Here is a 46,428-nt window from a genome sequence, read left to right on the forward strand (position 1 = left end):
CGCCGGGGATCGGGTGGGGGGTCATGGGGTTCGCCGGGTTGTGTAGCCGTCTGCCTGGAGTTTCTGTTCGACCTCGTCGGCTTCCGCGGCGTCGACGAGGACCTCGATGACGACCTGTTTGGGGCGTTCTCCCTGCTGGGTGGTCACCGTACCGCCCGCGACGAGCCAGTGGTCGGCGCCGGGGAAGTTCTCCAGTTGGTTCTGGTGGTCGCTCACCACGACCGTTCCGCCCTTGGCGGCGATCTCGCCGATCATGGCGGGCAGTTCGCCACGGGTGTGCGCGTCGAGGCCGGCGAAGGGCTCGTCCAGGATGAGCAGGTCCGGTGGGGCCAGCAGCGACTGGATCAGCCCGACCTTCTGGGCGCTGCCCTTCGACAGGTCGCCGAGCGGCTGTCCGAGCAGGTGGGTGGCCTCAAGCCGTTCGGCGAGGCGGGCTATGGCGTCGGGGGAGATGCCCCGGATCTCGGCCATGTGGGTCAGGTAGGCGGTGACGGTGAACGGCTGGCCGACGGGGAAGACGTCGGGGGCGTAGCCGACGACACGGGGCCGCTGGGAGACCGTGCCCCGGGAGGGAGGGACGATTCCGGCCAGCAGGCGCAGCAGTGTGGACTTGCCGGCTCCGTTCTTGCCGGTGACCTCGATGACGGTGCCCGGCGCCAGCGTGAGGTCGAGCTCCCGCAGCACCCACGGACCGCGACGCGAGTATCTGAAGGACACCTTGGAGAGCCGCATGCCTGGTAACACTGTCGTGATCACCCGTTTCCGTCTGGGTCGCGCGCGTGGCCGCGAGGGGAAACGCTAGCAATTAGGAAATAAAGTTAACAGAAGGCGTGGCGCCCGGAAGGTCGGCGGGTTCCCGAGAAATGTGCCAGAAGGGTAGTGGGCTTCCCGAGAACCGCCCCAAGGGGTTAGCGGGTTCCCCAGGAGTAGGTCTGTTTGTGGAGTTTGAGGAAGACGAACGTCTCCGTGCCGCGGACCGCCGGGATGGCGCGGATCTTGCCCAGGATCTCCAGGAGGTGCTGGTCGCTCTCGCAGACCGCCTCGACCATGATGTCCATCGCGCCCGCGGTCAGCACGACGTAGTCCAGCTCGTCGATGACGGACAGCTCCTGGGCCACGGCTTCGAGGTCGCCCTCGCACTTGATGCCGATCAGGGCCTGGCGGGAGAAGCCGAGGGTCAGCGGGTCGGTGACCGCGACGATCTGCATGACGCCGCCGTCGATCAGGCGCTGGACCCGCTGGCGCACCGCGGCCTCCGACAGGCCGACCGCCTTGCCGATCGCCGCGTACGGCTTGCGCCCGTCCGACTGCAACTGCTCGATGATCTTCTTTGAGATCTCGTCGAGGACGACGGGGCCGGGTCTGGCGTCGTTCTCTCGGCGTGCCTTGGACGGGGTCGTCATGCGCGCTCCCTGAGACGTCCTGATGCGTGGGTGTCGCCGGTGTTCTCGTGGCTCTGGTGCGACATCGTGTCAGGTATTGCGCCTCTGTCAAGCGATTTCGTAGCAATTTGATATCTTAACAACGAAATCCCTTGTCGAGAGCCCTCTGCTCTGTAAGAGTCTCGACGACTCAGCTCGAAAGAACTAGGAGGTCAACGGTGACCACCCCGGTTGAGACCCGTGAGCCCGCCCGACTGCGCAACTACGTCAACGGTGAACTCGTGGACGCCAGAAGTGGCAGGTTCTCCGACGTCGTCGACCCCTGCACCGGGGAAGCCTACCTCCAGGCACCGGTCTCCGGCGCCGAGGACGTCGACGCCGCCTACGCCGCCGCGGCCGCGGCCTTCGAGTCGTGGAGTCAGACCACCCCGGGCGAGCGCGCGGGCCTGCTGCTCAAGGTCGCGGACGCCATCGACGCCAGGGCCGAGGAGCTGAACGAGGCCGAGTGCCGCAACACGGGCAAGCCGCGCGCCCGGATGGCCGAGGACGAGACCCCGGTGGCCGCCGACCACTTCCGGTTCTTCGCGGGCGCCGCGCGCACGCTCGAAGGGCCGACGTCGGGGGAGTTCCTCGCCGACCACACCTCCGTGATCAGGCACGAGCCGATCGGCGTCGTCGGCCAGGTCACGCCGTGGAACTACCCGCTGATGATGGCGGTGTGGAAGATCGCCCCCGCGCTGGCCGCGGGCAACACCGTGGTGCTCAAGCCCTCCGACACCACCCCGGTCTCCACCGTCAAGCTCGCCGAGATCATCGGTGAGGTCCTGCCGAAGGGCGTCTTCAACGTGGTCGTCGGCGACCGCGAGACCGGCGCGCTGGTCGTCGGCCACCCGTCGGCCCAGATGGTCGCGATCACCGGCTCCGTCGGGGCGGGCATGGCCGTGGCCAGGTCGGCGGCCGAGGACCTCAAGCGGGTCCACCTCGAACTGGGCGGCAAGGCCCCCGTCGTGGTCTTCGACGACGTCAAGGACCTCAAGGCCGCCGCCGAGGCCATCGCGACCGCCGGGCTCTACAACGCGGGCCAGGACTGCACCGCGGCCTGCCGGGTGCTGGTCCAGGAGGACGTCCACGACGCCTTCGTCGCCGCGCTCACCGAGGCCGCCGCGGGCACCGTGACCGGTGACCTGTCCGACGAGGACGCCCTGTACGGGCCGCTCAACAACGCCGCCCAGCTCGAACGGGTCGCGGGCTTCGTCGAGCGCGCCCCCGGGCACGCCAAGGTGCTGACCGGCGGCCACCGGGTCGGCGACCGGGGCTACTTCTACGCCCCGACCGTCGTGGACGGCCTGCGCCAGGACGACGAGATGGTGCAGAACGAGGTCTTCGGCCCGGTCATCACCGTGCAGACCTTCTCCGACGAGGCCGACGCGCTCGCCAAGGCCAACGGCGTGCGCTACGGCCTGTCCAGCTCGGTCTGGACCTCCGACCACGGCCGGGCGATGCGCTTCTCCAAGAGGCTGGACTTCGGTGTCGTGTGGGTCAACACCCACATCCCGTTTGTCTCGGAGATGCCACACGGAGGGTTCAAACACTCCGGATACGGTAAGGACCTGTCGGTTTTCGGCCTTCACGACTACCTTCGCGTAAAGCACGTCATGCACTACATCGGCGAGTAGCCGCAGACAGAGAGATAAGCCTGGTATGACCGAAATCCAGGCGGGCTCAGCAGAGGAGGGGGCGGCCGTCGCCGCCCCTTCTTCCCCCCGGGTGCCCGCCATCGAGCTCTCCGGAGTCGTCAAGGAGTACCTCGCCCAGGGTGAGGTCGTCCAGGCGGTCAAAGGGGTCACGCTGAGCATCGCGGGAGGCGAGTTCTTCTCCCTCCTCGGCCCCTCCGGGTGCGGCAAGACGACGACCATGCGGATGATCGCCGGGTTCGAGGACCCCTCGCGCGGCACGGTCAGGCTGCACGGCCAGGACGTCACCGGGGTCCCGCCCAACAGGCGTGACGTGAACATGGTCTTCCAGTCCTACGCGCTGTTCCCGCACATGAACGTCTGGGAGAACGTCGCCTTCGGTCTGCGGCGCAGGAAGGTCGCCGAGGCCGACATCAGGCGGCGTGTCGGGGAGATGCTGGAGATCGTCGATCTCACCGGGCGGGAGAAGCGCCGTCCCAGGGAGATGTCCGGCGGCCAGCAGCAGCGCGTCGCCCTGGCCCGCGCCCTGGTCAACAACCCCCGCGCGCTCCTGCTCGACGAGCCGCTGGGTGCCCTGGACCTCAAGCTCCGCCAGGCCATGCAGATCGAGCTCAAGCGCATCCAGCGCGAGGTTGGCATCACCTTCGTCTACGTCACCCACGACCAGAGCGAGGCGCTCACCATGAGCGACCGCATCGCCGTCATGAACGACGGCCTGGTCGAGCAGCTCGCCGCCCCCCGCGAGATCTACGAGCGCCCCGCGACCGCGTTCGTCGCGGGCTTCATCGGCACCTCCAACCTCCTCGACGGCACCGTCGAGGAGTCCACCGGGGGCCGGGCCGTACTGCGGGCGGGTTATGAGGGCCGGATCCTGGTCGAGGGGGGCACGCACGCCGTGGGGGACCACGTCGCGGTGACCGTGCGGCCCGAGAAGATCACGATCTCCGCCGAGGAGCCGGAGGGCGACGTCAGCGCTGTGCGCGGTACGGTCTCCGAGGTCGTCTACCTGGGCCTCTACAACAGTTACGCGGTGCGCCTCGCCGACGGCGCCGAGATCACCGTCTTCCAGCAGAACGCGCTCGACAGCACGAGCACGGCCGAGCGTGGCGAGGCCGTCTGGTTGTCGTGGCAGCCGCGACACTCGTACGTGATCGGAAGTTGACGTTGACCACACCCATGGACCCCCGCTCCAACCCCGCCCTCCTGCGGGGCATGACGCACAGCCGCTCGGTGACCCGTCGTGACGCCCTGCGCCTGGCCGGGCTCTCGGCCGCGGGGCTCGCCCTGGCGGGCTGCGGCATCCAGGGCAAGAAGCCCGCGGCCACGCCGAAGAAGGACGCGGTCACCGACTTCTGGACCGGCAAGCAGCGCAACGGGACGTTGCGGTTCGCCAACTGGCCGCTCTACATCGACAAGGACGGCAAGAAGTACCCGTCGCTGGAGATGTTCACCGCCGACACCGGGATCAAGGTCTCCTACCAGGAGGTCATCCAGGAGATCCCGTCCTTCTTCGGCAAGATCCAGCCGTTGCTCGCCGCGGGCAACGACATCGGCCACGACCTGATGGTGCTGACCAACGGCATCCATCTCGGTCGGGCCATCCAGCTCGACTACCTGGCCCCGCTGGACCACTCGAAGCTGCCCAACTTCGCCGCCAACGCCGCCCAGAAGGTCAAGAACCCGCCGTGGGACCCGGGCAACGCCCACACGATCCCGTGGACGGTCGGGCTGACCGGCATCGCCTACAACCCCAAGTACGTGGACGAGGTCAAGAGCGTCGAGGACCTCTGGAACCCCAAGTACAAGGGCAAGGTCGGCATGATGTCCGACAGCGAGGAGATCGCCAACTTCGGCCTCTTCGCCCTGGGCGTCGATCCCGACACCTCGACCGAGGCCGACTGGCGCAGGGCCGCGGAGCGGCTCCAGGCGCAGCGGGACACCGGGCTGGTGCGCAAGTACTACGAGAACGACTACGTGGACGCCCTCGCCAGGGGCGACGTGTGGATCACCATGGCCTGGTCGGGCGACATCTTCCAGCAGGTCGCCGAGGGCAAGGACCTCAAGTTCGTGGTGCCCCAGGAGGGCGGCACGATCTGGACCGACAACATGTGCATCCCCAGGACCGCGCAGAACCCGGTGGACGCGCTGACGTACATGGACTACGTCTACCAGCCCAAGATCGCGACGATCCTGGTCGAGGCCATCAACTACATCACCCCGGTCCCGGCGACCAAGGACCTGGTCCTCGCCGACGCGGCCAAGCAGTCGGGTGAGGACAGGACGGCGCTCGAACAGCTCGCGAACAGCCCGATGATCTATCCCTCCGAGGCCGACATGGCCAGGCTGCGCTCCTACGTGACCCTCGACGGGGCCAAGGAGAAGGCCTTCGAGTCCATCTTCCAGCCGATCACCCAGGGCTGACGGAGAGTTCCCGGTGAAGCGCCTCGCCCCCTACCTGCTCATCCTGCCGGGCGGTCTGTGGTTGTTGATCTTCCTGGTGGTGCCGATGGTCTTCATGGCCTCGGTCTCCACCCAGGAGGGCGACATCATCAACGGCTTCGTCCAGACCTTCGACTTCTCCGTGTACGGCGACGCCCTGACGCGCTACCAGACGCAGTTCCTGCGTTCGGTGGGCTACGGCCTCGTGGGGACGGTCGTCTCCATCGCGATGGCCTACCCGGTGGCCTACTGGATCGCCTTCAGGGGTGGTTCCCGCAAGTCCACCTACCTGCTGCTGGTGCTGCTGCCGTTCTTCGTCTCGTTCGTGCTGCGCACGGTCTCGTGGAAGTTCCTGCTGGCCGACGACGGCCTGCTGTTGTCGCCGCTGAAGTCGATGGGCCTGGTGGCCCAGGACTTCCACGTCCTGCAGACCACGGTGGCGGTGATCGGCGGACTGGTCTACAACTACCTGCCGTTCATGATCCTGCCGATCTACGTGGCGCTGGAACGGATCGACCCCCGGGTGGTCGAGGCGGCCCAGGACCTCTACGCGGCCAGGAGCCAGGCCTTCACCAAGGTCGTGCTGCCGCTCTCGCTGCCCGGGGTCTTCGCCGGGGTGCTGATGACGTTCGTCCCGATGACCGCCGACTACGTCAACGCCGGAATCCTCGGCGGCCCGTCGAACACGATGATCGGCAACATCATCCAGACCGAGTATCTCGTCAACACCGACTACCCGACCGCGGCGGCGCTGTCGTTCACGCTGATGGCGGTGATGCTGGTCGGCATCTTCGCCTACGCCAGGGCGCTGGGCACCGAGAACGTGCTGGAGGCGGCGGCCCGATGAGCACACCGGAGATCACGAGGCCCAGAGTGCCCAGGGTCAGGTTCGGCGAGCGGCTGCTGCGGGGCTACGTCTGGCTGGTCATCGCCTGGCTGTTCCTGCCGATCGTGGTCATGATCGTCTTCGGCTTCAACGACACCGCGAGCAAGTCGAACGTCACCTGGCAGGGCTTCACGCTCAGATGGTGGGGCAGGCTGGGCGACTACCCCGAGCTGGTCGGGGCCGTGGTCAACTCGCTGAAGGTCGCCCTGCTCGCCACGCTGATCACCACCGTGATCGGCACGCTCATGGGCCTGGCGCTCGGCCGCTACCGCTTCCGGGGGCAGGGCGCCACCAACCTGGCGCTGTTCGCCGCCATCGCCTCGCCCGAGCTGGTCATGGGCGCCTCGCTGCTGTCGCTGTTCGTCAGCGCCGGGGTGGACACCGGCTTCTGGACCGTGGTCGTGGCGCACGTGCTGTTCTCGCTGTCGTTCGTGGCCATCACCGTGCGGGCCAGGGTGATCGGCCTCGACAGGTCGGTCGAGGAGGCGGCCAGGGACCTCGGCGCCTCCACCTGGATCACTTTCTGGCGGGTGACGTTCCCGATGATCCTGCCGGGTGTCGTCTCCGGGGCGCTGCTGGCGTTCGCGCTGTCCATCGACGACTTCGTGATCACCCAGTTCACCAGCGGGGCCATGGAGACGTTCCCGCTGTGGATCTGGGGAGCGACAAGGATCGGCATCCCGCCGCAGGTCAACATCCTGGGGACGCTTATATTCGCGGTAGGCGTCGTGATCGCCGTGGTCAACACGGTGACCGCCCGCCGCCGCACCTAGCCACCGCCGCGAGCCCGTGCCGTCGTCGGCGGCACGGGCTCGCGGCACATCACGATCCTCGACAGAGAACAGGGAGGCGAGATCGGACTCAGGCGGGGGGAACCCGCGCGTGGCCACCACGGCCCCGCGACACACACAAAGACTCTTTGACTCACGTAGGGAAGTGAGATTTGTGGATCCGCTGAAGGCTCTTGCTGACGCGGAGCGCAAGCCGTACTGGCTCGACAGTGCGGCGAAACCTGAGCCGTCGCCGCGGCTCTTCGGAAAGACGACAGCCGCTCTCGCGGTGGTCGGAGGAGGCTTCTCGGGGCTGTGGACTGCCCTGATGGCCAAGGAGCGGGATCCGTCGCTCGACGTGGTCCTGCTCGAAGGAAGGAAGATCGGCTGGGCGGCGTCCGGCCGTAACGGCGGCTTCGCCATGGCGACGCTCACCCACGGCATCGCCAACGGCCTGGAGCGCTGGCCCGAGGAGATCGCCCTTCTCGAACACATGGGGCTGACCAACCTCGACGAGCTCGGCGAGACCGTCGCCAGATACGGCATCGACTGCGGCTACGAGCGGACCGGGGAGCTGCACGTGGCCACCGAGCCGTGGCAGCTCGCGGAGATGCACCAGGGTGTCGAGGTCGCCAGGGAACTGGGTGTCCGCTTCGACGTCCTGGACCAGGACCAGGTCAGGGCGGAGGTGAACTCGCCCACCTACGTGGGAGGCCACTGGGAGCGCGACGGCTGCGCCATGCTCGACCCCGCCCGGCTGGCCTGGGGGCTCAGGCAGGCCTGCCTCTCGCTGGGCGTGCGCGTCCACGAGCGCACGCCGGTCAGGCACATGAGGGACACCGGGACGTACCTGGAGCTGCTCACCCCGCACGGCACGGTCAGGGCGGACAGGGTGGCACTCGGCACCGGGGTCTTCCAGCCGCTGCTGCGCAGGCTGAAGCACTTCCTGGTGCCGGTCTACGACTACGTGCTGATGACCGAGCCCCTGTCGCAGGAGCAACTGGCCTCGGTCGGCTGGCGCAACCGGCAGGGCGTCGGCGACTCGGCCAACCAGTTCCACTACTACCGGCTGACCTCGGACAACCGCATCCTGTGGGGCGGTTACGACGCGGTCTACTACAACGGCGGGAGGATCAGGCCGGAGTACGAGCAGCGCGACGAGACCTTCGTCAAGCTGGCCGAGCACTTCTTCACGACCTTCCCGCAGCTGTCCGGGCTGCGCTTCACCCACCGGTGGGGCGGCGTCATCGACACCTGCAGCCGCTTCAGCGCCTTCTACGGCACCGCGCACGGCGGACGCCTGGCCTACGCCGCCGGATACACCGGCATGGGGGTCGGCGCGACCAGGTTCGGGGCGAACGTCATGCTCGACCTGCTTGGCGGCGAGGAGACCGAGCGGACCGAGCTGCGGATGGTCAGGGAGAAGCCGCTGCCGTTCCCGCCGGAGCCGGTCCGCTCCGCCGGGATCCAGATGACCCGCTGGTCGATCGCCCAGGCCGACCTCAACCAGGGCCGCCGCAACCTCTGGCTGCGCACCCTGGACAAGATGGGTCTCGGGTTCGACTCCTAGCCGTCGTCCCCGGTCCCCCGGCACACGACCGGGGGACCGGGGACGGCCGCGGAGCCGTACAGTCTGGGGGCATGAGCGAGAGGGTTGAGTTCGGGGCGGACGGGATCACGCTCGTCGGCGACCTGCGGGTGCCCGACGGGCGGGGGCCGCGCCCGGCGCTGGTGCTGAGCGGGCCGTTCACCGGGACGCGTGGGCAGGTCGCGGGCCGCTACGCCGAGGGACTGGCCGGGGCCGGTTACGTGACGCTGGCCTTCGACCACCGCAACTGGGGCGAGTCGGGCGGCACGCCACGCGGGCACGAGGATCCGCAGGGCAAGCTGCGTGACCTGCGGGCCGCGGTCTCGTTGCTGCGCTCGCGTCCCGAGGTGGACGGCGGCAGGATCGGCGCGGTCGGGGTCGGTCTCGGGGCGGGCTACGCGCTCAGGTTCGCCGCCCTCGACCCCAGGGTTGGGGCCTTCGCGGGGGTCGCGGGGTCCTACGGCAATCCGTACGGCACGCGCGCCGCGATGGGGGCGGGCTACCGGGAGGCGCTGGCCCGGCACGCCGAGGTCGTGGAGCGTCAGGACCGGGGCGGCCCGGTTGAGTATCTTCCCGCGGTCGCCGAGGAGGGCGAGGCGGCCATGCCGGGGCCGGAGCCGTTCGGCTACTACGGCACCGAACGTGGCGCCTGCCCGCACTGGCGCAACGAGGTCACCAGGGCATCCCTGGGCGAGCTGCTCACCGTGGACGACATGACCGGCGCCGACTTCCTGTCCCCGACGCCGGGTCTGGTCGTGCACGGGGTGATCGACAGGTTGTGCTCCCCGGAGGGCGCCGAGGAGGTCTACCGGCGGATGGAGGAGCCGAAACGGCTCGTCTGGCTGGACACCCGGCACCACACCGACCTCTACGACACCGAGCCCCTCGTCACCCGGGCGGTCGAGGCCGTCGCGGAGTTCCTCGCCGAACACCTGTGAGTCAGCGCGAGCGGGCCAGCCGGAAGCCGAGGTCGTCGAGGCGCAGGGTCGGATGGCTCTTGCGGCGGCACGACGCCCGGCACCCCCGGGGCGGGTCGGACCAGCCGCCGCCCCTGAAGACCCGGTAGGGGCCGTAGACCTCGGGGTCGTAGCGGTCCTGGCACCACTCCCAGACGTTGCCGATCATGTCGTGCAGGCCCCAGGCGTTCGGCGCCCGCGTCCCGGCCTCGTGCGGCCCGCCGCCGGAGTTGCCCCGGTGCCAGGCGATCTCGTCCAGCTCCCCGTGGCGGACGCCGAGGTCACCGGCGCGGCAGGCATGCTCCCACTCGGCCTCCGTGGGCAGCCGGTAGCCGTCGGCCCGGGGGTCGCGGACCACCTCCAGCCCGTCGGGGTCGTCGCCGGAGGCCGCGTAGCAGGGAGTGAGCCCCTCGGACAGGGAGAGCAGGTCGCAGAAGGCCACGGCGTCGAGCCAGGAGACCTCGGTCACCGGCACGCGCGGTCCCGTCTCGGCCCCCGGCGCCCGCCCGGTGACCGACAGGTAGAGCTCACGGGTCACCGGGTACGGCGCCAGCAGGAAGGGGTCGATCTCGGCCTTCCACCGCGTCCCGGTGCCCTCGTCGTGCAGGAGGATCTTGCCCCCGGGGATCTCCACCAGTCGTGATATATCGGGATTTGTCGGGTCAAAGCTCATTGTGGAAGTGATGCTAGCGGGGGAGGGGCTACATCGATCGATGTAGCGGACAGATGGGTCCGCGTGCCGATGTCCCGCGAGGCGGGGGCGGAGATCGTTGAAGGGTGACGACACGACGTATCGACGTGCTCGACGTGCTCAGGGGCATCGCCATCGTGGGCACGCTCGGCACCAACATCTGGATCTTCACCGATCCCCGGGGACCGGCCGGGGTCATGGGCGCGCTCGGCGGGGGCGGGACGGCCGAGACCTTCCTGCGCTTCCTGACCAACGGCAAGTTCCTGGCCCTGCTCAGCCTGCTGTTCGGGGTGGGCATGGAACTGCAGTACCGCTCGGCCGTACGGCGGGGCGCCACCTGGCCGGGACGCTACCTGTGGCGGGCGGCGCTGCTGTTCTTCGAGGGACTGCTCCACTACGTGTTGATCTTCGAGTTCGACGTGCTCATGGGCTACGCCGTGGTCTCGGTCCTGGTGGCCTTCCTCATCGGCAGGAACGACCGGGTGGTCAGGGCCTGGACGATCGGGGTGGCGACGGTGTTCACCGCCGTGATCGGCCTGCTCACCCTCGCCTTCCTGTACGGCGCCGCCACGACGGTCTCCTCCTCGGCGCCGTCGAGACTGTTCGCCGAGGGGAGCTACCCGGAGCAGGTCGCCGCCAGGATCGGGGGCATGGGCACCTACCGCCTTGAGGCCGTGTTCATCGTCCCGCTGGGCGTCGTGCTGTTCCTGGTCGGCTCCCGGCTGGTGCGGGCGGGCGTCTTCGAGGACTCGGGGCGGGGAGCCGTCCTGCGGCGCGGGCTGATGTTTCTCGGGCTCGGCGTCGGCGCGCCGCTGAACCTGCTGACGGCCTTCGCCGGGCCGGACTGGTTCCTGGTCGACCGCTACCTGCTGCCGCCGCTGGTCGCGCTCGGCCTGCTCGGGCTGGTGACGACGGTCGCGCTCAGGACGCGGGGCGTCCCCGGCCCGCTGCGCGGCGGGCTGACGGCCGTGGGCAGGACGGCGCTGAGCTGCTACGTCTTCCAGAACCTCGCGGGGGCGGCGCTCTGCTACGGCTGGGGGCTCGGCCTGGCCACGCGGTTCGAGGGGCTGCGGCCGTGGTGGGCGATCGGCGCCTGGGCGGCCATCTGCGCGGTGTTCATGACGCTGGCCACGCTGTGGCTGAGCCGTTTCGAGCGGGGGCCGCTCGAAACGATCTGGCAGTGGGCCTATCTGGCGCCGTTCCCGAAGCCGCGACGCCCGGCCCGGGAGACGTTGGTGACGGATGATAAAATAACGGACAATTCACCTCAGGGTTAGGGTCCCGGTTTGCAGAAGAGGGTCATCGGCACAGTCGCCTCCCTTCTGCTGATCCTGCTCACCGTCGTCCACACCCCGCTCCAGGCGCACCACGAACTGCGCCACGAGCCCGGTGTCGCCGTCGCTCTCGCGAGTGGCGCGGTGCTTCCCCCCGCCTCGCCGTACAAGGCGGGCAGCAGTCTGCCGCCGCCCGCGCTCTGGCGGGGTGGCCCGGCGCGGGTGGTGTGGCTGCGTCCCCGGCCGCCCGCCGTCGTCGTCACGCGGGCCGTTCACGACCCCTCGGAACCCAGGGCGCCTCCGTCCGACGATCTCTGACGCACCAGACCGAGATCGTTCGACGGAGGTTTTCTCATGTTCTACGAATGCGCCTTCACCATGCCCGGAATCAAGCCCGAAGGAGGCCACCGTGGCACTGGCTGACGCGCTCATCGCCCTCGGCGGCTCCTTCCTCGCCGCCGGGATCATCGCCAGACTCGGCGGCAGGATCGGGCTGCCGACGATCCCCCTGTTCATGCTCGCGGGCATCATCTTCGGGCCGCACACCCCCGGGCTCGCCCTTGTGAAGAACCCGGCCGACCTGAAGGTCATCGCCACGCTCGGCCTGATCTTCCTGCTCTTCTACCTCGGCGTCGAGTTCTCCCTCGACAGCCTCGTCGCGGGCGGCGGCAGGCTGGTGCTCGCCGGAACCGTCTACATCCTGCTCAACGTCGGGGGAGGCCTGGCCTTCGGGTTCGTCCTCGGCTGGGGGACCAGGGAGGCGCTGGTCCTGGCCGGAGTGGTCGGGATCTCCTCCTCGGCCATCGTGACCAAGCTGCTCGTTGACCTCGGACGGCTCGGCAACCCGGAGAGCCGCCTCATCCTGGGCATCATCGTGGTCGAGGACATCTTCCTCGCCCTCTACCTGGCGGTGCTGCAGCCGGTGCTCAGCGGCGCCGACTCCTTCGCCGACGCCGCGCTCTCCTTCGGCAGGGCCTTCGCCTTCCTGATCGCGCTGACCGCGCTGGCCAGATGGGGCACCCGGCTTGTCGACAAGCTCGTGACCACCAAGGACGACGAGCTGCTCGTGGTGATGTTCACCGGACTGGCGATCCTCACCGCGGGAGTCGCGGAGGAACTCGGCGTGTCCGACGCCATCGGGGCCTTCATGATCGGCCTCATCCTCAGCTCCACGAGGGCCGCGCCGCGCATCCGCCAGCTCGTCCACCCGCTCAGGGACGCCTTCGCGGCCCTGTTCTTCTTCGCGTTCGGCCTGGCCATCGAACCCGGGGACATGCTCTCCGTCGCCTGGCCCGTCGCCGCCGCGGTCGTGCTCACCCTGGTGCTCAACGTGGCCGCCGGGGTGCTCGCCGCCAGGATGAACTCCTTCGGCGCGGTGCAGGCCGTGAACATCTCGCTGACCGTGCTCTCCCGAGGGGAGTTCGCGCTGGTCCTGGCCACCATGGCCGTCGCCGCGGGGCTGGACGGCAGGCTCGCGCCGTTCATCGCCGGGTACGTGCTCGTGCTCGCGCTGTTCGGGCCGTTGATCGCCAGCCGCTCCGAGTGGATCGCCCGCCTGCTGCCGGGCGGACGCGAACGGGCAGAGGCCGTCTCCGTGGGAACGAAGGGCTAGCGGACCCTCACAGGTCGCGGGCCCACGGAGGGTCGGCGCCGGGAACCGAGCAGGTACGGGCGGCGGCTCCGGCCGCGAAGGCCGCCGCCCGTTCCGCGGCGTCCAGGTCGAGGGCGTCGAGCCGCCCGCCGAGCAGGCCCTCCGCGCGCAGCCGGTGCAGGAACGCGGCGGTGAAGGAGTCACCGGCCCCGACGGTGTCCACGACCCGTACGGCGGGCGCGGGCACCGTCACGCGTTTCCCGTCCAGGGAGACGAGCGCGCCCCCGGGGCCGAGCGTCACCACGACCAGTCGCGCGCCCGCCGCGTGCCAGGTGTCGCAGGCGCGCTCGGCCCTCTCGCCAGGGAGGATCAGCTCCAGGTCGTCGAGGCTCAGCCTGACGACGTCGGCCAGCGCGCACCAGCGGGGCATCGCCTCCCGGTAGCGGCCGAGGGGGACCAGGCCGGGCCGTACGTTCGGGTCGATCGAGACCGTCGCCCCCTCGGCGGCCCGCGCGAGCAGCTCCTCGATGGCCTCAGCCCCCGGGTCGTGGACCAGGGCGAGGGAACCGGTGTGCAGGCAGCCGACGTCGCCGACCCGCTCGGCGGTCAGCTCCGCCGTACTCCACCGCCAGTCGGCAGCGCCCTCGGCGTGGAAGGAGTAGGACGCCCTGCCCGCCTCGTCCAGCGTGGCGACGGCCAGGACGCTGGGCTCCGCCGCGTCCACGCAGCCGGAAAGATCGACCCCGGAGGCCTCCAGATGGGAGCGGAACAGCTCCCCGAACGGGTCACGGGAGAGGCGGCCGAGGAAACGGACCGGTGTGCCGAGCCTGGCCAGGGCCACGGCGGTGTTCGCGGGGCCGCCTCCGGGCAGGACGCGCAGGGCGAGGCCGCCTCCGGGCGCCGGGCCGGTGACGAAGGCGTCGGCGACGCACTCGCCGAGCACGGCGATCCGATCACGGGACACGTGGCTGCCCTTCCTCCGAGGCGACACCGACGGTGCTCACCGTTCCCGAGGTGCCGTCAACGGTGATCCGCTGGCCGGTGACGACGTGCTCGGTGGCGTCGGCGACCCCGACGACGGCGGGGATGCCGTACTCCCTGGCCACCACGGCGCCGTGCGAGTTGGCCCCGCCCATCTCCATGACCAGCCCGCCCGCGGTGAGGAACAGCGGCGTCCAGCCGGGGTCGGTCGAGGGGCAGACGAGGATCTCCCCGGGTTCGAGGCGGGCGCCGACCGGGTCGAGGACGACCCTGGCGACCCCGGTCACGGTCCCGGCGGAGGCGGGGGTGCCGGTCAGCGCGCCGTCAACGGGCGCCGCCGTGCCGACGGCCTCGGGCTCCGTGCCGTCGGACAGCACGACCCTGGGCAGGCGCCTGCGCCGCCGTTCCCGCTCCGCCCGGTCACGCCGCTCCGCGACGAGCGCCCGGGAGTCGTCCGGGGCCGACAGCAGGGTCCTGACCTCGCCGACCGTCAGGAAGAAGACGTCGTCGGGGGAGTCGAGGACGTCACGGGAGACCAGGTCGGCACCGACGATCCTCAGCTCGGCGCGCATCGCGGCCAGGACGGTCACCGCGACGAACTTGGGCAGCTCACGCAGCCCGGCCAGGGCCCGTGCCCTGCCCAGGGCGAACCTGACGAGCGCCCCGCGCGGCCCACCGGCCCTGGCGGCGAGCGTCCTGATCATGCGGGTCGCCTCCGCGGCGCCCCTGGCGAAGACCGCGTCCGGGGCCTGGGAGCGGTCGTCGAGACGCAGGTAGTTGGTCAGCACGCCGATGACGTGCGTGGGGTCCTCCGACCAGCGGGCCACCCCAAGGTCGATCTCGGCGACCGCGCGCACGCCGTAGACCGCGAGGAACTCCCGCAGCCCCCGCTGGACCGTCCCGGGCAGCGACCCGTCGTGGAAGCGCCGTGCCAGCTCGGCGGCCGGGGTGGCGAGCAGCAGGGCGGAGGCGTCGGCGTCCGCCCTGATCCGGTCCGCCAGCGCCCACAGGGCCAGGTCCATCTCGGTGGTGACGTTGTACGGCAGGCCGCGCAGCACGGTCGTCAGCTCTCCCGGCCTGGCCCGGTCGCCCAGGAGCCGGGCGGCCAGGCCCAGCATGGCGAACCCGGCGATGGGGCCGGGCACGACGCGGGGCAGCAGCGGGACGGTCCGCGCGCTCAGCGTCCGCTCGACTCGGTCGAGCCGTTCGAGCGGGGTCGCGGTCTCCGGCAGCGGCGCCAGCTCGGCCCGCAGCCGTGCCCTGAGCCGCCCGAGCCGCTCGTGGGTCGCCGCCGGGTTCAGTACGGCCCGCACGACGTTGGAGGGGACGCGGAAGCGGCGCGCGATCCGCAGGAGGCGGCGCAGGGCGGGCAGCACAGAGCGCCGGGTCACCCCGAAGCGGGGGTCGTCGAACAGGCCGCGCAGCACCACGGCCGACCTGGCCTCCATCACGTCCAGCAGCCGCGGCACGATCGTCCGGCCCGCCCGGCCGCGCATGACGCCGGTGACGTCGAAGAACAGCCGCCCCGCGGCCTCGGTGACCTGCGGGGCCCCGGCGGTCACGTCGGCGACCGGGTTGCCCGCCAGCGCCGAGACCGACGACGACAGCAGCCGGAAGGCCGAGACGCCCATCGGGGTGAACGGCGCGTAGACGCCCTGCGCGACGCTGAAGGAGAAGTAGACCCGGGGGCCGCCCTCCGCCCTGGCCGCCGCGCTCTCGGGGACGGGGAAGAGGGTGGTGATCGGACGGGACTGGGTCAGCCACAGTTCGCCGTCGGCGTCGACGGCCCACTCGGTGTCCTGGGGGCTCCCGTAGTGCTCCTCGACCCGTCCGCCGAGCCTGGCCAGCGCCCTGAGCTGGTCGTCGGTGACGCAGGCCCGCTCCGTCCCGTCCCCGAGGCCGACGCGCTCGACGCCGCCCCCGGGCAGTGGCCGTACGGCGAGCAGCTTGTCGCCGGGGCGCCGCTCGGTGATCCGCCCGGTGGCGATGTCCACCACGAAGTGGTCGGGGTTGACCGAGCCGGAGACCACGGCTTCGCCGAGCCCGGGACTGGCGTCGATCACCGCCTCGTGCCGCCTGCCGGTGACGGGGTTGGCGGTGAACATCACCCCGGCGACCTCGGAGCACACCATCTCCTGGATCACGACGGCCAGCAGGACGGTCCGGTGGTCGATGCCGTTGGCCGCCCGGTAGGCGACGGCCCTGTCGGTCCACAGCGAGGCCCAGCAGCGCCTGACCGCGTCGAGCACGGCCTCCTCGCCGACCACGTTGAGGTAGGTGTCCTGCTGCCCGGCGAAGCTGGCGTGGGGCAGGTCCTCCGCGGTCGCCGAGGAGCGCACGGCCACGGGGCCTGTGGGGCCGTGCCGTACGGCGTCGGCGACGTCCTGCGGCACCGGGGCGGCGAGCACGAGGTCGCGGGCCCTGGCGGCCAGGTCGTTCAGGGCCGTGACGTCCCCGGCCGGGGCGGCGGCCAGCGCGTCGAGCACCTCGTCGAGGCCCGCCCCCTCGGTGGCCGCCTGGTAGGCCCGGGTGGTGAGGCACACCCCGGGCGGGACGGGGAAACCGGCCCCGGTGAGCACGCCGAGGTTGACGGCCTTGCCGCCGACCAGGGCAAGCGCCTCCGCGCCGATGGCGGAGAACGGCAGGATCAGCGGGCTGGCGGGCATCGGTACGCCTCCACTCGGTGTCTTCTTCCGCAAACGTAGGTCGGCGTGGCCAGGAAGTCAACAAGTGATGAAATAAAGCGGAACGTCAACTGATCCATGACGGGGTGGTAATCCGATAAGAAGAGGAGCATGACCACCGAGCAGACGTACGTCATCGTTGGGGCGGGCCTCGCCGGAGCGAAGGCCGCCCAGTCCCTGCGGGAGGAAGGCTTCGACGGCAGGATCACCGTTGTCGGCGCCGAGACAGAGCGGCCCTACGAGCGCCCCCCGCTGTCGAAGGGCTACCTCCTGGGCAAGGAGGAGCAGGCCAAGGTCTACGTCCACGACGAGGCCTGGTACCGCGAGCACTCCGTCGAGCTGATCTCCGGCAGCCAGGTGACCGACCTCGACCGGGGCTCACGCAGGCTGGAGCTGGACGGCGGGGGGCAGCTCGGCTACGACAGGCTGCTGCTGGCCACCGGCGCCTCCCCGCGCCGCCTCGACGTGCCCGGCGCCGACCTGGAGGGCGTGCACTACCTGCGCAGCCTCGGCGACTCGCAGCGGCTCCGCGAGGCGATCAAGGGCGGCGGCCGGGTTGTCGTCGTCGGAGCCGGATGGATCGGCCTGGAGACGGCCGCGGCGGCCCGCGAGTACGGCTGCGAGGTGACCGTCGTCGAGCCGCGCCCGGTGCCGCTGCAGGCCGCGCTCGGCCCCGAGATGGGCGGCTTCTTCGCCGACCTGCACCGCGCGCACGGCGTCGACCTGCGGCTCGGCCGCCAGGTGACCGGCCTCATCGGCGACGGGCACGTCAGGGCAGTCGCGACCGACGACGGGCAGGAGGTGGCCGCCGACGTCGTGGTCGTCGGCGTCGGCGTGCGGCCCAACGCCGAACTTGCCGTGCTCTCCGGCCTACCCGTCGACAACGGCGTCCTCGTCGACGCCTCCCTGCGCACCGAGGACCCCGACGTGTACGCGGCCGGTGACGTGGCCAACGCCTTCAACCCCCTGTACGGCACCCGCGTCCGCGTCGAGCACTGGGCCAACGCGCTCAACGGGGGCCTGGCGGCGGGCAAGGCCATGCTGGGCCAGGAGGTCGTCTACGACAGGCCGCCCTACTTCTTCAGCGACCAGTATGACGTGGGCATGGAGTTCTCCGGCTGGTTCGAGCCCGGCGGCTACGACTCTCTCGTCGTCAGGGGAGACCGGGAGGAGAAGGCCTTCTACGCCTTCTGGCTCGACGGGGGCCGGGTCGTGGCGGGCATGCACGTCAACCTGTGGGACGACGGCATCGGCCCGGTGCAGAACCTGATCCGCGCCGGGGTGCCCGTGGACGCCGAGCGGCTCGCCGACCCCGACGTGGCGCTGGAGGACCTGGCGAAGTCCTGATCCGCGCGCCCTCCCTCGCCGGGAGTCCCGGCGAGGGAGCGGAGGTCAGGAACGGGCGGCCTCGCGGGCGCGGCGGGCCTCGCGGCGCTCGACGAAGCGGGAGGCGGAGACCTCAAGCCGGGCGAGGAACTCGGCGAGCTCCTCACGGGCCTTCTCGCCCTCGCCGTCGAGGTCCTCCTTGTCGAAGACGGCCCACTGCCGCAGCACCGGCATGAGGACGTCGTCGATGTGCAGGCGCAGGTCGTAGATCCCGGCGTTGGCGATGATCATCGCCTTGCGGCTGAAGCCCTCGATGCCGGTCCCCGGCATCTGGAAGGTGGTCACCACGTCGGTGACGGCGCGCATGGTCTGGCTGGGGGTCAGCTTGAAGGCGGCGTCGAGGAGGTTCCGGTAGAAGAGCATGTGCAGGTTCTCGTCGGCGGCGATCCTGGCGAGCAGGCGCTCGCAGTTCGGGTCGCCGGAGGCCCTGCCGGTGTTGCGGTGCGAGATGCGGGTGGCCAGCTCCTGGAAGGAGACGTAGGCCAGCGAGTGGAGGACGCCCTCGTAGGAGTTGGTGAACCCCTCTCCCATGTGGGTCATGCGGGCACGTTCCAGGGCGACCGGGTCGACCGCCCGGGTGACCGTCAGATAGTCGCGCAGCGCGGTCCCGTGGCGGCCCTCCTCGGCGGTCCAGCGGTGCACCCAGGTGCCCCAGGCGGCGTCGCGGCCGAAGGCGGTGGCGATCTCGTGGTGGTAGCTGGGGAGGTTGTCCTCGGTCAGCAGGTTGACGATGAGGGAGACGCGCGCCTCCTCGGGGATCCTGGAGTCGTGCTCGACCCAGGCCTCGCCGCCGAGCACGCCGTCGAAGTCCCTGCCCTCGGACCACGGGACGTACTCGTGGGGGAACCACTCCTTGGCCATCCGGTGGTGCCGGTCCAGCTCCCCGGCGACGACGGGCTCAAGCTCATGAAGCAGCTCGGTCTGGCTGAACTCGCGCATTGCGGCCTTCTCCCTCACAGACTACGGAACCGTAACCTACGTTAGCGTAGGTAGCCCGAGACTCGGTACGCGAGATGCGTCACTCCTGCCCCCCAGGCACAGGGAGGCGAGCAGGACGACGGCGGCGTCGCTCAGCACCAGCAGCCGCTGGAGCAGGCCGTAGTAACCGGGCCCCTCGATGAGAGAGGAGACCAGCGAGCCCGGGTGGGCGGCGAGGAACGCGGCGAGGAGCACGACCGAGAGCACGCTGACGACCATGAGCGCCGGGTTCCTGAACCTCCTGCCGAGCAGCCATCCCGCGCAGGGCAGCGCCGTGAAGACCAGCGCCGCAGACCAGCGGTGGATCTCCCCGCCCGCCGAGACGACCACGGGGGCCGTGTCCGTCGTGAAGGCCGCGGTCAGCAGCAGTCCGACGGCCCCGGCCAGGAGCAGCACCCTGGCGGCGGCGCTGCGCGCGGGATCGACCCGCGCCAGGCCGTAGGAGACCCACACCGAGCCGACGGCCAGCGCGATCGTGCCGCCGACCATCGCCGGGGCACTGACGCCGAGCAGCGCGTAGTCGCTGATCAGCGTCGTCATCGGATCGACCTGGCCCGCGGCCACGTGGGCGTAGAGGGTCGCGGCGACGGCCACCAGCGCTCCCACGGCCCCCGGCCAGCGCCACACCGCCACGGTCGCGCTCTCCTCGTTGTTCATGGTCCCTCCGCTTTCTGTGCCCGTGTCGGCGGCGCCCCTACCCAGGGCGCCGCCGCTCACCGCGCCACCTCCTGGTAGATCGCCTCGAACCTGGCCAGCGACGCCTGGTGGTCGTGGGTCAGCGCGATCGCGCGGCTCACGGCGCCCATGGACACGCGGGTCTGCGGGCTGCGCAACAGGCCGGTCAGGTGCCTGGAGAGTTCCCGCACGTCGCCGGGGGTGAACAGGTGACCGTTCTCGCCGGGCCGTACGAGATGGGGCAGGGCCATCGCGTCGGCGGCCACGACCGGAAGACCCGTCGCCATGGCCTCAAGGGTCGCGATGCTCTGCAGCTCGGCGATGCTGGGCATCGCGAACACGTCGGCCGCCGCGTACACCTGCGGGATCGTCTCGTCCGGCACGAAACCGAGGAAGATCACCCGGTCGCCGACCCCGATCCGGTTCGCCAGCCGTTCGAGCGCCGCCCGCTGGCCCCCGGTGCCGACCAGCGCGATCTGCGCGTCGGTCTCGTTGAGGATGTACGGCAGCGCCCGCACGAGGTCCTCAAGCCGCTTCTCCTCGTCGAGCCGCCCGACGAACAGCACCGTGTCCCGGTCGGGCAGGTCGAAGGCCTTGCGCGCCCACGCCCTCGGCTCGGCGTGCGGGTGGAAGCGCGCCAGGTCGATGCCGCAGGAGACGGCCTCGACCGAACGGGTGAAGCCCCGCTCGGTGAGTAGCCCCGCGGCGATCCTGGTCGGCGTGGTCACCCGGTCCACCCGGGAGAAGATCCGGTTCAGGTCGCGCCAGGCCAGGCGGCCGACCCGGTCCCGCAGCGGCCCGGGGACGTGCGCGAACTGGAAGAGGTTGTCCGGCATGAAGTGGTTGGTCGCGATCACCGGGACGCCGCCACGCCTGGCCGCCGCGATCGCGGCCCTGCCGACCACGAAGTGCCCCTGGACGTGCAGCACGTCGGGGGCGAGATCCTCGACCAGCCGGTCGAGCCTGGTCGGAAGGGAGACGCGCATGGTCGGGTGGACCAGCAGCGGCGCCGAGCGCAGCCGGTGCACGGTCACCCCGTCGAGGGACTCCGTCCTGGCGGGCCCCTCGTCGGAGCCGCAGATCACGTGGACCTCGTTGTCCCGCCCCACGAGGCCACAGGCCAGCCGGTGGGTGAAGTAGGAGGTGCCGTTCACGTCGGGAGGATAGGTGTCGGTGGCGATCAGGACCCGCCTCGGCCTGCTGGGCAGGGGGGTGGGGGCGAGGATCGGGGCGGCTGAGGTGACCATCGATACTCCTTCATCTTCATCGGTCCAGGTGGACGTTGGGGGACAGTGGGGTCGTGCGGGCCAGCGCGACGGTGCCCGCGACGGTGAGGCAGGCGGCGGCGAGCGCGGTCAGCGCGCTCGCCGCCCCGGTCGGCAGCGGCTCGCCGAGCAGCAGGGCGCCGAGGACGACGGCGGTGAGCGGGTCGGCCACCTGGAGCGCGGCGAAGGCGACGCCGAAGTGGCCGACGGCGTAGGCGCGCTGCAGCATGACCAGCGCGACCAGGCAGGGCAGCGGTACGGCGAGCACCAGCCAGAGGTCCCAGTTCCCGTAGACCAGGACCCGGGTGAGGGTGGCGGTCGCGCCGTAGAGCACGCCCGCGGCCATGGCCGTCAGCCCGGCCCGCGCCGCCGGAGGGGTCCGCAGGGAGGCGGCCCACAGGGCGAGGGCGGTGGTGGCCGCCCCCGCGAGCAGGACCACCACCCCCGTCGCACTCAGGTGGGGGTCTCCGGTGTGCGGGGGCACGACCAGCACCAGGGCGCCGAGCCCGATGGCGATCACCGTGGCGGCGCCGAGTTCGCGGGAGGTCGGCCTGCGGCCCCCGAGGGCGGCGGCGCAGGGCAGGGCGAACAGGAGGCTGGCCACGCCCATCGGCTGGACGACCGTGAGCGGGCCGTACCTCAGTGCCAGGACGTGCAGACCGGTCCCGATCCCGATGGACAGCCCGCCGAGCAGCCACCTGGGGCGCCGGAACAGACGGCCGATCGTGGGCCGTTCCGCGCCGGCCGCCTCGTGCTGCTGCAACGCGGCTCCGAGCGCGAAGAACAGCGATCCCAGCAACGCCAGGCCGACGGCCAACACGGTCATGCGCACTCCTTCCACAGCAGATGAAGACATGGCGAGATGGCCGAGACACCTCAAGGAGGCGACCGGTTGGGGTCTTTCGGTGAACCAGTGGCAGCGTCTCGCGGCGGGCACCCCCGGAACCATCGGGGTTCTCCCTGACTCCCCGGGGAATTCCCCGGGGCCGGGCGTAGGGGTGTCAGTCCCCGGTCCGCACCGCGGTCCGCTCGTTCCGGCCTTCCGTACGGCGCCGCCGCGTGAAGCGGACCCCCTCGACCACCGCCGTGATCGTCAGGGCGATGCCGAGGCCGAGCAGCAGCCCTTTGATCGGGTCGTTCTCGAAGGCCGCGCCGCCCACGTAGCCGATCAGCCCCGAGTAGATCGCCCAGGACACGGTGGCCAGGGCGTCGAAGAGGGCGAAGGAGCGCCGGGGGTAGGCGACCGCCCCCATGGTGAGGGTGCACGCGGTCCGGCCGCCCGGGATGTAGCGGGCGACCACCAGGACCAGCCCGCCGCGCTCGTGCAGGGCGCGTTCCGCCCAGGCGATGGCCTTGCCGCTGCGCCTGCCGCCCCGCAGGCGGGAGTTGGTCGTACGGCCGATGGCGTAGGAGATGTGGTCACCGGCGAACGCCCCGAGGGCCGCGACCGCGATCACCAGCCAGAGGTTGGGCGCGCCGGTCGAGGCGGCGAAGACCCCGGCCGTGATGACGGACGTCTCCGCGGGCACCACCGGGAAGAACCCGTCGAGCATGGCCAGCGCGAACAGCGCCAGATAGATCCACGGCGAGGTCATCGCCTGGTGGATGGCATCGAGGATGGCCTGTGTCACGCCGCACTCCTGTAGGTATGGGGAACCGCACACAGCACGGTGCCGCGCGGCTCCCCTTCCGGGCATCAGGGGGAGTCCCCGAGCTTTCGGGGAACGCCCCCTGAGGGCCCCTCAGGGGCGTCATCTCGACCCTAGGAAGGGGAAGGGGGCCGCACATCCCGCGTTCGGTTGTGGCGACCCCCTACTTTCGTCAGGAATGTGGTCAGTTCATCAGCCAGACGGCCAGGTTCAGCGTCCCGGCGTAGGTGACCCACAGCGCGTACGGCACCAGCAGCCAGGCGGCGGGGCGGCTGATCGGCCGGAACAGCACGATGGTCGCCACGATCGTCCCCCAGAGCAGCACGATCTCGGCGAAGGCGACGCCGTACTGGTGGGCGCCGAAGAACAGCGGGGTCCAGGCCGCGTTGAGCACGAGCTGGAGCGCGTAGACGCCGAGCGCGGGGGTCAGGCCGCGCGCCGACCAGGCCAGCCAGCCCGACAGCGCGATCATGACGTAGAGCACCGTCCACGCCGGGCCGAACAGCCACTGCGGCGGCGCCCACGCGGGACGTTCGAGCGCGAGGTACTCACCACCCGCGTCCACGGCCGCCATGGCCCCGACGACGGCGACCAGCGCGAGGGCGAGCACGAAGACGGGCAGTCCGGGCCAGCGTTTCGGGTGTTCCGCGATGTCCATGAAGTCCTCCCTGCCCCTGTCTTCGTGGCTCAGGCGGGGGCGGTTTCCCCCGCCGGGGAGGGAGTGTTCAGACGGCGCAGGACGCGGCGGAAGGCGTAGACGGAGACGGCGGCGGCCAGGCCGCTGATCAGCGCGACGACGCTGGTGCGGACCAGCAGGTAGGTGCCGATCGACTGGTGCAGCAGGAGCCAGATGCTCACCGAGGAGTTGGCCAGCAGCACGAAGGCCCACAGCAGGGTGATCCTGGCGAAGAAACGCCGCACCCGCTCGTGCCTGAGCACCGCCGAGGGCAGGTGGATGTAGTCGAGGGTGAGCTTCTGCGCCAGCGGGCGGTTCAGCCGCACCGAGGCGAGGAAGGCCATGCTGATGCAGATGGTGCCCAGTTCGGGCTGGAGGAAGTAGACCACCGCGCTGCCGCTCCACAGCCCGAGCAGCGCCCGCACGGTGATCGCGATGGCGGCCAGCACCATCGTCCCCGGCACCCTGATCCGCCGGACCAGACGCCAGCCCACCCCCGCGTAGACCCAGCTCACCGCCGCGATCAGTGCTCCGTTGAGCCCGAGCACGGCCAGCGCGGCGTAGAAGACGGCCAGGGGGGCGACCACCCCTTCGAGGAGCTTGGGCACGGCCTGCCTGACCATGGCGGTGAGACGGGGCAGGACGACGGGCGGATGGCTCATGACGCTCCACGGGGGACATGGGGAATGGCCGGTGCCGGAGCCCTCCCGCCTACCCGGGCGGAGGGGCGCCAGACGTCGCGGACCCGGGAAACGGTGGGGGATCCCCGTGCCGGACGGCGATTCACGGTATCCGAGCCATCCGGATGCCCCGGCCGTATCCGCCGAAAGAGTCTCAGCCGAGAGAGGCCGTGGCCAGCTTCGCGCCGAAGCCGAGGAAGAGCGCGCCGACCCCGGTGGTCAGCCCGGCGGCCAGCTTGCGGCGCGTCCTGAACTGGGCGGCGAGGAACGTCCCGCCGAAGATCAGAAGTGACAGGTAGAGCATGCTGAACACCTGGCAGATGGCGCCCAGGATGAGGAACGACAGCGCGGGCATCCCGTAGGCCGGATCGACGAACTGGATGAAGAAGGAGATGAAGAACAGGATCGCCTTGGGGTTCATCAGGCTGATCACCAGTGCCTTGCGCAGCGGCGCGGCCTGCGGGCTCTCCTCGCGCTGTACGGCGTGCGCCTCCTGGGCGCCGCGAGGGGCCCGCCACGAGCGCCAGGCGCCGCGCAGCATCTGGAAGCCGATCCACGCCAGGTAGGCGGCACCGGCGTACTTGACGACGTTGAAGAGGATCGGCGTCGACTTCAGCAGCGAGGCGACCCCGGCGGAGGCGAGCACCATGAGGATGCTGTCGCCGACGAACACCCCGGCCGCCGCGCGGTAACCCTGGCGTACGCCGCGCTGCGCGGCGGTGGTGAGCACGTAGAGCGAGTTCGGGCCGGGCAGCAGGATGATGAAGAAGGCGCCGAGGACGTAAGTCCATATGTCGGTTATGCCGAAGAACATGGTCGTGCTCCAGGGGGCGTTGAACGATCTGTCACACGGTACCGTCCGCGCGCCGTACCAGCTTTACCTTTAATCCCTACCGGCTTACCATGAAAAGGACTCGGGGGTGACAGCAGGACGACGAGTGAGGTCGTGAGATGAGCGAGACCGATCCCCCCACGGAGACCCCCGTGGAGACCCGCGCGGAGACTCCGGTGAGGACCCCGGCGGAGAGCCCCGGAGCGAGCCCCGTCGAGACCGAGGGCCGCGCGGCGGTCAACGAGGACTGGGCGGCCACCGTCGTGGGCCTGGTGCTGCTGGCGCTGGTCCTCTTCGGCGTGATCCCCGTGGGGTTGGTGCCCTGATGAGCGTCGAGAGGACAAGTGAGACGAGCGCCGCGCCCGAGCGGCACAGTGACGGGCGCGGTGGTGTGGGACCGGCGCTGGTCGGTGTCGTGGTCGTGCTGCTGCTGGCCGCGGCGACCCGCTACCTCGACAAGAACGTCCCCGCCCTGCTCAAGGGGACCGCCCTCGGGGACATCGCCGCCACGATCGAGTACCCCGTCTACGCGATCGTCATCGGACTGGTCGGCAACGCCGTGCTCACCCTGGCCGGGGTGCGCGAGCGCCTGTCCGGCGGCTTCAGGACCGAGTTCTTCATCAAGACGGGCCTGGTCCTGCTGGGCGCCTCGATCAACCTCAGGGTGATCGTCACCGCGGCCGGTCCCGCGATCGTCCAGGCGATCGTGCTGATCACCACGGTCTTCCTGTTCACCTGGTGGCTCGGCGGCAAACTGGGCCTTGAGGAGCGGCTGCGGGCGCTGCTGTCGGCCGCGGTCTCGATCTGCGGGGTGAGCGCGGCCATCGCCGCGGCGGGAGCCGTACAGGCCAGGCGGGAGCAGCTCGCCTACAGCGCGAGCCTGGTGATCGCCTTCGCGCTGCCGTCGATCTTCATCCTGCCGTGGCTCGCGGGCGTGTTCGGGCTCAGCGACGAGGTCGCCGGGGCGTGGATCGGCGGCAACATCGACACCACGGCGGCGGTGACGGCGGCGGGCGCGATCGTCGGCGACAGCGCGCTGGCCGTCGCCAGCATCGTCAAGGTCACCCAGAACGCGCTGATCGGCGTCGTGACCATCGCGCTGACCGCCTACTTCGCCTTCCGGGTCGAGCGTCGTCCCGGTGCGAGCGGCCCCGGTCTGGGCGAGTTCTGGCGGCGTTTCCCGAAGTTCGTGCTCGGGTTCGTCGCGGCCTCGGTGATCGCCACCTGGTGGCAGACCACGGTGGCCGCCGCGCAGGCCAAGCCGGTCATCGGCGTGGTGAACGACCTGCGGGTGTGGTTCCTGATCCTGGCCTTCGTCAGCATCGGCCTGGAGTTCAGGGTGGCCTCGCTGCGGGAGGCGGGCTGGCGCCCGGTCGGCGTCTTCGCCACCGCGACCGTGGTCAACGTGGTCGTCGCCCTCGGCCTCGCGCTCCTGCTGTTCAGCGGCTTCAGCGCGACCTGAGATCCGAGTCCGGTACGGCGGGCCGTCGCGGCGGCCCGCCGTTCGTCTCGTCGTAGCTCTCCCTGGCCCTGTCGATGTCGTCCAGGTGCTCGTGCGTCCACCGGACCAGCGAGGTGACGGTCTCCTTGAGCGTCTCCCCGAGCGGGGTGAGCCGGTAGTCCACGTGCGGCGGCACGACCGGGTGCACGGTGCGGCTGACCAGGCCGTCGCGTTCGAGTCCGCGCAGCGTGACCGCGAGCACCCGCTGACTGATGCCGGGCACGGTGCGCAGCAGCTCGGTGAAGCGCATGGTGTCCTCACCGAGTTGGTAGAGCACGATCACCGACCACTTGTCGCCGACCCGGGTGAGGATCTCCCTGGCGCGGTGGTCGGCCTCCGTCGCCGCGCCGCACGACGTCGCCCACATGCTGGTCTCCAGATCGCCAAAGGGGGAAAGCACGGTCAGGACGGTAAGCGTCCACGGGGGCCGTGCTGTTCCCGGATGAGGCCCCTCAGTCGCGGTCGGCCAGCGGCTGGACCCGGTGTGGGACGACCGTGGACAGAGTGATCACCGTGCTGCTGCGCCGTACGCCCGGGATGGCGAGGGTCTCGTCGATGACCTCCTGGATGTGCTCGTGGTCGCGGCCCGCGATCCGGCACCAGACGTCGCCGGGACCGGTGACGATGTGGGCCTCAAGGACCTCGGGGATCGCGGTGAGCGCGGCAGAGATCTCGGCCCGGGAGACCTGCTCGACCTCAAGGGTGGTGAACGCCTGCACCGGGTATCCCAGCGCCCTGGGGGAGAGGTTGGGGCCGAAGTCGGTGATCACGCCGTCGGCGACCATCCGGTCGATCCGGGCCTGAACCGTGCCCCTGGCGACGCCGAGGAGACGGGAGATCTCCAGCAGCCCTGTCCTCGGGCGCTCCCTGACCAGGTGGAGCAGCCTGCGGTCCAGGTCGTCCAGCCCGTTCCTCCGAGCTGCCAATCTGTCCACCTCCGGGGTGCGCGCCGTGCCCGTCACTGACGATCTGACAGTGAAACAGCAGGTGTGTTGCTCATTCTGGAGCCGCCAATCACACTACGCCTGCATATATGGCATATACGGCAATGATGGAGGCGAAATGGCACGCGAGCATTCTCACCCGTTCATTCCTTACCGGCCCACGCGCTATCCCGAGGCCGAGATGGCCGAGCGGGGCCGCCGGTTCTACGAGCACCTGGACCGCCGCAGGAGCGTGCGTTTCTTCAGCGACGAGCCCGTGCCCCGCGAGTGCGTGGACCTGGCGGTCATGGCCGCGAACACCGCGCCCTCCGGCGCCCACCAGCAGCCGTGGAAGTTCATCGTCGTCGGCGACCCGGAGACCAGGAAGCGGATCAGGGAGGCCGCCGAGATCGAGGAGCGGCAGAACTACGAGGGCGGGCGGCTCACCCCCGAGTGGCGCGAGGCCCTGGCCCACCTGGAGACCACCTCGGACAAGAGCTACCTGGAGACGGTGCCCTGGCTGGTGGTCTGCTTCGCGGAGAAGTACGGCGTCCGCCCGGACGGCAGCCGGGTCAAGCACTACTACGTCAACGAGAGCGTCGGAATCGCGTGCGGGTTCTTCATCGCCGCGCTGCACGAGATGGGGCTGTCAACGCTCACCCACACCCCGAACCCGATGGCCTTCCTGGCCGAGATCTGCGGCCGTCCGGCCAACGAGCGCCCCTACATCCTGTTCCCGGTCGGTTACGCGGCGCCCGACGCCGAGGTGCCCGATCTCGTCCGCAAGCCGCTGTCGGAGGTGCTCGGCTGAGCCACCGGAGGCGGTGATCACTCCGAGGGGACGGAAAGGGGGACGGATTTTGGAACGTGCCTAGCTGGATCGTTGAATCCTTGAGCTTTTGGGCCTTGTGGCGAATCTCTGTCAAGGCTACGATCGCGACAACTCTTAGGAAACTTTCCTAAAAGAAATGAGGAGGCGAGACGACGATGGTGCGACCCCCACCGCCTTGATCGATCGCACGCTGCGAGAACGCCAAGACGGCGGTCCTCACCACGTGTGGGTCCGGCCGTCCAGACGACTCCACCCCCCAGGTTCCCCTGTCAAGGGAGCGATCATGTGGCGTACCCTTCCCTTACTCGTCCTGACTGATGTTGCAAGCTCCCCACACGGGACGCCCGCAACCCTCGTCCGGCCTCGTGGCCGGTGGTCGGGGCCGCGGGACGGGCGCACGCCCAAGGATGACACCATCGCGGTTCCCGCGCACGGGGTGACCCGGCCCGGGATCGCGCCGCCCACCGGTCACGGGCGGCGCCTCGGCTCCATCACCACCCTGACCAGCTTCTTGACGACCGTGCGCCGCAACGACGCGGCCACGCAGAAATTCCCGGGTGACCCGCACGCCCCCGTACGGTCCGACGACGCCGTCGGCCCGGCCCCGCGGGTCCGCGCACACCTGGAGACCGGGCACGCGACCGGTGCGGCGAGCGAAGAGACGACCAGCGACGGCGCCTCTTCCTTCGGCGTGCCGGGAGACGGCCCGCGCTGAACCACGGCGTGGACCCGGCCTTCCTGCGGCCCCGGGACCGCGCCCTACCCGCCGTACGGCTTGCGCTCCGCCTCCTCGCCGCCTGCAGAGGAGCACCCCCCAAAAGGAGCGCGAGCCGTACGGCCACCCCCCCCACCGAATGCATGAGGTTAACGTGAGATTTCGCGTCATCGCCCGATCGCTCGTCGCAGCGGCGGCCCTCGCCGCGGCGACGACGGCGGTCGCGACCCCCGCACAGGCCGCCTCGGCCACCGCGACCTTCGTCAAGGTCGGCGACTGGGGGTCGGGCTTCGAAGGCAAGTACACGATCAAGAACGACAGCGGCACGGCCCTGAGCAGTTGGAAGGTCGAGTTCGACCTGCCTGCGGGCGTCAGCGTCGGCTCCTTCTGGGACGCCACGCTGACCAGGAGCGGCCAGCACATCACCTTCAGCAACGTCGGCTGGAACGGCAGCGTCCCCAACGGCGGCAGCGTGAGCTTCGGCTTCCTCGGCACCCCGGGCGGGGCCAACGCCGTACCGCAGAACTGCAAGCTCAACGGCGCGGACTGCGGCGGCGGCAGCACCGAGACCGCCCCCGGCAAGCCCGGCGCGGTGAGCGCGACCGGCGGTTCGAAGAGCGTGTCCCTGTCGTGGGGCGCGGCCAGCGGCACGGTGACCGGCTACCGCGTCTACGAGGGCACGACCCTGAAGGCCACCGTCACCGGCACCTCGGCGACGATCTCGGGTCTGGGCGACTGCGAGGCGCACACCTACACCGTCGCGGCCTACAACGGCGCCGGTGAGGGCGTCAAGAGCGACCCGGCGAGCGCGACCACGACCGGCTGCACCACCGGCGCCCCCGGCAAGCCCGGCGCGGTGACCGCCACCGGCGGCTCCAAGAGCGTGGCGCTGTCGTGGGGAGCCTCCTCCGGTACGGTGACCGGCTACCGCGTCTACGAGGGCACCACGGTGAAGGCGACCGTCACCGGGACCTCGGCGACGATCTCCGGCCTGGGCGACTGTGAGACGCACAGCTACACCGTCGCGGCCTACAACGACAACGGCGAGGGCGTCAAGAGCGACCCGGCCGGGGCCACCACCACCGGCTGCACCACCACCCCGCTGCCCAAGCACTTCCTCACCGGCTACTGGCACAACTTCGACAATGCCGCCGTCGAGCTGAAGCTCGCCTCGGTGCCCAGGGAGTACGACGTCGTCGCCGTCTCCTTCGGTGAGGCCAGCTCCACCGCGGGCGAGGTCGTCTTCGGCATCGACCCGGGCCTGTCGGCCTCCCTGGGCGGCTACACCGACGCCCAGTTCAAGGCCGACGTGCAGACCCTGCACTCGCGCGGCCAGAAGGTCATCCTCTCGGTCGGCGGTGAGAAGGGACGCGTCCAGGTCGCCAGCTCGGCCGCCGCGACCAAGTTCGCCGACACCGTCTACGCCCTGATGCAGAACTACGGCTTCGACGGCGTCGACATCGACCTGGAGAACGGCCTCAACGCCACCTACATGGGCCAGGCCCTGCGGTCGCTGCGCGCCAAGGCGGGCTCCGACCTGATCATCACCATGGCGCCGCAGACGATCGACATGCAGTCCACGGGCGCCGAGTACTTCAAGCTCGCGCTGAACATCAAGGACATCCTCACCGTCGTCCACACGCAGTACTACAACTCGGGCTCCATGCTCGGCTGCGACAAGATGGCGGCCTACTCGCAGGGCACGGTCAACTTCATGACCGCCCTGGCCTGCATCCAGTTGGAGAACGGCCTGCGCCCCGACCAGGTGGCGCTCGGCCTGCCCGCGGGCCCCGGCGCGGCGGGTGGCGGCATCGTCTCGCCCTCCATGGTGAACCAGGCACTGACCTGCCTGGCGACCAAGACCAACTGCGGCTCCTTCGTTCCCCCGAACGCCTACCCCGGCATCAGGGGCGCGATGACCTGGTCGATCAACTGGGACGCCAGCAACAACTGGAACTTCTCCAAGACCGTCAAGCCGCACCTCGCCACCCTCCCCTAGGGAAAAGCCCCCACGGGCACACAGCCGGTACGGCCCGCGTCTTCCGCCCCCGGGGCGCGGGCCCTACCTAGGTCACGACGAAGTGACACCCCCCAAGTCCAACCTCACTTCGCACCTTTCCCCATGGAGGGAACATGCGTCCTCTTCGTATTCTCGTGGCGGCGGCCATCGCCGCCTCGGGTGTACTTCTCGCCTCCTCCCCGGCCAACGCGGCCGGGGTGACGGCGACCTTCACCAAGACCTCAAGCTGGGGGTCGGCCTTCGAGGGCAAGTACACGATCAAGAACGACAGCGGCAGCGCCCTAAGCAACTGGAAGGTCGAGTTCGACCTGCCCGCGGGCGGCAACGTCAGCTCCGCATGGGACGCCAGCCTCGCCAAGAGCGGCACCCACTTCACGCTCAGCAACGTCGGCTGGAACGGCAACGTCCCCGCCGGGGGCAGCGTGAGCTTCGGCTTCATCGCCTCCCCGGGTGACTCGACCCCGTCCGGCTGCAAGGTCAACGGCGCCGACTGCGGCGGCGGCCCGGTCGAGCAGGTCCCCGGAACGCCCGGCGTCCCGATCGCGACCGGCGCGACCAACTCCTCGATCTCCCTGTCGTGGGGCGCCTCGACCGGCACGGTGACCGGCTACCGCGTTTACGAGGGCTCGACCCTGAAGACGACAGTCACCGGCACCTCGGCGACGATCTCGGGCCTGGGCACCTGCGAGACACACAGCTACACGGTCAAGGCCTACAACGGCGCCGGTGAGTCGCCCGCGAGCGGTTCGGTCAGCGCCGTCACCACCGGCTGCACCACGGGCGTTCCCAGCACCCCGGCCAACGTGACCGTGACCGGCAGCACGAACTCCTCGATCTCGCTGTCGTGGGGCGCCTCGACCGGCACGGTGACCGGTTACCGCGTCTACGAGGGCACCACGGTGAAGGCGACCGTCACCGGGACCTCGGCGACGGTCTCCAGCCTCGGCACCTGTGAGCCCCACACCTACACGGTCAAGGCCTACAACGCCCAGGGCGAGTCGGCCGCGAGCGCGGTGGTCACCGGCACCACCACCGGCTGCACCAACCCCGACCCGGCCAAGATGCCCGGCGCGCCGTACTACTACACCGGCTGGGGCAACCCGCCGAGCATCTCCACCGTCATGAACGCCACCGGCATCAAGTCCTTCACGATGGCGTTCATCCTCGCGCAGAACGGCTGCAACCCGGCCTGGGACGGCCAGCGTCCGCTGACCGGTGGCGCCGACCAGGCCGCGATCAACGCGGTCAAGGCTGCGGGCGGCAGCGTCCAGATCTCCTTCGGTGGCTGGAGCGGCAACAAGCTCGGCCCGAACTGCTCCACCCCCGACGCCTTCGCCGGCGCCGTGCAGAAGGTCATCGACGCGGTCGGCCCGGCCGTCGTGGACTTCGACATCGAGAACACCGACGAGTTCGAGAACTACACGGTCCAGGACCGCATCCTCAACGGCCTGAAGATCGTGCGGCAGAAGAACCCGAACGTGAAGATCGTCGTGACCTTCGGCACCGCGACCAGCGGCCCGACCAGCCACGGCATCCGCCTGATCAACCAGGCCAAGGCGCTGGCCGTGCCGATCGACAACTACACGATCATGCCGTTCGACTTCAGCGGCGGCGCGAACATGTACCAGAGCACCGTCAACGCGGCCGAGGGCCTGAAGAACGCGCTGAAGTCCGCCAACGGCTGGACCGACGCGCAGGCCTACGCCCACATGGGCATCTCCGGCATGAACGGCCTGTCCGACCAGCAGGAGGTGACCAGCCCGGCGACCTGGCAGCAGATCACCGACTACGCCAAGTCCAAGGGCCTGACCCGACTGGCCTTCTGGTCGGTCAACCGTGACCGCCCCTGCCCCGGCGGCGGCGTCCAGGAGAACTGCAGCGGCGTCGCGCAGACCGACTGGGAGTACACCAAGATCACCGCCGGTTTCTAGCCGGTACGGCCCGCGGCCCCGTGCACCGGGTCGCGGGCCGTACCCCCCATGACACCCCATGACACCCCCCACCCCCCAGAAGTCCCATGAGGCAGGTCATGAACCAACGATCAGCACGGGTACGGTTGACGACACTCGCCGTCGCCGCGGCGCTCGCCTGCGGGGCGACGCTGCTCACGAACGCGCCCGCACAGGCGGACACCGCAACCTTCGTCAAGGCATCGGAGTGGTCGGGCGGCTACACCGGCCAGATCACCGTCAAGAACACCGGAACCGCCACGCTCAACGGCTGGACGGTGGTTCTCGACCTGCCTTCGGGCACCACGATCGGCTCCTACTGGGACTCGCTCATGACGCAGTCCGGGAGCAAGTACACCTTCAAGAACCGTGAGTACAACGGCACGCTCGCCCCCGGCGCGACCGCCACCTTCGGCTGGGTCTCCGCGGGCACCGGGGCGCCGACCGGCTGCACGCTCAACGGCAACCCCTGCGCGGGCGGCCCCAGCCCCTCGCCGACCCCGACCGTCACCCCCACCGTGACGCCGACCGTGACCCCCACGGTCACTCCCACCGTCACGCCCACGGTGACCCCGACGGTGACCCCGACGGTCCAGCCGGGCGGAACCCTGTGGATGGCCCCCTACGTCGACATGGGCGCCTGGCCGACGCCGGTCCTGTCCGACATGGTGACGGCCTCCGGGGTGAAGAACTACACCCTCGCCTTCGTCGGGGCCGGGACCTGCAAGGCCACCTGGTTCGGCGCCTACGACCCCCGCTCCGGATGGGGCAAGGACCAGATCGACGCCATCAGGGCGGCCGGGGGTGACGTGAAGATCTCCTTCGGCGGCGCCAGCGGCGTCGAGCTCGCCCAGGCCTGCAGCGACGTCACCGCCCTCTACAACGAGTACAAGGCGGTCGTCGACACCTACGGCCTGAAGTACATCGACCTGGACATCGAGGGCGCGGCCACCCAGGACACCGCCTCCGTCAACCGCAGGTCGCAGGCGCTGGCCAAGCTCCAGCAGACCTACCCCAACCTCAAGATCTCGCTGACGCTGCCGGTGCTGCCCGAGGGCCTCGTCGAGAGCGGCATCAACGTGGTCAAGTCGGCCAGGGACGCCGGGGTCAACCTCGACCTGGTCAACGTCATGGCCATGGACTACTACCGTGACGCCGACTACGGCGACGCGGCCATCCAGGCGGCCAACAGCACGTTCAACCAGCTCAAGACCCTCTACCCGGCCAAGACCGACGCCCAGCTCTGGAAGATGCTCGGCGTGACCCCGATGCTCGGCAAGAACGACGACGGCCGGACCTTCGACCAGGCCGACGCCCGCCAGCTCGTGGCCTTCGCCAAGACCAAGCACCTGGGGATGCTCTCGTACTGGGAGGCCACCCGCGACCGCAACGCCTGCAACGGCCCCCTGTACAAGTGCACCAACATCCCCCAGACGCCCTACGAGTTCGCCAAGATCTTCGTGGGATACAACGGATGAACCTCAGGAGGTTGGCGGCGGTAGCCGTACTGGCGATCGGCGGCACCATGCTCGCCGCCACGCCGGCTCACGCCGCCAACATCGCCACGAACCCCGGCTTCGAGAACGACCTGGCCGGTTGGTCCTGTACGGCGGGCGCCGGCGCCACGGTGGTCTCCTCGCCGGTGCACGGCGGGTCCAAGGCCCTCCAGGCGACGCCGCAGGGTTCCGACACGGGCCGCTGCCAGCAGACGGTCTCGGTCAAGCCGTCCTCGTCCTACACGCTGTCGGGCTGGGTGCGTGGGGGATACGTCTTCCTCGGCGTGAGCGGCACCGGCACCACGGACCAGAACACGTGGACCTCCTCGCCGTCGGCCTACTCCCAGCTCACCCGGACCTTCACCACCGGCGCCTCGACCAAGACGGTGACGATCTACGTCAACAGCTGGTACGGCCAGGGCGCCTACCAGGCCGACGACATCGTGCTCGACGGCCCTCCCGGCGAGGGCACGCCGACCGACATCACCCCGCCGACGGTGCCGACCGGCCTGACCGTGGGCGGGCCAACGAGCAGCTCGCTGAACCTGGCGTGGTCGGCCTCGACCGACGACTCGGGCAGGATCGACCGCTACGAGGTCTCCAGGGACAACGGCAACCCCGTCAGCGCGGGCACGGCCCTGAGCCACACCGCGACCGGCCTGAGCCCCGACACCACCTACGGCTTCCGGGTCAGGGCCTGTGACGGCTCGGGCAACTGCTCCGCCTACAGCTCCTCGGTCAGCGGCAAGACCAGCGGCGGCACCGTGCCCCCGCCCGGCGAGATCCGCTACGCGCCCTACATCGACATCACGATGGCGACTCCCTCCCTGGTCGGCGCGGCAAACGCCACCGGGGTGAAGAACTACACCCTCGCCTTCGCCCTCGGCGACAGCAGCGGCTGCAACCCCGCCTGGGGCGGCACCATCCCCGTCGACGAGCCACGGATCATCAACGACGTCAGGGCGCTCCAGGCGCAGGGCGGCCAGGTCATCGTGGCCACCGGCGGCGCCCAGGGCCCCTACCTCGAACACACCTGCGGCACCTCCGCCGCGCTGCTCACCGCCTACAAGAAGGTGCTCGACACCGTCGGCACCAACCACCTGGACGTGGACGTCGAGGCCTCCATCGACGTCAACAAGGTCAACACCGCGCTGAAGCAGCTCCAGGCGGAGCGCGGCACCGTGATCAGCTACACGCTGCGCATCCAGGGCCAGGACTACGGCCTCGACCCCTTCTCCGTCTCGATCCTGCAGGACGCGGCGGCCAAGGGACTCGACGTCATCGTCAACCCGATGCTGATGGACTTCGGCTACAGCGGGAACTGGGGCAGCGCGCTGATCAGCGCCGCCGAGGCGACGCTCAAGCAGATGAAGGGCATCTGGCCCGCCAAGACCGACGCGCAGCTCAGGAAGAGGCTCGGCCTCACCCCCATGATCGGCAAGAACGACACCGGATCGACCACCACCCAGGCCGACGCCCGGTCGCTGCTCAACTGGGCCAACAGCAACCACGTGGCCTACATCGGCTTCTGGTCGGCCGGCCGTGACAACGGCGGCTGCCCCAACGGCCAGGTCTCGCCCACCTGCAGCGGCATCTCTCAGTCGCCGTGGGAGTTCACCACAATCTTCAAGGGATTCACCGGATGAACCTCAGGAAGCTCGCGGCGGCCGCCGTACTGGCGATCGGCGGCACCATGCTCGCCGCCACGCCCGCCCACGCCGCCAACATCGCGTCCAACCCCGGCTTCGAGGACGGCCTGGCCGGTTGGTCCTGTACGGCCTCCTCCGGTGCGACGGCGGTCTCCTCGCCGGTGCACGGCGGGTCCAAGGCCCTTCAGGCGACGCCGCAGGGTTCCGACACGGGCCGCTGCCAGCAGACGGTCCCCGTCAAGCCGTCCTCCTCCTACTCCCTGTCCGGCTGGGTGCGCGGCGCCTACGTCTTCCTCGGCGTGAGCGGCACCGGCATCACCGAGCAGAGCACGTGGACCTCCTCTCCTTCGGCCTACGCGCAGCTCACCCGGACCTTCACCACCGGCGCCTCGACGAACTCGGTGACGATCTACGTCAACAGCTGGTACGGCCAGGGCGCCTACCAGGCCGACGACATCGTCCTCGACGGTCCTCCAGGAGCCGGGGCGCCCGCCGTACCCACGAACGTGACCGGCACGAGCACCCCCAGCACCGCCACGCTGAAGTGGGCCGCCTCGGAAGGGGCGACCAGCTACAACGTCTACCGTGACGGGACCAAGGTCGGCTCGGCCACGACGACCACCTACACCGACATCGGCGCCCCCGCGGGCTCCCACGTCTACCAGGTGACCGCGGTCAACGCCGTCGGCGAGTCGGCCAGGTCGGAGTCGGTCACGCTGGTCGTCGGCAACGACACCCCGCAGGTGCCCGCCACCCCCACCGGCCTGACCGGCACGGGCGGCACGACCACGGCCACGCTGAAGTGGACCGCCTCGTCCGGCGCGACGAGCTACAACGTCTACCGTGACGGCGTCAAGGTCGGCACGGCCACGACGACCACCTACACGGAGACCCCCTCAGCCGGCAGCTACAGCTACCAGGTGAGCGCCGTCAACTCGGTCGGCGAGTCGGCCAAGACCGCCGCGGTCTCGGTCACGGTCGGCAACGACACCCCGCCGCCGCCCGGGACCCCCACCGGCGTGACCGCCACGGTCAGCGGCACCACCGTGACGCTGAAGTGGAACGGCGCCTCGGGCAACCCGACCGGCTACAACGTCTACCGGGGCAACAGCAAGGTCGGCACGACCACGACCACGACCTTCAGCGAGGTCCTGGCGGGCGGCACCTACGCCTACCAGGTCAGCGCCGTCAACCCCACGGGTGAGTCGGCCAAGTCCGCCCCGGTCACCGTCACGGTCGGCCCCGGCGACCCGACGAGCAACAGGGTCCTGGTCGGCTACCTGCACGCCTCCTTCGCCAACGGCTCCGGCTACGTGCGCATGGCCGACGTGCCCAAGGAGTGGGACTTCATCAACCTCTCCTTCGGCGAGCCGACCTCGGTGACCTCCGGTGACATCCGCTTCGTGCGCTGCCCGGTCGCCGAGTGCCCCAGCGTCGAGCCCGACGCCGACTTCATCGCGGCCATCAAGGCCAAGCAGGCCCAGGGCAAGAAGGTGCTGATCTCGATCGGCGGCCAGAACGGCCAGGTCCAGCTCACCACGACGGCCGCGCGTGACAAGTTCGTCGAGTCGGTCGGCGCCATCATCGACAAGTACGGCCTCGACGGCCTCGACGTCGACTTCGAGGGTCACTCGCTCTACCTCAACGCCGGGGACACCAACCTCTCGGCCCCGACCACCCCGGTCATCGTCAACCTGATCTCCGCGCTGAAGACCCTCAAGGCCAAGTACGGCTCCAAGTTCGTGCTGACCATGGCCCCGGAGACGTTCTTCGTCCAGCTCGGCTACCAGTTCTACGGTCCCGGCGCCAACGGCTCCGCCGACCAGCGGGCCGGGTCCTACCTGCCCGTCATCCACGCGATGCGCAACGACCTGACCCTGCTGCACGTCCAGGACTACAACTCCGGGCCGATCACCGGCCTGGACAACCAGTACCACACCATGGGCAACGCGGACTTCCACATCGCCATGACGGACATGCTGCTGGCGGGCTTCCCGATCGCGGGCAACACGAACAACGTCTTCCCCGCCCTGCGCCCCGAGCAGGTCGCGATCGGCCTGCCCGCCGCGCAGTACGCGGGCAACGGCTACACCTCGGTGGCCGAGGTCCAGAAGGCCTTCGACTGCCTCGCCAAGGGGACGAACTGCGGTACCTACAAGCCGAGGGGCGTCTACCGAGGGCTGCGTGGCCTGATGACCTGGTCGATCAACTGGGACAAGTACAACAACTTCGAGTTCTCCCGCAACCACAGGGCCTACCTCGACGCCCTGAACTGACAGGCCCCTCGCCGCCGGGGGAGACGGACCCCCGGCGGTGAGGTCTCCATCGCCATCGGAGGAGACGGACCTCCGATGGCGAGGTGTACATCGCTTCTGAGGGAGACGGACCCTCGGAGGCGAGGTGTTCATCGCCGCCGGGGGAGACGGACCCCCGGCGGCGAGGTTCCCATCGGCGCCGGGGGAGACGGACCTCCGGCGCCGATGTTCTTCGCGGGTCCCCGTGTCTCCGCCCCTTCCGGGACCCGAACCCCGTAACGTCCGCCCCAGAGCCCCCCGCGCCTCAGAGCCCCAAGGAGTGAGCAAGTGACGAGACTACGCATCATGGCGTCCATCGCCGCGGCCGCGGTGACGGGCGCCCTGGCGGTCGTCCTCCCCGCGGCCTCCGCCTCCACCACCTCCGCCGTGGCCGCCCCCGCCTGCGTGACTCCCTGGAGCGCCTCGAAGGTCTACACGGGCGGCAACACCGCCTCCCACAACGGTCACAACTGGTCGGCCAAGTGGTGGACCCAGAACGAGACCCCGGGCGTCGCCGCCGTGTGGGCGGACCAGGGGGTGTGCGGGAACGGCACGCCGACCCCCACCCCGACGCCGACCAACCCGACGCCGACGCCGAGCACCCCGACCTGCGACCACCCCGACTGGGTCGCGGGCAGGACCTACGTCACCGGCGACATCGTCAGGTACACCAACGGCCGCTACTACCAGGCCACCCACGACAACCCGGGCTACGACCCCGTGATCAGCACGTGGTACTGGTCGCCGTACATCTGCCGCCCCTCGGGCACCCCGACCCCCACGCCCACCCCGACGTCCACGACGCCGAACCCCGGGGGCTTCGTGGTCAGCGAGGCGCAGTTCAACCAGATGTTCCCGAGCCGCAACCCCTTCTACACCTACAACGGCCTGGTCAACGCGCTGAGCGCCTACCCGGCGTTCGCGGGCACCGGCAGTGACACGGTCAGGAAGCAGGAGGCCGCGGCTTTCCTGGCGAACGTCAGCCACGAGACCGGCGGCCTGGTCTACGTCGTGGAGCAGAACACCTCGAACTACCCGCACTACTGCGACTCCAGCCAGCCGTACGGCTGCCCCGCGGGACAGGCGGCCTACTATGGCAGGGGCCCGATCCAGCTGAGCTGGAACTTCAACTACAAGGCGGCGGGTGACGCCCTGGGCATCGACCTGCTGCGCAACCCCAACCTGGTGCAGACCGACCCGGCCGTGGCCTGGAAGACCGGCATCTGGTACTGGATGACCCAGAACGGCCCCGGCACGATGACCCCGCACAACGCCATGGTCAACGGCGCCGGGTTCGGCGAGACGATCCGCAGCATCAACGGCGCCCTGGAGTGCAACGGAGGCAACCCCTCCCAGGTGCAGAGCAGGATCAACAGCTACCAGAGGTTCACCCAGATCCTCGGTGTGACTCCGGGCGGCAACCTTAGCTGCTGAGTTTCCGCCCGGCGGACGGATCCCGGCCAAGGTCGCAGGCCGGGGTCCGTCCATCTTTTTCCCCGCAATCAGTACTCCCTGTGTGTGATCCACCACAGATGGTTAGCATCTGTGGTGTCGGGGGTGCGCATGCCGAATGAACTACGCGGGGGCCAGGTCCTCAACCTGGCGCTCGCGACGACAGCTTTCGCCGTCACCTTCTGGGCGTGGAACCTGATCGGGCCACTCGCCGGGAGCTACAGCAGGCAGCTCGGCCTGTCACCGCCGCAGACGTCCCTGCTGGTCGCGATCCCGGTGCTGGTCGGCTCCCTCGGCCGCATCCCGGTCGGCGTGCTCACCGACAAACTCGGCGGGCGGGTCATGTTCGCCGCCGTGTGCTTCGTGACGATCGTCCCGGTGCTCGGGGTCGGCCTGTCCGACTCCTACGGCTGGCTGCTGCTGTGGGGCTTCCTGCTCGGCCTCGGCGGCACCTCCTTCGCCGTCGGCATCCCGTTCGTCAACGCGTGGTACCGCCCGGAACGACGCGGCTTCGCCACCGGCGTCTTCGGCATGGGCATGGGCGGCACTGCCGTGTCCGCGTTCCTGACGCCCCGCCTGGTCGAGTCGTTCGGCAGGACCCAGACCCACGTGCTGATGGCCGTACTGCTGGCCGTGATGGGCGTCGTGATCCTGCTGTTCAGCCGCGACTCGCCCGAGTGGAGACCCGCGACGACGTCCGCGCTGCCCCGGATCCGCGAGGCCGTCAAGATCAAGGCGACCTGGCAGTGCGCGTTCCTCTACGCCGTCTGCTTCGGCGGCTTCGTCGCCTTCTCCACCTACCTGCCCACCCTGCTCCAGGTGGTGTACGGCTACACGCAGACCGACGCGGGCCTGCGGGACGCCGGGTTCTCGCTGGCCGCAGTCTTCGCCAGACCCGTCGGCGGCACGCTGTCCGACCGGATCGGCGCGGCCAGGGTGCTGTTGGTCTCCTTCGCCGGAACCGCGATCATGGCCGTCGTGCTGGCCTTCGAGCCGCCTCCGGAGATCCCCGCGGGCCTGTGCTTCGTGCTGATGGCCCTGTTCCTCGGCCTCGGCACGGGCGGTGTCTTCGCCCTGGTCGCCAAGCTCGTCGAGCCGTCCAGGGTGGGAACGGTGACCGGCCTGGTCGGCGCGGCCGGAGGTCTTGGCGGCTACTTCCCGCCGCTGGTCATGGGCGTGGTCTACTCAGTGACCCAGGCCTACACGATCGGCTATCTCCTGCTCGCCCTGACCGCCCTGGCCGCGCTGTTCTACACCGCGAAGGCCTTCATCTCCGCTTCGCGGAACGGCGGTGGCCCAGCACCCCGATGAGCACGCCGACCACCAGCATCACGAGCAGGGCCAGCCACAGCGGCCAGGTCACGCTGAAGGCCAGCCAGCGGATCCTGACGGGCACGCGGTTCTGCGCGATGAAGCTCACCCCGGCCACCAGCAGCGCCAGCGCCACCCACACTCTCGTGGGCAACTCGGCGATCCACCTGCCGAACGACCATTGCCTGCCCTCGGGTGTCGATGACATGAGCACCCCCAGTGACTACCGTTTGTGATGATTGTAGTGCTTTGAGCAATGTAAGCTGAGAGACAGGTCTCGTTTTCAAGACCGAGTGGGCGTGAGGCAACCGGTTCCGGCAGGCTGTTACCGTCATGGACTACGCGATTCTCACGGGGTTTGTCCTCGTCACAGGTGTTGTGCTGGCTCTGGTCGCCCAATGGCGAGGCTGGCGCCCTTCGCCCCTCGTCGTGATCGCGGTGGGAATCGCGTTCCGGGTGCTCATCATGATCCTGGCGGCCAGTAGCAGGTGGCAGCCGGTCGACTTCATGGAGAGCTTCAAACCCGCGGGCGAGGCGATCCTCAGACACCAGGACCCCGTGCTCGGCAGCGAGGGCGGCTGGCACTTCCTGCCCACCATCCCCTACGTGTACGGCCTGCTGCTGTGGCTGGGCATCCCGTGGGAGATCGGCGGCAGGCTCGTCACCGTGGTCGCCGACATCGCGTTGATCCCGCTCGTCGGCAAGCTCGCGGGTGGCAGGAACGCCTCCCTGCGCGCCTTCCAGTACGCCTGCAACCCGCTGGCCATCCTCGTCGCCTCGATCCACGGCCAGGTCGAACCGGTCGCCCTGTTCTTCGGCGTCGCCGCCTTCGTGGTGGCCCGCGGCCCCGGCGACCCCGAGCGCCCCGGCCTCAGGATCGACGTGTTCGCCCTGGCGCGGCAGCGCGTCGCGGCCCTCGGGTTCGGCGGCGCCGTACGGAGCCTCGTGGCACCGGGCGGCGCGGTGCGCACCGCGCTGTCCCCCGGCGGCCTGGTGCGTACGGCGCTCACGCCCCGCGAGGGTGACTCGGCCTCCATGCGCAGGGCCGTATACGCCGGTCTGCTGATGGGACTGGCCCTGTGCGCCAAGAGCTGGCCGATCTGGCTGATCCCCGGCATGCTCCTGCTGCTGCCGACCTTCCGCTCCCGGGTCACCGCGTTCGTCGCGACAGCCGTACCACCCGTCTTCTTCCTGGTCACCCTGCCCGTCTTCGCGGGAACCTCGCTGGACGAGCTGCCCGAGGTCATCCGCATCATGGGAGACGTCAGGCCGATCGTCGGCGAGTGGGGCTACAGCGCCATCCTCGTCGGCGGTGACTGGACCCTGCACTCCGGGATCGCGACCTTCGGCACCCGGCTGATCTACGTCACCATGCTGGTCGTGGCCTTCCTCTGGCGCCGCGCCGACCCGGTCGACCTCACCACGGCGCTGCTGCTCGCCTTCATGGTCACCACGCCCAGGCTCGGCGCGCAGTACCTGCTGTGGTTCATGCCGTTCCTGGTCGCCCGCCCGACCCGCTTCGCCTGGCCGGCCATCATCGGCGTGTCTCTCTGGGCGGGATGCGGCTATCTCTACCTGACCCAGTTCGACACCGACACCTGGTGGGCCATGCACTCGGTCTGGGCCCGCGCCTCCATCGTGCTGCTGCCGATCCTCGTCCTGGCCATGCCCTGGGGGCGCCGTGTCTCCACGGCCCCGGTGCCGCCCCCGGACCTCCCGAACTCCTCGGCCACCTCTCCCTCGGTCGTAACCTGAGCTGTGGAGAGCACCAAGACGGACGAGTACCTCGCACGGATCGGCGCGGCCCGTCCCCGCCACCCGGACGCCGAGGCACTCGCCGACCTGCACCTGCGCCACCTGCGGACGGTGCCGTTCGAGAACCTGAGCATCCACCTCGCCGAGCCGATCGTGCTCGACGAGGTGGCCCTCATCGACAAGATCGTCACCCGCCGCAGGGGCGGCTTCTGTTACGAGCTCAACGGGGCCTTCGCCGTACTGCTGCGCTCACTGGGCTATCAGGTGACCATGCTGGCGGCCAGGTCGCTCGACGGCGGCTCGATCGGCCCGCCCTTCGACCACATGACGCTGCGCGTGGACGCCCCCGACCCGTGGCTGGTCGACGTCGGCTTCGGCAGGTTCGTCCACCGCCCCCTCCGCCTCGACCCGACCATCGACCAGGCCGACCCCGAGGGGGTCTTCCGGCTGGTCGAGACCGACGAGGGGGACATCGACGTGCTGAAGGACGGCGTGCCCCAGTACCGCCTCGAACAGCGGCCACGCCTCCTGGCCGACTACGAGGCGACCTGCTGGTGGCAGCAGACCTCTCCGAAGTCGCACTTCACCCGCTCGCTCGTATGCTCCCGCCTCACCGAGGACGGACGCCTCACGCTGAGCGACAGGCAGCTCGTCCACACCGTGGGGCAGGAGCGCGAGGAGACCACCCTGACCACCGACGCCGAGGTCCTCGCCGCCTACCGCGACCACTTCGGCATCGAACTGGACACCGTGCCCCACCTGGGGATCACGCCCTGAGCAGCCCGCCCAGAGGCACCCCGGCCAGCCGCCTGACCTCGTTGGCCAGGTGGGACTGGTCGGCGTACCCGCTGGCCAGTGCCACCTCCGCCAGGGCGGTCCCGCGCCTGGCCAGCCGCAACGCCCGCTGGAAACGCACAACCCGCTGCAGCGTCTTCGGCCCGTACCCGAAGGCGCGCAGCGCCCGGCGACGTAGCTGCCGCTCCCCGAAACCGAGCTCCCAGGCCACCTGACCGACGCTCATGCCCGTCCCCAACGCCCCGGCGATGGCGGACGCCACCGGATCAGGCCCGGGAACCTCGCGCAGCCGTACGGCCAGCGCCTCCTGCATCGTGCCGGGCGTCAGGTCCGGCAGCACCCCCAGCTCGGAGAGCGGCACCCGGGCGTCCCGCAGAGCCTCGACCGGTACGCCGAACACCTCGCCCACCGCGCCGGGGCGGAAACGGATGCCCGTGTAGCGGTCACCCCGGTTCATCCGCACCGGCATCGGCCCGGTGTCCGGCCCGGCGACCTGCGGGCCGTCCGGCCCCCAGACCAGATCGACACAGCCGTCGGGAACCACCAACTGCGTCGACGTCGAGACGGCGACGTTCGTCCAGACACAGGCCACCCGCCCGGCGATCGCCGGATCCGGGGCCCACTCGTGGTACATGCCTCCAGGCTAGGACGGTTTGGCGGGCTTGTTGCTCGGCCCGGGACCGTCCGGGGGAGCCTTGGCTACGGCGTCCTGCGGAGCCCGCCCCGAGATGAAGGCCGCGGCCCACTGCCCCCGAGGGTCGCTGTCCACCAGCAGGGCACGGACCAGCAGGCTCAGTGGAATGGCGAGCAGCGCCCCCAGCGGGCCCAGCACGAACGCCCACAGCAGCAGGGACATCATGGTCACCGTCGTGGACAGGCCGACCGCGTCGCCCAGGAACTTGGGCTGGATGAGCGACTGGATCACGAAGTTGATCGCGATGTAGCAGACGATCACCAGGATCATGGTCTTCGGGCCGCCCTGGAGCAGGCCGAGCAGCGCGGGTGGGATCAGGCCGATGACGAAGCCGATGTTCGGGACGTAGTTCGTGAACAACGCCAGCACGCCCCACAGGATCGGAAGCGGGACACCGAGCACCCACAGCGCGATGGCGTCCAGCACCGAGCAGATGAGCCCGAAGACCGTGGAGACGATCAGGTACCGACGGGTGTTGTGGGCGAAGTCGCCGAGCGCGCCGACGAGTTCTGAACGCTCCCGCGCCATGTCGGACGACAGGATCCGGGTGACCGCCCGCGCGTCCAGGCACATGGCCAGCACCACGATGACGATGATCACCAGACTGGAGAAGACCCCGAGCAGCCCGGAGGCGAAGCCGCTGACGAGCCCGAAGACCTTGCCGGGATCGAGGGTTCTGATCGCCTGGTTCACCTCCTTGCCGCCGATGCCCAGTCGCTCCGCGAACTGCTGGACCTGGACGACGAACTGGTCGAACTGCTGGCCGTATGTGGAGGCGAGGGTCGTCAGCTGGGCGGCGGACAGGGCGAGGACCGCGATCAGACTCAGCAGCAGGAGCAGTACCAGCGTCAGGGGAGCCGCGACGAGCGTCCAGCCGGGCGCCCCGCGCCTCTCCAGCCACGTCCTGACGGGGGAGACCGCCAGAACGAGCACCAGCGCGAGCAGAACGGGCCCGATGATCGACCCGGCCTCCCGTATCCCGGCCAGCGTGACCACCGCACCCGCCGCGCAGAGCAGCACGACGAGGGCCCGGGGAATCCGTCTTTGCTCCGTCATATTGGATCTCTACCCATGCAGGGGGAAAAGTGCCTCCGCCCGGCATCCGGCTCTTTGCTTGATCGTTCTGCTTCGGTTGTCGTGCTTTGATCGGCTTGCTCGGGTCGTCTGGCTTCGATCGTCGATTTGACGGAGGCGGACGCCTTACATAGAGTTCACAGGCCCGAGGGGGTTGGCGAAGATCGTCAAGGCCTCGGGACCCTCCCACCTGATCCACTCTCCCAGTGAGACGCATGCGCCGCGCTGGATGCCTGTTTGACGAGGCTGAGATGTCGGAGTAAGTTGGAAGGGTTGCTCCGGAAACGGAGCGGTCTGAAATTCCCTTCAGATGAGTTTCTTTCGAAAGCGAATTGGCCCGGTCGGATCGGTTTGACACGAAAAAGCGGGTCTGAAAGAATAAAGACACAACGAAATGAACGAAACGAAACGCCTCGGAATTCCGGCCCGAAAGGGTTCGGGGGGACGGTGAACGCGTCCGTTTCTTGAGAACTCAACAGTGTGCTAAAAGCCAGTGCATGAAGCACAAACCCGTCCCACACGTCTAGCACGTGGGGATGGATTCCTTTGGTTGATACACCCGCTGTCGTTGATCGGCAGTGTGGGTGCTTTCAGCCGGGGTTGACTCGAAAAGCATTGTTTGGAGAGTTTGATCCTGGCTCAGGACGAACGCTGGCGGCGTGCTTAACACATGCAAGTCGAGCGGAAAGGCCCTTCGGGGTACTCGAGCGGCGAACGGGTGAGTAACACGTGAGTAACCTGCCCCTGACTCTGGGATAAGCCTGGGAAACCGGGTCTAATACCGGATACGACCTCTTCCCGCATGGGATGGGGGTGGAAAGTTGTTTCGGTTGGGGATGGGCTCGCGGCCTATCAGCTTGTTGGTGGGGTAGTGGCCTACCAAGGCGACGA

At 69.8% G+C, this 46,428-nt stretch carries 43 protein-coding genes and 1 rRNA gene (1 of these 44 running past the window's edge); 25 read left to right on the plus strand and 19 right to left on the minus strand.

Annotation, left to right across the window (positions count from 1 at the left end; all coding sequences use genetic code 11):
* From FHS44_RS08795 to FHS44_RS08805, 3 genes are all read right to left on the minus strand, one after another.
* A protein-coding gene (locus FHS44_RS08795) for a hypothetical protein (protein WP_184713327.1) crosses the window boundary here: on the minus strand, window positions 1-25 show its 5' portion. The gene continues 254 nt to the left of window position 1, outside the view; the window shows 25 of its 279 coding nt (coding positions 1-25); its start codon is at window positions 23-25; its stop codon lies beyond the left edge, outside the window.
* Window positions 22-732, minus strand: coding sequence for an ATP-binding cassette domain-containing protein (locus FHS44_RS08800; RefSeq protein ID WP_184713328.1), 711 nt, complete (start codon window positions 730-732; stop codon window positions 22-24). The genes FHS44_RS08795 and FHS44_RS08800 overlap by 4 nt, the downstream gene beginning before the upstream one ends.
* Before the next feature lie 176 nt (window positions 733-908).
* A complete protein-coding gene (locus tag FHS44_RS08805) occupies window positions 909-1,403 on the minus strand; it encodes an Lrp/AsnC family transcriptional regulator (RefSeq protein ID WP_184713329.1) in 495 nt (164 codons plus the stop codon).
* Window positions 1,404-1,600: 197 nt separating this feature from the next.
* On the opposite strand from FHS44_RS08805, the gene FHS44_RS08810 reads away from it, so the two are divergent.
* The 7 genes from FHS44_RS08810 (at window position 1,601) to FHS44_RS08840 (ending at window position 9,697) form a co-directional block, all read left to right on the plus strand.
* On the plus strand, window positions 1,601-3,058 hold the full coding sequence (locus tag FHS44_RS08810; RefSeq protein ID WP_184713330.1) for a gamma-aminobutyraldehyde dehydrogenase: 1,458 nt from the start codon (window positions 1,601-1,603) through the stop codon (window positions 3,056-3,058).
* 25 nt (window positions 3,059-3,083) lie between these two features.
* Window positions 3,084-4,238 (plus strand): ABC transporter ATP-binding protein, encoded by a 1,155-nt coding sequence (locus FHS44_RS08815; protein WP_184713331.1) that lies wholly within the window; start codon window positions 3,084-3,086, stop codon window positions 4,236-4,238.
* Between the two features lie 14 nt (window positions 4,239-4,252).
* Window positions 4,253-5,497 carry an ABC transporter substrate-binding protein gene (locus FHS44_RS08820; RefSeq protein WP_184713511.1) on the plus strand — a complete coding sequence of 415 codons (1,245 nt, stop codon included), beginning with the start codon at window positions 4,253-4,255 and terminating at the stop codon, window positions 5,495-5,497.
* 13 nt (window positions 5,498-5,510) lie between these two features.
* On the plus strand, window positions 5,511-6,362 hold the full coding sequence (locus tag FHS44_RS08825; protein WP_184713332.1) for an ABC transporter permease: 852 nt from the start codon (window positions 5,511-5,513) through the stop codon (window positions 6,360-6,362).
* Window positions 6,359-7,174, plus strand: a complete 816-nt coding sequence (locus FHS44_RS08830; protein WP_184713333.1) for an ABC transporter permease — start codon at window positions 6,359-6,361, stop codon at window positions 7,172-7,174. Before FHS44_RS08825 ends, FHS44_RS08830 begins: the two co-directional genes overlap by 4 nt.
* 172 nt (window positions 7,175-7,346) lie before the next feature.
* Window positions 7,347-8,741 (plus strand): NAD(P)/FAD-dependent oxidoreductase, encoded by a 1,395-nt coding sequence (locus FHS44_RS08835; RefSeq protein WP_184713512.1) that lies wholly within the window; start codon window positions 7,347-7,349, stop codon window positions 8,739-8,741.
* Window positions 8,742-8,812: 71 nt separating this feature from the next.
* Window positions 8,813-9,697 (plus strand): alpha/beta hydrolase, encoded by an 885-nt coding sequence (locus FHS44_RS08840; RefSeq protein WP_184713334.1) that lies wholly within the window; start codon window positions 8,813-8,815, stop codon window positions 9,695-9,697.
* A 1-nt stretch (window position 9,698) separates the two neighbouring features.
* Here the strand turns inward: FHS44_RS08840 and FHS44_RS08845 are convergent, their stop codons facing one another.
* Complete coding sequence (locus tag FHS44_RS08845; RefSeq protein ID WP_184713335.1) at window positions 9,699-10,388, minus strand: SUMF1/EgtB/PvdO family nonheme iron enzyme; 690 nt, start codon at window positions 10,386-10,388, stop codon at window positions 9,699-9,701.
* 104 nt (window positions 10,389-10,492) lie between these two features.
* On the opposite strand from FHS44_RS08845, the gene FHS44_RS42280 reads away from it, so the two are divergent.
* The 3 genes from FHS44_RS42280 to FHS44_RS08860 all read left to right on the plus strand — a co-directional run bounded on the left by FHS44_RS42280 (window position 10,493) and on the right by FHS44_RS08860 (window position 13,292).
* Window positions 10,493-11,683 (plus strand): DUF418 domain-containing protein, encoded by a 1,191-nt coding sequence (locus FHS44_RS42280; RefSeq protein ID WP_312863574.1) that lies wholly within the window; start codon window positions 10,493-10,495, stop codon window positions 11,681-11,683.
* Window positions 11,684-11,692: 9 nt separating this feature from the next.
* Window positions 11,693-11,998: a hypothetical protein gene (locus FHS44_RS08855; protein WP_184713336.1), complete on the plus strand. Its 306-nt coding sequence runs from the start codon at window positions 11,693-11,695 to the stop codon at window positions 11,996-11,998.
* Window positions 11,999-12,089: 91 nt separating this feature from the next.
* On the plus strand, window positions 12,090-13,292 hold the full coding sequence (locus FHS44_RS08860; protein WP_184713337.1) for a cation:proton antiporter: 1,203 nt from the start codon (window positions 12,090-12,092) through the stop codon (window positions 13,290-13,292).
* A 7-nt stretch (window positions 13,293-13,299) separates the two neighbouring features.
* Here the strand turns inward: FHS44_RS08860 and FHS44_RS08865 are convergent, their stop codons facing one another.
* Both FHS44_RS08865 and FHS44_RS08870 read right to left on the minus strand, forming a co-directional pair.
* Complete coding sequence (locus FHS44_RS08865) at window positions 13,300-14,235, minus strand: carbohydrate kinase family protein (RefSeq protein WP_184713338.1); 936 nt, start codon at window positions 14,233-14,235, stop codon at window positions 13,300-13,302.
* Window positions 14,225-16,918 carry a PEP/pyruvate-binding domain-containing protein gene (locus tag FHS44_RS08870; RefSeq protein ID WP_184713339.1) on the minus strand — a complete coding sequence of 898 codons (2,694 nt, stop codon included), beginning with the start codon at window positions 16,916-16,918 and terminating at the stop codon, window positions 14,225-14,227. Before FHS44_RS08870 ends, FHS44_RS08865 begins: the two co-directional genes overlap by 11 nt.
* 129 nt (window positions 16,919-17,047) lie before the next feature.
* Between FHS44_RS08870 and FHS44_RS08875 the strand changes: the two genes are divergently transcribed.
* Window positions 17,048-18,283 (plus strand): NAD(P)/FAD-dependent oxidoreductase, encoded by a 1,236-nt coding sequence (locus FHS44_RS08875; RefSeq protein WP_184713340.1) that lies wholly within the window; start codon window positions 17,048-17,050, stop codon window positions 18,281-18,283.
* Between the two features lie 45 nt (window positions 18,284-18,328).
* On the opposite strand, the gene FHS44_RS08880 is transcribed toward FHS44_RS08875, so the two are convergent.
* The 8 genes from FHS44_RS08880 to leuE form a co-directional block, all read right to left on the minus strand.
* A complete protein-coding gene (locus FHS44_RS08880; protein ID WP_184713341.1) occupies window positions 18,329-19,261 on the minus strand; it encodes an acyl-ACP desaturase in 933 nt (310 codons plus the stop codon).
* 36 nt (window positions 19,262-19,297) lie between these two features.
* Window positions 19,298-19,957: a DUF998 domain-containing protein gene (locus FHS44_RS08885; protein ID WP_184713342.1), complete on the minus strand. Its 660-nt coding sequence runs from the start codon at window positions 19,955-19,957 to the stop codon at window positions 19,298-19,300.
* A gap of 56 nt (window positions 19,958-20,013) precedes the next feature.
* The gene (locus FHS44_RS08890; RefSeq protein ID WP_184713343.1) at window positions 20,014-21,222 is read right to left on the minus strand and encodes a glycosyltransferase; all 1,209 of its coding nucleotides are present in this window, start codon (window positions 21,220-21,222) and stop codon (window positions 20,014-20,016) included.
* A gap of 16 nt (window positions 21,223-21,238) precedes the next feature.
* Window positions 21,239-22,066 carry a DMT family transporter gene (locus tag FHS44_RS08895; RefSeq protein ID WP_184713344.1) on the minus strand — a complete coding sequence of 276 codons (828 nt, stop codon included), beginning with the start codon at window positions 22,064-22,066 and terminating at the stop codon, window positions 21,239-21,241.
* Window positions 22,067-22,241: 175 nt separating this feature from the next.
* On the minus strand, window positions 22,242-22,871 hold the full coding sequence (locus tag FHS44_RS08900; RefSeq protein WP_184713345.1) for a DedA family protein: 630 nt from the start codon (window positions 22,869-22,871) through the stop codon (window positions 22,242-22,244).
* A 202-nt stretch (window positions 22,872-23,073) separates the two neighbouring features.
* Window positions 23,074-23,547, minus strand: coding sequence for a TspO/MBR family protein (locus tag FHS44_RS08905; protein WP_184713346.1), 474 nt, complete (start codon window positions 23,545-23,547; stop codon window positions 23,074-23,076).
* Window positions 23,548-23,576: 29 nt separating this feature from the next.
* Window positions 23,577-24,227: a VC0807 family protein gene (locus FHS44_RS08910; RefSeq protein WP_184713347.1), complete on the minus strand. Its 651-nt coding sequence runs from the start codon at window positions 24,225-24,227 to the stop codon at window positions 23,577-23,579.
* A 172-nt stretch (window positions 24,228-24,399) separates the two neighbouring features.
* The gene (leuE, locus tag FHS44_RS08915) at window positions 24,400-25,059 is read right to left on the minus strand and encodes a leucine efflux protein LeuE (protein ID WP_184713348.1); all 660 of its coding nucleotides are present in this window, start codon (window positions 25,057-25,059) and stop codon (window positions 24,400-24,402) included.
* A 137-nt stretch (window positions 25,060-25,196) separates the two neighbouring features.
* Here leuE and FHS44_RS08920 point away from each other — a divergent pair, with 137 nt between their 5' ends.
* Both FHS44_RS08920 and FHS44_RS08925 read left to right on the plus strand, forming a co-directional pair.
* Entirely contained in the window at window positions 25,197-25,403 is a 207-nt protein-coding gene (locus FHS44_RS08920; RefSeq protein ID WP_184713519.1) for a hypothetical protein, read from the plus strand.
* Complete coding sequence (locus tag FHS44_RS08925; protein ID WP_184713349.1) at window positions 25,403-26,539, plus strand: YeiH family protein; 1,137 nt, start codon at window positions 25,403-25,405, stop codon at window positions 26,537-26,539. The genes FHS44_RS08920 and FHS44_RS08925 overlap by 1 nt, the downstream gene beginning before the upstream one ends.
* Here the strand turns inward: FHS44_RS08925 and FHS44_RS08930 are convergent.
* Together FHS44_RS08930 and FHS44_RS08935 are read right to left on the minus strand one after the other, a co-directional pair.
* Complete coding sequence (locus tag FHS44_RS08930) at window positions 26,526-26,978, minus strand: winged helix-turn-helix transcriptional regulator (RefSeq protein ID WP_312863575.1); 453 nt, start codon at window positions 26,976-26,978, stop codon at window positions 26,526-26,528. The two genes, FHS44_RS08925 and FHS44_RS08930, sit on opposite strands and share 14 nt — an antisense overlap.
* 52 nt (window positions 26,979-27,030) lie before the next feature.
* Complete coding sequence (locus FHS44_RS08935) at window positions 27,031-27,504, minus strand: Lrp/AsnC family transcriptional regulator (RefSeq protein ID WP_184713350.1); 474 nt, start codon at window positions 27,502-27,504, stop codon at window positions 27,031-27,033.
* A 136-nt stretch (window positions 27,505-27,640) separates the two neighbouring features.
* Between FHS44_RS08935 and FHS44_RS08940 the strand changes: the two genes are divergently transcribed.
* From FHS44_RS08940 to FHS44_RS08980, 9 genes are all read left to right on the plus strand, one after another.
* Window positions 27,641-28,312: a nitroreductase family protein gene (locus FHS44_RS08940; RefSeq protein ID WP_184713351.1), complete on the plus strand. Its 672-nt coding sequence runs from the start codon at window positions 27,641-27,643 to the stop codon at window positions 28,310-28,312.
* A 457-nt stretch (window positions 28,313-28,769) separates the two neighbouring features.
* On the plus strand, window positions 28,770-29,048 hold the full coding sequence (locus FHS44_RS08945; RefSeq protein ID WP_184713352.1) for a hypothetical protein: 279 nt from the start codon (window positions 28,770-28,772) through the stop codon (window positions 29,046-29,048).
* Window positions 29,049-29,202: 154 nt separating this feature from the next.
* Window positions 29,203-31,047 (plus strand): cellulose binding domain-containing protein, encoded by a 1,845-nt coding sequence (locus FHS44_RS08950; RefSeq protein WP_184713353.1) that lies wholly within the window; start codon window positions 29,203-29,205, stop codon window positions 31,045-31,047.
* Window positions 31,048-31,181: 134 nt separating this feature from the next.
* Entirely contained in the window at window positions 31,182-32,999 is a 1,818-nt protein-coding gene (locus FHS44_RS08955) for a cellulose binding domain-containing protein (RefSeq protein ID WP_184713354.1), read from the plus strand.
* 98 nt (window positions 33,000-33,097) lie between these two features.
* A complete protein-coding gene (locus FHS44_RS08960) occupies window positions 33,098-34,495 on the plus strand; it encodes a cellulose binding domain-containing protein (protein ID WP_184713355.1) in 1,398 nt (465 codons plus the stop codon).
* Window positions 34,492-36,159 carry a carbohydrate binding domain-containing protein gene (locus FHS44_RS08965; RefSeq protein ID WP_246435123.1) on the plus strand — a complete coding sequence of 556 codons (1,668 nt, stop codon included), beginning with the start codon at window positions 34,492-34,494 and terminating at the stop codon, window positions 36,157-36,159. Before FHS44_RS08960 ends, FHS44_RS08965 begins: the two co-directional genes overlap by 4 nt.
* Window positions 36,156-38,438: a carbohydrate binding domain-containing protein gene (locus FHS44_RS40800; RefSeq protein ID WP_246435124.1), complete on the plus strand. Its 2,283-nt coding sequence runs from the start codon at window positions 36,156-36,158 to the stop codon at window positions 38,436-38,438. Before FHS44_RS08965 ends, FHS44_RS40800 begins: the two co-directional genes overlap by 4 nt.
* 306 nt (window positions 38,439-38,744) lie before the next feature.
* A complete protein-coding gene (locus FHS44_RS08975) occupies window positions 38,745-39,890 on the plus strand; it encodes a glycoside hydrolase family 19 protein (RefSeq protein WP_184713356.1) in 1,146 nt (381 codons plus the stop codon).
* A 129-nt stretch (window positions 39,891-40,019) separates the two neighbouring features.
* On the plus strand, window positions 40,020-41,219 hold the full coding sequence (locus FHS44_RS08980) for an MFS transporter (RefSeq protein ID WP_184713517.1): 1,200 nt from the start codon (window positions 40,020-40,022) through the stop codon (window positions 41,217-41,219).
* Here the strand turns inward: FHS44_RS08980 and FHS44_RS08985 are convergent.
* Window positions 41,176-41,427 (minus strand): lipopolysaccharide assembly protein LapA domain-containing protein, encoded by a 252-nt coding sequence (locus tag FHS44_RS08985; RefSeq protein ID WP_184713357.1) that lies wholly within the window; start codon window positions 41,425-41,427, stop codon window positions 41,176-41,178. The genes FHS44_RS08980 and FHS44_RS08985 overlap by 44 nt on opposite strands.
* A gap of 230 nt (window positions 41,428-41,657) precedes the next feature.
* On the opposite strand from FHS44_RS08985, the gene FHS44_RS08990 reads away from it, so the two are divergent.
* Window positions 41,658-42,974 carry a putative hexosyltransferase gene (locus FHS44_RS08990; protein WP_312863576.1) on the plus strand — a complete coding sequence of 439 codons (1,317 nt, stop codon included), beginning with the start codon at window positions 41,658-41,660 and terminating at the stop codon, window positions 42,972-42,974.
* A 3-nt stretch (window positions 42,975-42,977) separates the two neighbouring features.
* Complete coding sequence (locus FHS44_RS08995; RefSeq protein ID WP_184713359.1) at window positions 42,978-43,751, plus strand: arylamine N-acetyltransferase family protein; 774 nt, start codon at window positions 42,978-42,980, stop codon at window positions 43,749-43,751.
* Here the strand turns inward: FHS44_RS08995 and FHS44_RS09000 are convergent.
* Window positions 43,741-44,403, minus strand: a complete 663-nt coding sequence (locus FHS44_RS09000) for a DUF6597 domain-containing transcriptional factor (RefSeq protein ID WP_184713360.1) — start codon at window positions 44,401-44,403, stop codon at window positions 43,741-43,743. The genes FHS44_RS08995 and FHS44_RS09000 overlap by 11 nt on opposite strands.
* 9 nt (window positions 44,404-44,412) lie before the next feature.
* Window positions 44,413-45,519, minus strand: coding sequence for an AI-2E family transporter (locus FHS44_RS09005; RefSeq protein WP_184713361.1), 1,107 nt, complete (start codon window positions 45,517-45,519; stop codon window positions 44,413-44,415).
* Window positions 45,520-46,153: 634 nt separating this feature from the next.
* On the opposite strand from FHS44_RS09005, the gene FHS44_RS09010 reads away from it, so the two are divergent.
* A 16S ribosomal RNA gene (locus FHS44_RS09010) occupies window positions 46,154-46,428 on the plus strand; the annotation flags it as partial.

This window comes from Streptosporangium saharense, assembly GCF_014203715.1.
Classification (GTDB): Bacteria; Actinomycetota; Actinomycetes; order Streptosporangiales; family Streptosporangiaceae; genus Streptosporangium; species Streptosporangium saharense.

Excerpts from the sequence above, each read along its gene's own strand:
- FHS44_RS08875 (WP_184713340.1), top strand. The coding sequence starts at position 17,048 with ATGACCACCGAGCAGACGTACGTCATCGTTGGGGCGGGCCTCGCCGGA.
- FHS44_RS08885 (WP_184713342.1), bottom strand. The coding sequence starts at position 19,957 with ATGAACAACGAGGAGAGCGCGACCGTGGCGGTGTGGCGCTGGCCGGGG.
- FHS44_RS08815 (WP_184713331.1), top strand. The coding sequence starts at position 3,084 with ATGACCGAAATCCAGGCGGGCTCAGCAGAGGAGGGGGCGGCCGTCGCC.
- FHS44_RS08920 (WP_184713519.1), top strand. The coding sequence starts at position 25,197 with ATGAGCGAGACCGATCCCCCCACGGAGACCCCCGTGGAGACCCGCGCG.
- FHS44_RS08910 (WP_184713347.1), bottom strand. The coding sequence starts at position 24,227 with ATGAGCCATCCGCCCGTCGTCCTGCCCCGTCTCACCGCCATGGTCAGG.
- FHS44_RS08845 (WP_184713335.1), bottom strand. The coding sequence starts at position 10,388 with ATGAGCTTTGACCCGACAAATCCCGATATATCACGACTGGTGGAGATC.
- FHS44_RS08805 (WP_184713329.1), bottom strand. The coding sequence starts at position 1,403 with ATGACGACCCCGTCCAAGGCACGCCGAGAGAACGACGCCAGACCCGGC.
- FHS44_RS08895 (WP_184713344.1), bottom strand. The coding sequence starts at position 22,066 with ATGACCGTGTTGGCCGTCGGCCTGGCGTTGCTGGGATCGCTGTTCTTC.
- FHS44_RS08830 (WP_184713333.1), top strand. The coding sequence starts at position 6,359 with ATGAGCACACCGGAGATCACGAGGCCCAGAGTGCCCAGGGTCAGGTTC.
- FHS44_RS09005 (WP_184713361.1), bottom strand. The coding sequence starts at position 45,519 with ATGACGGAGCAAAGACGGATTCCCCGGGCCCTCGTCGTGCTGCTCTGC.
- FHS44_RS08940 (WP_184713351.1), top strand. The coding sequence starts at position 27,641 with ATGGCACGCGAGCATTCTCACCCGTTCATTCCTTACCGGCCCACGCGC.
- FHS44_RS08800 (WP_184713328.1), bottom strand. The coding sequence starts at position 732 with ATGCGGCTCTCCAAGGTGTCCTTCAGATACTCGCGTCGCGGTCCGTGG.
- FHS44_RS08985 (WP_184713357.1), bottom strand. The coding sequence starts at position 41,427 with ATGTCATCGACACCCGAGGGCAGGCAATGGTCGTTCGGCAGGTGGATC.
- FHS44_RS08820 (WP_184713511.1), top strand. The coding sequence starts at position 4,253 with ATGGACCCCCGCTCCAACCCCGCCCTCCTGCGGGGCATGACGCACAGC.
- FHS44_RS09000 (WP_184713360.1), bottom strand. The coding sequence starts at position 44,403 with ATGTACCACGAGTGGGCCCCGGATCCGGCGATCGCCGGGCGGGTGGCC.
- leuE (WP_184713348.1), bottom strand. The coding sequence starts at position 25,059 with ATGTTCTTCGGCATAACCGACATATGGACTTACGTCCTCGGCGCCTTC.
- FHS44_RS08890 (WP_184713343.1), bottom strand. The coding sequence starts at position 21,222 with ATGGTCACCTCAGCCGCCCCGATCCTCGCCCCCACCCCCCTGCCCAGC.
- FHS44_RS08980 (WP_184713517.1), top strand. The coding sequence starts at position 40,020 with ATGCCGAATGAACTACGCGGGGGCCAGGTCCTCAACCTGGCGCTCGCG.
- FHS44_RS08960 (WP_184713355.1), top strand. The coding sequence starts at position 33,098 with ATGAACCAACGATCAGCACGGGTACGGTTGACGACACTCGCCGTCGCC.
- FHS44_RS08880 (WP_184713341.1), bottom strand. The coding sequence starts at position 19,261 with ATGCGCGAGTTCAGCCAGACCGAGCTGCTTCATGAGCTTGAGCCCGTC.
- FHS44_RS08905 (WP_184713346.1), bottom strand. The coding sequence starts at position 23,547 with ATGGACATCGCGGAACACCCGAAACGCTGGCCCGGACTGCCCGTCTTC.
- FHS44_RS08870 (WP_184713339.1), bottom strand. The coding sequence starts at position 16,918 with ATGCCCGCCAGCCCGCTGATCCTGCCGTTCTCCGCCATCGGCGCGGAG.
- FHS44_RS40800 (WP_246435124.1), top strand. The coding sequence starts at position 36,156 with ATGAACCTCAGGAAGCTCGCGGCGGCCGCCGTACTGGCGATCGGCGGC.
- FHS44_RS08840 (WP_184713334.1), top strand. The coding sequence starts at position 8,813 with ATGAGCGAGAGGGTTGAGTTCGGGGCGGACGGGATCACGCTCGTCGGC.
- FHS44_RS08965 (WP_246435123.1), top strand. The coding sequence starts at position 34,492 with ATGAACCTCAGGAGGTTGGCGGCGGTAGCCGTACTGGCGATCGGCGGC.
- FHS44_RS08955 (WP_184713354.1), top strand. The coding sequence starts at position 31,182 with ATGCGTCCTCTTCGTATTCTCGTGGCGGCGGCCATCGCCGCCTCGGGT.
- FHS44_RS08925 (WP_184713349.1), top strand. The coding sequence starts at position 25,403 with ATGAGCGTCGAGAGGACAAGTGAGACGAGCGCCGCGCCCGAGCGGCAC.